The sequence below is a fragment of the Mycoplana azooxidifex genome (assembly GCF_014196765.1).
In the GTDB taxonomy this organism is placed as follows: domain Bacteria; phylum Pseudomonadota; class Alphaproteobacteria; order Rhizobiales; family Rhizobiaceae; genus Mycoplana; species Mycoplana azooxidifex.
The window spans coordinates 113,269-169,622 of record NZ_JACIEE010000006.1 but is presented as its reverse complement, the minus strand read 5'-3'; the positions used below and the strand labels follow the sequence as shown (position 1 = coordinate 169,622).

55 protein-coding genes and 2 tRNA genes (2 of these 57 only partly in view) are annotated in these 56,354 nt (G+C 62.7%); 36 read left to right on the top strand and 21 right to left on the bottom strand.

Annotation, left to right across the window (positions count from 1 at the left end):
• Both GGQ64_RS15240 and GGQ64_RS15235 read right to left on the bottom strand, forming a co-directional pair.
• Positions 1–304 carry the 5' portion of a YVTN family beta-propeller repeat protein gene (locus tag GGQ64_RS15240; protein WP_183805783.1) on the bottom strand. It extends 671 nt beyond the left edge of the window, so only the first 304 of its 975 coding nucleotides appear in the window; the start codon lies at positions 302–304; its stop codon lies beyond the left edge, outside the window.
• A 22-nt stretch (positions 305–326) separates the two neighbouring features.
• On the bottom strand, positions 327–1,475 hold the full coding sequence (locus GGQ64_RS15235) for an ABC transporter substrate-binding protein (protein ID WP_246422718.1): 1,149 nt from the start codon (positions 1,473–1,475) through the stop codon (positions 327–329).
• A gap of 234 nt (positions 1,476–1,709) precedes the next feature.
• On the opposite strand from GGQ64_RS15235, the gene GGQ64_RS15230 reads away from it, so the two are divergent.
• From GGQ64_RS15230 to GGQ64_RS15210, 5 genes are read left to right on the top strand one after another with little or no spacing between them, the layout of a single operon-like run.
• Positions 1,710–2,879 carry a (5-formylfuran-3-yl)methyl phosphate synthase gene (locus GGQ64_RS15230; RefSeq protein WP_183805780.1) on the top strand — a complete coding sequence of 390 codons (1,170 nt, stop codon included), beginning with the start codon at positions 1,710–1,712 and terminating at the stop codon, positions 2,877–2,879.
• The gene (locus tag GGQ64_RS15225) at positions 2,876–3,514 is read left to right on the top strand and encodes an amino acid kinase family protein (RefSeq protein WP_183805778.1); all 639 of its coding nucleotides are present in this window, start codon (positions 2,876–2,878) and stop codon (positions 3,512–3,514) included. The genes GGQ64_RS15230 and GGQ64_RS15225 overlap by 4 nt, the downstream gene beginning before the upstream one ends.
• The gene (locus GGQ64_RS15220) at positions 3,511–4,062 is read left to right on the top strand and encodes a flavoprotein (protein WP_183805776.1); all 552 of its coding nucleotides are present in this window, start codon (positions 3,511–3,513) and stop codon (positions 4,060–4,062) included. Before GGQ64_RS15225 ends, GGQ64_RS15220 begins: the two co-directional genes overlap by 4 nt.
• On the top strand, positions 4,055–5,452 hold the full coding sequence (locus GGQ64_RS15215) for a DUF6513 domain-containing protein (RefSeq protein WP_183805773.1): 1,398 nt from the start codon (positions 4,055–4,057) through the stop codon (positions 5,450–5,452). Before GGQ64_RS15220 ends, GGQ64_RS15215 begins: the two co-directional genes overlap by 8 nt.
• Positions 5,449–6,012: a DUF447 domain-containing protein gene (locus GGQ64_RS15210; RefSeq protein ID WP_183805771.1), complete on the top strand. Its 564-nt coding sequence runs from the start codon at positions 5,449–5,451 to the stop codon at positions 6,010–6,012. Before GGQ64_RS15215 ends, GGQ64_RS15210 begins: the two co-directional genes overlap by 4 nt.
• 21 nt (positions 6,013–6,033) lie before the next feature.
• Here GGQ64_RS15210 and GGQ64_RS15205 read toward each other — a convergent pair whose 3' ends face one another.
• A complete protein-coding gene (locus GGQ64_RS15205) occupies positions 6,034–7,101 on the bottom strand; it encodes a hydantoinase/oxoprolinase family protein (protein ID WP_183805769.1) in 1,068 nt (355 codons plus the stop codon).
• Between the two features lie 29 nt (positions 7,102–7,130).
• Here GGQ64_RS15205 and GGQ64_RS15200 point away from each other — a divergent pair, with 29 nt between their 5' ends.
• The gene (locus GGQ64_RS15200) at positions 7,131–7,832 is read left to right on the top strand and encodes a HisA/HisF-related TIM barrel protein (RefSeq protein ID WP_246422690.1); all 702 of its coding nucleotides are present in this window, start codon (positions 7,131–7,133) and stop codon (positions 7,830–7,832) included.
• Between the two features lie 242 nt (positions 7,833–8,074).
• Here GGQ64_RS15200 and fae read toward each other — a convergent pair whose 3' ends face one another.
• The 7 genes from fae to GGQ64_RS15165 form a co-directional block, all read right to left on the bottom strand.
• Positions 8,075–8,581, bottom strand: coding sequence for a formaldehyde-activating enzyme (fae, locus tag GGQ64_RS15195; protein WP_183805767.1), 507 nt, complete (start codon positions 8,579–8,581; stop codon positions 8,075–8,077).
• Positions 8,582–8,737: 156 nt separating this feature from the next.
• A complete protein-coding gene (locus GGQ64_RS15190; RefSeq protein WP_183805765.1) occupies positions 8,738–9,601 on the bottom strand; it encodes a triphosphoribosyl-dephospho-CoA synthase in 864 nt (287 codons plus the stop codon).
• Positions 9,598–10,530 (bottom strand): ATP-grasp domain-containing protein, encoded by a 933-nt coding sequence (locus GGQ64_RS15185; protein ID WP_210300268.1) that lies wholly within the window; start codon positions 10,528–10,530, stop codon positions 9,598–9,600. Before GGQ64_RS15185 ends, GGQ64_RS15190 begins: the two co-directional genes overlap by 4 nt.
• Positions 10,523–11,482 carry a methenyltetrahydromethanopterin cyclohydrolase gene (gene mch, locus GGQ64_RS15180; protein ID WP_183805763.1) on the bottom strand — a complete coding sequence of 320 codons (960 nt, stop codon included), beginning with the start codon at positions 11,480–11,482 and terminating at the stop codon, positions 10,523–10,525. Before mch ends, GGQ64_RS15185 begins: the two co-directional genes overlap by 8 nt.
• A complete protein-coding gene (locus tag GGQ64_RS15175) occupies positions 11,479–12,606 on the bottom strand; it encodes an ATP-grasp domain-containing protein (RefSeq protein WP_183805761.1) in 1,128 nt (375 codons plus the stop codon). The genes mch and GGQ64_RS15175 overlap by 4 nt, the downstream gene beginning before the upstream one ends.
• Positions 12,584–13,480 (bottom strand): NAD(P)-dependent methylenetetrahydromethanopterin dehydrogenase, encoded by an 897-nt coding sequence (locus GGQ64_RS15170; protein WP_183805759.1) that lies wholly within the window; start codon positions 13,478–13,480, stop codon positions 12,584–12,586. The genes GGQ64_RS15175 and GGQ64_RS15170 overlap by 23 nt, the downstream gene beginning before the upstream one ends.
• Before the next feature lie 118 nt (positions 13,481–13,598).
• Complete coding sequence (locus GGQ64_RS15165) at positions 13,599–14,585, bottom strand: beta-ribofuranosylaminobenzene 5'-phosphate synthase family protein (RefSeq protein WP_183805757.1); 987 nt, start codon at positions 14,583–14,585, stop codon at positions 13,599–13,601.
• A 112-nt stretch (positions 14,586–14,697) separates the two neighbouring features.
• Here GGQ64_RS15165 and GGQ64_RS15160 point away from each other — a divergent pair, with 112 nt between their 5' ends.
• The 5 genes from GGQ64_RS15160 (at position 14,698) to GGQ64_RS15140 (ending at position 19,590) form a co-directional block, all read left to right on the top strand.
• Positions 14,698–15,090 carry a 4a-hydroxytetrahydrobiopterin dehydratase gene (locus GGQ64_RS15160; protein ID WP_183806383.1) on the top strand — a complete coding sequence of 131 codons (393 nt, stop codon included), beginning with the start codon at positions 14,698–14,700 and terminating at the stop codon, positions 15,088–15,090.
• Between the two features lie 114 nt (positions 15,091–15,204).
• Positions 15,205–16,260: a molybdopterin-binding domain-containing protein gene (locus GGQ64_RS15155; protein WP_183805755.1), complete on the top strand. Its 1,056-nt coding sequence runs from the start codon at positions 15,205–15,207 to the stop codon at positions 16,258–16,260.
• The gene (locus GGQ64_RS15150; RefSeq protein ID WP_183805753.1) at positions 16,254–17,885 is read left to right on the top strand and encodes a formylmethanofuran dehydrogenase subunit A; all 1,632 of its coding nucleotides are present in this window, start codon (positions 16,254–16,256) and stop codon (positions 17,883–17,885) included. The genes GGQ64_RS15155 and GGQ64_RS15150 overlap by 7 nt, the downstream gene beginning before the upstream one ends.
• Positions 17,873–18,781, top strand: coding sequence for a formylmethanofuran--tetrahydromethanopterin N-formyltransferase (gene fhcD / locus GGQ64_RS15145; protein WP_183805751.1), 909 nt, complete (start codon positions 17,873–17,875; stop codon positions 18,779–18,781). The genes GGQ64_RS15150 and fhcD overlap by 13 nt, the downstream gene beginning before the upstream one ends.
• Complete coding sequence (locus tag GGQ64_RS15140) at positions 18,778–19,590, top strand: formylmethanofuran dehydrogenase subunit C (protein WP_183805749.1); 813 nt, start codon at positions 18,778–18,780, stop codon at positions 19,588–19,590. The genes fhcD and GGQ64_RS15140 overlap by 4 nt, the downstream gene beginning before the upstream one ends.
• Before the next feature lie 36 nt (positions 19,591–19,626).
• On the opposite strand, the gene GGQ64_RS15135 is transcribed toward GGQ64_RS15140, so the two are convergent.
• The gene (locus GGQ64_RS15135) at positions 19,627–20,571 is read right to left on the bottom strand and encodes a LysR family transcriptional regulator (RefSeq protein WP_183805747.1); all 945 of its coding nucleotides are present in this window, start codon (positions 20,569–20,571) and stop codon (positions 19,627–19,629) included.
• Positions 20,572–20,691: 120 nt separating this feature from the next.
• Here GGQ64_RS15135 and GGQ64_RS15130 point away from each other — a divergent pair, with 120 nt between their 5' ends.
• From GGQ64_RS15130 to rpe, 8 genes are read left to right on the top strand one after another with little or no spacing between them, the layout of a single operon-like run.
• Positions 20,692–21,741: a class 1 fructose-bisphosphatase gene (locus GGQ64_RS15130; protein WP_183805745.1), complete on the top strand. Its 1,050-nt coding sequence runs from the start codon at positions 20,692–20,694 to the stop codon at positions 21,739–21,741.
• A gap of 13 nt (positions 21,742–21,754) precedes the next feature.
• Positions 21,755–22,627 carry a phosphoribulokinase gene (locus GGQ64_RS15125; protein WP_183805742.1) on the top strand — a complete coding sequence of 291 codons (873 nt, stop codon included), beginning with the start codon at positions 21,755–21,757 and terminating at the stop codon, positions 22,625–22,627.
• 11 nt (positions 22,628–22,638) lie between these two features.
• A complete protein-coding gene (gene tkt, locus GGQ64_RS15120; RefSeq protein ID WP_183805740.1) occupies positions 22,639–24,669 on the top strand; it encodes a transketolase in 2,031 nt (676 codons plus the stop codon).
• 27 nt (positions 24,670–24,696) lie between these two features.
• Complete coding sequence (gene fba / locus GGQ64_RS15115) at positions 24,697–25,776, top strand: class II fructose-bisphosphate aldolase (protein ID WP_183805738.1); 1,080 nt, start codon at positions 24,697–24,699, stop codon at positions 25,774–25,776.
• Positions 25,777–25,811: 35 nt separating this feature from the next.
• Positions 25,812–27,272: a form I ribulose bisphosphate carboxylase large subunit gene (locus GGQ64_RS15110; protein ID WP_183805736.1), complete on the top strand. Its 1,461-nt coding sequence runs from the start codon at positions 25,812–25,814 to the stop codon at positions 27,270–27,272.
• Positions 27,273–27,282: 10 nt separating this feature from the next.
• The gene (locus GGQ64_RS15105) at positions 27,283–27,702 is read left to right on the top strand and encodes a ribulose bisphosphate carboxylase small subunit (RefSeq protein WP_183805734.1); all 420 of its coding nucleotides are present in this window, start codon (positions 27,283–27,285) and stop codon (positions 27,700–27,702) included.
• Entirely contained in the window at positions 27,695–28,633 is a 939-nt protein-coding gene (gene cbbX, locus GGQ64_RS15100) for a CbbX protein (RefSeq protein ID WP_183805731.1), read from the top strand. Before GGQ64_RS15105 ends, cbbX begins: the two co-directional genes overlap by 8 nt.
• Positions 28,630–29,319, top strand: coding sequence for a ribulose-phosphate 3-epimerase (gene rpe, locus GGQ64_RS15095; protein ID WP_183805729.1), 690 nt, complete (start codon positions 28,630–28,632; stop codon positions 29,317–29,319). Before cbbX ends, rpe begins: the two co-directional genes overlap by 4 nt.
• 58 nt (positions 29,320–29,377) lie before the next feature.
• Here the strand turns inward: rpe and GGQ64_RS15090 are convergent, their stop codons facing one another.
• The gene (locus GGQ64_RS15090) at positions 29,378–29,770 is read right to left on the bottom strand and encodes a c-type cytochrome (protein ID WP_183805727.1); all 393 of its coding nucleotides are present in this window, start codon (positions 29,768–29,770) and stop codon (positions 29,378–29,380) included.
• A gap of 477 nt (positions 29,771–30,247) precedes the next feature.
• Between GGQ64_RS15090 and GGQ64_RS15085 the strand changes: the two genes are divergently transcribed.
• The 3 genes from GGQ64_RS15085 to GGQ64_RS15075 are packed head-to-tail and all read left to right on the top strand — an operon-like array spanning position 30,248 to position 32,879.
• Entirely contained in the window at positions 30,248–31,354 is a 1,107-nt protein-coding gene (locus GGQ64_RS15085; RefSeq protein ID WP_343059487.1) for an ABC transporter substrate-binding protein, read from the top strand.
• 51 nt (positions 31,355–31,405) lie between these two features.
• Positions 31,406–32,170: an ABC transporter permease gene (locus GGQ64_RS15080; RefSeq protein ID WP_343059500.1), complete on the top strand. Its 765-nt coding sequence runs from the start codon at positions 31,406–31,408 to the stop codon at positions 32,168–32,170.
• Complete coding sequence (locus GGQ64_RS15075; RefSeq protein WP_183805723.1) at positions 32,130–32,879, top strand: ABC transporter ATP-binding protein; 750 nt, start codon at positions 32,130–32,132, stop codon at positions 32,877–32,879. The genes GGQ64_RS15080 and GGQ64_RS15075 overlap by 41 nt, the downstream gene beginning before the upstream one ends.
• Before the next feature lie 18 nt (positions 32,880–32,897).
• On the opposite strand, the gene GGQ64_RS15070 is transcribed toward GGQ64_RS15075, so the two are convergent.
• Positions 32,898–33,170, bottom strand: a complete 273-nt coding sequence (locus GGQ64_RS15070) for a hypothetical protein (protein WP_343059486.1) — start codon at positions 33,168–33,170, stop codon at positions 32,898–32,900.
• Positions 33,171–33,664: 494 nt separating this feature from the next.
• Between GGQ64_RS15070 and GGQ64_RS15065 the strand changes: the two genes are divergently transcribed.
• From GGQ64_RS15065 to pqqE, 7 genes are all read left to right on the top strand, one after another.
• Positions 33,665–35,566, top strand: coding sequence for a methanol/ethanol family PQQ-dependent dehydrogenase (locus GGQ64_RS15065; protein ID WP_183805721.1), 1,902 nt, complete (start codon positions 33,665–33,667; stop codon positions 35,564–35,566).
• A gap of 213 nt (positions 35,567–35,779) precedes the next feature.
• Positions 35,780–36,268, top strand: coding sequence for a c-type cytochrome, methanol metabolism-related (locus GGQ64_RS15060; RefSeq protein WP_425488516.1), 489 nt, complete (start codon positions 35,780–35,782; stop codon positions 36,266–36,268).
• Between the two features lie 4 nt (positions 36,269–36,272).
• Positions 36,273–37,130 (top strand): substrate-binding domain-containing protein, encoded by an 858-nt coding sequence (locus tag GGQ64_RS15055; protein ID WP_183805717.1) that lies wholly within the window; start codon positions 36,273–36,275, stop codon positions 37,128–37,130.
• Positions 37,131–37,513: 383 nt separating this feature from the next.
• Positions 37,514–38,452, top strand: a complete 939-nt coding sequence (gene pqqB / locus GGQ64_RS15050) for a pyrroloquinoline quinone biosynthesis protein PqqB (protein WP_183805715.1) — start codon at positions 37,514–37,516, stop codon at positions 38,450–38,452.
• Positions 38,449–39,204 (top strand): pyrroloquinoline-quinone synthase PqqC, encoded by a 756-nt coding sequence (gene pqqC, locus GGQ64_RS15045; protein WP_183805713.1) that lies wholly within the window; start codon positions 38,449–38,451, stop codon positions 39,202–39,204. The genes pqqB and pqqC overlap by 4 nt, the downstream gene beginning before the upstream one ends.
• Positions 39,201–39,500: a pyrroloquinoline quinone biosynthesis peptide chaperone PqqD gene (gene pqqD / locus GGQ64_RS15040; protein WP_343059485.1), complete on the top strand. Its 300-nt coding sequence runs from the start codon at positions 39,201–39,203 to the stop codon at positions 39,498–39,500. The genes pqqC and pqqD overlap by 4 nt, the downstream gene beginning before the upstream one ends.
• A complete protein-coding gene (gene pqqE, locus GGQ64_RS15035) occupies positions 39,497–40,600 on the top strand; it encodes a pyrroloquinoline quinone biosynthesis protein PqqE (RefSeq protein ID WP_183805709.1) in 1,104 nt (367 codons plus the stop codon). Before pqqD ends, pqqE begins: the two co-directional genes overlap by 4 nt.
• Before the next feature lie 92 nt (positions 40,601–40,692).
• Here pqqE and GGQ64_RS15030 read toward each other — a convergent pair.
• A tRNA-Asn gene (locus tag GGQ64_RS15030) sits at positions 40,693–40,767 on the bottom strand.
• Positions 40,768–41,045: 278 nt separating this feature from the next.
• On the opposite strand from GGQ64_RS15030, the gene GGQ64_RS15025 reads away from it, so the two are divergent.
• Positions 41,046–41,330, top strand: a complete 285-nt coding sequence (locus tag GGQ64_RS15025; protein ID WP_183805707.1) for a hypothetical protein — start codon at positions 41,046–41,048, stop codon at positions 41,328–41,330.
• A gap of 449 nt (positions 41,331–41,779) precedes the next feature.
• Here GGQ64_RS15025 and GGQ64_RS15020 read toward each other — a convergent pair whose 3' ends face one another.
• From GGQ64_RS15020 to exbB, 7 genes are all read right to left on the bottom strand, one after another.
• Entirely contained in the window at positions 41,780–43,318 is a 1,539-nt protein-coding gene (locus tag GGQ64_RS15020; protein WP_246422685.1) for an SNIPE associated domain-containing protein, read from the bottom strand.
• Between the two features lie 426 nt (positions 43,319–43,744).
• Positions 43,745–43,818, bottom strand: a tRNA-Cys gene (locus tag GGQ64_RS15015).
• A gap of 176 nt (positions 43,819–43,994) precedes the next feature.
• On the bottom strand, positions 43,995–44,528 hold the full coding sequence (locus GGQ64_RS15010) for an SRPBCC family protein (protein WP_183805704.1): 534 nt from the start codon (positions 44,526–44,528) through the stop codon (positions 43,995–43,997).
• Positions 44,525–44,893, bottom strand: coding sequence for an ArsR/SmtB family transcription factor (locus tag GGQ64_RS15005; RefSeq protein WP_183806374.1), 369 nt, complete (start codon positions 44,891–44,893; stop codon positions 44,525–44,527). The genes GGQ64_RS15010 and GGQ64_RS15005 overlap by 4 nt, the downstream gene beginning before the upstream one ends.
• 307 nt (positions 44,894–45,200) lie before the next feature.
• Positions 45,201–45,365 carry a hypothetical protein gene (locus GGQ64_RS15000; RefSeq protein ID WP_183805702.1) on the bottom strand — a complete coding sequence of 55 codons (165 nt, stop codon included), beginning with the start codon at positions 45,363–45,365 and terminating at the stop codon, positions 45,201–45,203.
• 333 nt (positions 45,366–45,698) lie between these two features.
• Positions 45,699–46,124 carry a TonB system transport protein ExbD gene (exbD, locus tag GGQ64_RS14995; protein WP_183805699.1) on the bottom strand — a complete coding sequence of 142 codons (426 nt, stop codon included), beginning with the start codon at positions 46,122–46,124 and terminating at the stop codon, positions 45,699–45,701.
• Positions 46,125–46,127: 3 nt separating this feature from the next.
• On the bottom strand, positions 46,128–47,246 hold the full coding sequence (gene exbB, locus GGQ64_RS14990; RefSeq protein ID WP_425488515.1) for a tonB-system energizer ExbB: 1,119 nt from the start codon (positions 47,244–47,246) through the stop codon (positions 46,128–46,130).
• Between the two features lie 241 nt (positions 47,247–47,487).
• Between exbB and GGQ64_RS14985 the strand changes: the two genes are divergently transcribed.
• The 6 genes from GGQ64_RS14985 to exoR all read left to right on the top strand — a co-directional run.
• Positions 47,488–48,138 (top strand): protein-L-isoaspartate O-methyltransferase family protein, encoded by a 651-nt coding sequence (locus GGQ64_RS14985; protein WP_183805696.1) that lies wholly within the window; start codon positions 47,488–47,490, stop codon positions 48,136–48,138.
• A 329-nt stretch (positions 48,139–48,467) separates the two neighbouring features.
• Entirely contained in the window at positions 48,468–49,862 is a 1,395-nt protein-coding gene (locus GGQ64_RS14980) for a TolC family outer membrane protein (protein ID WP_183805695.1), read from the top strand.
• Positions 49,863–50,051: 189 nt separating this feature from the next.
• Positions 50,052–50,858: a PopZ family protein gene (locus GGQ64_RS14975; protein WP_183805694.1), complete on the top strand. Its 807-nt coding sequence runs from the start codon at positions 50,052–50,054 to the stop codon at positions 50,856–50,858.
• A gap of 128 nt (positions 50,859–50,986) precedes the next feature.
• Positions 50,987–53,827, top strand: a complete 2,841-nt coding sequence (locus GGQ64_RS14970) for a valine--tRNA ligase (RefSeq protein ID WP_183805693.1) — start codon at positions 50,987–50,989, stop codon at positions 53,825–53,827.
• Positions 53,828–54,182: 355 nt separating this feature from the next.
• Complete coding sequence (locus GGQ64_RS14965; protein ID WP_183805685.1) at positions 54,183–55,499, top strand: OmpP1/FadL family transporter; 1,317 nt, start codon at positions 54,183–54,185, stop codon at positions 55,497–55,499.
• Between the two features lie 448 nt (positions 55,500–55,947).
• Positions 55,948–56,354, top strand: partial view of an exopolysaccharide production regulator ExoR gene (gene exoR, locus GGQ64_RS14960; protein WP_183805683.1) — the 5' portion only. The gene runs 397 nt beyond the window's last position; only the first 407 of its 804 coding nucleotides appear in the window; the start codon lies at positions 55,948–55,950; the stop codon falls past the right edge of the window.

The window sequence follows — 56,354 nt, the reverse complement described above, 5'->3', positions numbered from 1 at the left end:
CGAACAGCTCCGGATCCGGACCGGATGGCAGCGATCCGATGATCTGATGCGTTGCCGTATCGATGATCTCGACCGTGTCGTCGTCGCTGGCGCAGACATAAAGAAGCTTCCCGTCGTGGGAAACCGTGATGCCGCGCGGCCGTTGCCCCACGTTGATGGTCTTCGTTACCTCCATCGTCTTGGAATCGACGACCGTTACGGTGTTGTCCTTCTCGTTGGAGACGTAGACGGCGTTGGCCCAGGCAGGCCCCGTCTGGATGACAGCCGCGATTGTTCCCGCGAGCAGGTAGGCATATCTGTGCATTCTTTCCTCCCATTCCCTTTTATCAATTCAGATTGCAGGCCGTCTCCGGCTGATCCACTCCCAATGTATCGAGTTCGGAAAATTGATGAAGAAATCCCTCCTGCGGCGAGGTGGAGACCACGCCGCGTCCGTCGCCGAGAAAGATCGGCTGGCGAAGCTGCCAGTTCCACCGGCGGAAGCCCACCTTCTGGCCCTTGAAGGCAGCCAGCGAAAAATTCTCATCCTTGATGAAGGCTTCGATTTTTGCGGTGTCATTGCTGCTGGTCCGCGTCGCCGCTTCGCCGAGGATACGGACCGCCGTCCATGCCTGCATGTCCTTGCCGAGCATGCGGCGTCCGGTCGCCTTCTCGAAACGGCCCTGGATCTGCGAGCCGCCCCATTGCTCGCTGGCCGGATGCCAGGAGGAAGCGACCAGGCCCGCGGTTCCGGCAACCGGCCGCGGGTCCCAGGTCCGGTAGGGGACATAGCTGCCGAAGACCTCGCTCTCGTCGGCGACGATGACGACATCATGCGCCGGCAGGTTCTGCGTGAAGACCGGCATCTGCCGCTGGACCTGAACCACGCCGCTGTCGGTTCTACGGGCCGTGCCCGTATCCTCGTAGAGCCGTTCCTCGACGATCTTGGCGCCGAAGCGTTTTGCCGCTCGCCGGATCGCATCGGCATAAAGCTGGTCCGGTTCGTGGGAACCGTAGAGCAGGACCCAGGTGCGCCACTGCTTCCAGACCAGATACTGGGCCAGGCCGTCGGCCAGCATGGTGCGGGTCGGTGCCGTATGGAAGACGTTGGATCGGCATTCCTGCTCGCGCAGGATATCGTCCGTCGAACCGACGTTGAAGAGAAGCACGCCGTTTTCTCTGGCGAGGTCGGCGATGGAGAGCAACTGCCCGGCCGAGATATCGGTCAGCACATATTTCTCGCCGCGCGCCAGCATCTCCCTGAACACCGGGACGACATCCTCCTCCCGCTTCGTCTGGACCACGTCCAGGCTGAAGGACTGCCCGAGAAAGCTTCCGGTTGTATTGTTGTCGTTGATGGCGACGTTGGCCCCGGCAACACCTTCATCCTCCGGAGGGATGTCCAGCACCGAAAGCGCCAGTTGCGGCTCGTAGGCCCTGAGATAGCCGATCCGGATTTCCGTGACGGGCTTGGCGGCGGGTTTCTGCTGCGCCATCGGTTGCGGCGCATTGACGAGCAGGAAAAAACAGGCGAGAAAAAATACAAGAGTATTCGGCACCGTACTCTTCATGTTCATACCACGTCCTGCGCTCGCCTTCGGAGAAGGCGGCTGCGTTGTACAGATTAAGGTGCCCACCATGTTTGTAACCAAATCCCCGATAATCTCAATACTTGTACTCATCTTTTCTGGTCACAACCGGACACGATGTGGTGCGTCGGGAGGCGTCCTATGACGTTGATGCTGGCCAGCGTCCAAGATCGCAAGGAGGCGGAGATCGTCCTGCAGGCGGGAGCGGACATCATCGATCTCAAGGATCCGGCGCGGGGAGCGCTTGGATCGGCAGACATTCGCCACATCAAGGACGTGGTCGCCTTCGTCGCCGGCAAGAGGCTTGTCAGCGCGGCTTGCGGAGAATTTTCCGGCGATCCCGCAGCGCTGCGGGCAAAGGTCGAGGAGATCGCCGCGGCAGGTGTGGATTTCATCAAGATCGGATTTCTTCCGTCCTCTCCCATCGCGGCGGGCGTGGAGGCCCTGGCCGATGTGGCCGGCCGGAAGAAGCTGATCGCCGTCCTTTTTGCCGATCATCGATACGAGGAGGACGTCATGACATCGTTCGCCAAAGCCGGCTTCTACGGCATCATGCTGGATACCGACGACAAATCGAAGGGGCGCCTGCTGGATCATATGACGCCGGACCACATTCCGGATTTCGTCGCCGAAGGGCACCGGCACGGATTGATGGTCGGCCTTGCGGGATCGCTGGAGGCGCCGGACATTCCACGACTGCTGCCGAGCAAGCCGGATTACCTCGGATTCCGGGGCGCGCTCTGCGAAGGCATGTCCAGGAATGCCGATATCGACGCCGAAGCAACGGCGAAGATTCGCGCGCTTATTCCGGGTGAGCAGCCGGCCGAAAAGTCTCCCGGCGTCGATCTCAACCTTCTCGCAGCCCGCGGCTATTTCCCCGGTTCGGCGGACGAGGATCTCGGCACGGACCAGATCTTCGTGCGGGATTTCGTGCTGCCCGTCCACATCGGTGCCTACAGCTTCGAACACGGCAAACCGCAAAAGGTGCGGTTCGACGTGACGGCGGACGTGCTGCGCGTGACCCGCGATCCGAAGGATATGCACCACATCGTTTCCTACGACCTCATCATGGACGGCATCCGTGCCATTGTCGGGCGAGGCCATGTCGACCTGGTCGAGACGCTTGTCGAGCAGACGGCCGCATTCATTCTCGAGAATCCGCGTGTCGCCCGCGTGGTCGTGCGGGCGGAGAAGCTGGAACTCGGTCCGGGTGGCGTCGGCGTACAGATCGAGCGGAAAAGAGATAGCTACCGGTCGCAGGTCCCGCTCCGCGTCGTGGCGTCAACCGACGGAGGAAGGAAAGGGGGATGACGCCGCTGGTCGTCAAGCTTGGCGGAAGCACGGCCGGCCGTATCGAGATGGAGCAATGGATTGCCGTGCTGGCCACGGCGACCCTGCCGCTCGTGATCGTCCCGGGCGGCGGGCCGTTTGCGGACCAGGTGCGCGTCGCGCAAAGGGAGATGCATTTCTCCGATGCCGCAGCGCATGAGATGGCCATTCTCGCCATGGAACAGTTCGGCATCGTCATCGCCGAACGCCATCCGCGCCTCCAGCCGGCCCGTTCACCCGCCGAGTTCGAGGCGATCCTTGCGGAAGGCGGCGTGCCGGTGTGGCTTGCCTCGCAGATGACCCGCAATGCCGACATCGCGCCGTCCTGGAACGTCACGTCCGATTCGCTGGCCGCCTGGCTGTGCCGGCAGATCGGCAGCCGGCACCTGCTGTTGTGCAAGCAGGTCGACCCGGAAGCCCTTACGGAGGGTTTGCCGGCATTGGTTGACATGGGCGTGGTGGATGCGATGCTGCCGGAATTGCTTGGGGAGGAGACAAGCTTGCATATTGCCGGACCATCGTCGCTGCGCACGCAGTTGGCGGATCTGCCCATGAGCAGCATACCGGGATCCCGCGTCGGAATACGCGCGGCGACCGGAGGAGGGGAGCACCGATGACGCGGCTGCAGACGCCGCGCTGGGCCTGGGTCCTGACCGGATCGGGCCATTTCTTCGTCGAGTGCTTCGAGCTGATTCGCACGCTCGACCATTGCGATGTCTTCGTGACGAAGGCCGCGGACGAGGTGCTTCGGATGTACGGGCTGAAGCTCGATTTTCCGGATACGACGCGCGTGCTCCACGATAAGACGGCGAGCGCGGTTCCCGTCGGTGAATTCTATCACGGCGTCTACCATAGCGTGGTGATCGCGCCTGCCACGTCGAACACGGTCGCCAAATGCGTGGCGGGCATTTCCGATACGATCGCCACGAATGTCTACGCGCAGGCCGGCAAATGCCGCCTCCCGTCGATCGTCTTCGCCTGCGATACCGCGCCCGAGCTGGAGACGATGGCACCGCACGGGATGGTGAAAGTCTATCCCCGGCCGATCGATCTGGAAAACACCGAACGTCTCAAGGCCTTCGAATTGACCGAAGTCGTCGAATCCTTTGCCGATCTGAAGCTGGCGGTGGCGCGCAGGAAGGGAGTGGTCGAGGGCCGTGGCTGAGCATCTCGTATTCCTGACCGGACACCTGGCAAAGGCCAGGCTCGAAAACGTTCTCGCCGGGCTGGGAGCGACCCCCTTCACCTACGATATCATCGATATCGGCGTGAAGGTCGCCGCCCTGATGACGGAGGAGATCGTCAGCCGGCGCCTGCCGCGGCCGCTGAAGGCGGACCGGGTGGTGCTGCCCGGCCGCTTCCGGGGGCCGTTGGAGCGGCTGAGCGACACATTCGGCATGCCTTTCGTCCGCGGACCGGACGAGGTTGCGGATCTGCCCGCCTATCTTGGCCGCGCGGGAAAGCCGCCCGACCTCTCGCGCCACGACATGCGCATCTTCGCAGAGATCGTCGATGCATCGACCCTTTCGCTGGATGACCTGATGCTACGAGCCAAAGCCCTTGCCGCTGCCGGCGCGGACGTGATCGATCTCGGCTGTCTTCCCGACACGCCCTTCGCCCATCTGGAAGACGCGATCGGGCGGCTCAAGGCCGAAGGGCTCTGCGTCAGCGTTGATTCCGCCGATCCCGATGAACTGGCGCTCGCCGCCCGCTCGGGCGTCGATTATCTCCTGAGCCTCAACGAGAACACCATCGGCATCGCCGCCGGTTCCAGGGCGACGCCGGTCCTGGTTCCGGCCGTGCCCGGTGATCTCGACTCGCTCGGACGTGCCATCGATGCGGCGCGGAAAGCCGGCATATCCTTCATCGCCGACCCCGTTCTCGATCCGATCCATTTCGGCTTTGCCGCGTCTCTCGAACGTTTCGTCGAGGCCCATCGCCGCTGGCCGGACGTCGAGATGATGATGGGCACCGGCAACCTGACCGAATTGACCGATGCGGATTCGTCCGGGGTCACGGCGATCCTGACGGGCCTCTGTTCGGAGCTTGCGATCAAGAACGTGCTGGTCGTCAACGTCAGCCCCCATACGGTGCGTACGGTGGAGGAGCATGACCTGGCGCGGCGCATCATGTTCGCGGCACGGCACGATCACGCGCTGCCGCGCGGCTATGACGCGGGCCTCCTGCAGATCCACGACCGCTCGCCCTTTGCCGGCAGCATCGCCGATATCGAGGCTCTGGCTGACAGCGTGCGTGACGCCAATTTTCGCATCATGACCGCGCCGGATGGCATTCATATCTTCAACAATCAGGGGCATTGGACGGCCACGGATGCTTTCGATCTCTTTCCGCACCTCAACGTCGCCCACGACGGCGCGCACGCCTTCTATCTCGGGGCCGAACTGATGAAGGCGGAGACCGCCTGGAAACTGGGCAAGCGCTACTCGCAGGACGAACCCCTTGCCTGGGGCGTGGCAAGCCCGCGCACGCGCGAGGATCGCACCCGCCTTGCCGAGGCCGGGCATACGCTGCGGGCGAAGAAGGACGGCGCATGAGCTACATTCGCGAAACGATCGTGACGACGGTCAGTACCGAGGGCCGGGTGCATATCGCCCCGCTCGGGATCATCGCGCAGGACGACGGATGGGTCATCGCGCCGTTCCGGCCCTCCACGACCCTGGAAAATCTCGCCGCCGTGCCGTTTGCCATCGCCAACTATACGGACGACATGCGGATTTTCGCAGGCTGCCTCACAGGGCGACGGGATTGGCCGGTGGTCGCGGTGGAAGGTTGCCCCGTCCCGCGACTTGCGGCCGCACTCAGCCATTCCGTTCTGCAGGTCGCGTCCGTCACGCAGGACGAGATGCGTCCCCGCTATTTCTGCAAGGTGGTCACTGAGGCCACGCATGCGCCCTTTACCGGGATGAACCGCGCCAGGGCGGCCGTCCTGGAACTCGCGATCCTGGTGAGCAGGCTGCATATGCTGCCGAAGGAAAAGATCGATGCCGAGATCGCCTATCTGACGATCGCCATCGACAAGACCTCGGGACCGGATGAGCGGCAGGCCTGGGACTGGCTGATGGAACGGGTGAACAAGCACCGCGCCACGCTTTGACGCGGTCGTGAATGCCCGTGCCTACGATATGTGACGCGAAGACCAGAGCAGGGCGACGGCAGCGGCCGGCGCGGCCTTGCCTGCCTCGTTCCCTGCCGCCTCGGATGAGGCTTCGACAAGCGTGCCGAAGTCGACATAGGGGCGCTCCAGCCGCTTTGCGAGCTGCATGATCTGCGGCCGACCGATCCCTGCACCCACGACCGGCGCGTTCCTGTCCAGTTTCGCATTGGCCGCCACCCTGAATGCGCCGTCGTGGATCATGCGCAACTGGTGTTCGCTGAACCAGCGCGCGATATCGATCCATTCGCCCTCGTCGAGATCGGAGCTGTCGCGACCCACCATGCGGGCGATCCGCCCGATGGAACCGGCAAGCGACTTGGCCCTGCGGTCGGCCGCGGGATAATGGTCGTCGGCCTCGTCCAGCGTTCCGAGAATGCGACCGAGATCGGCCGTGTTGGCGAAATATTCGTTCATCAACGGCGTCATCGTGCCGCGGACCGGAACGCGCTCGGCGATGCCGATCAGCGCCGAGCGCGTAAAGCCCGTGTAGACGAGTTCGCCCGTCAGCAGACGTTCCGCATCGGAATAGCCGTCATTGCAGAGACGGCCGTTCCGGAACGCCAGGATATCGGTCGTCGTCGAGCCCATGTCGACGAAGAGGCCGTCGCCGGTGATTGCGGCGCTCAATTCGGCCGTCGCATGCCAGTTGGCCGAAGCGATGTCGGCGCCGAGATCGTAAGCATGGGGGAGGGCCACGAAACCGGAACGGCCGGCGTAGATCCAGACGTCGTCGCGGCCGAACTCCTCTGCGATGAAGTCCAGGATTTGGCGGATGCCGGCCTCCCGCGACGGAAAGCCGTCCGACAACTCGCCGGTCATCGTGAAGACATGGCTCGCATCGCCCTGAAAAAGTGGCCGCAACTGGCCCAGCGCTTCGCGCACTTCGTCGAGCCCGAGCCACATCGATGCCTTGACTGTCCGGGCCTGCGTTACCCGGCCGCCTTCGACCCGCGCCATCTTCAGATGCGCGCCGCCGATGTCCCAGCCGAAAAGTGTTTTCTTTCCTTCGGCTGCAGTTCGGGGTTTCATGGGATCATCGTTTCGCTGAGGTTCGACCATTGCTTATCATTCCAGTTCTCGACGTCAAAGACGGCCGTGTGATGCGCGCGCAGATGGGCTTGCGCGATGCCTATAAGCCGATCGAGACGCCGCTGAGCCCGACCGCGGCGATCAGGAGCGTTGCCAAAGGATTGCGGCGAATCCACCCGTTCCCGGCCTTCTACGTCGCCGATCTCGATGCCATCGAGAAGGGCTCGGACCCGCTTGCGAACGCCGACGCGCTGACCTTCCTGCAGCCAAGGCCCGAGGTCTGGCTCGATGCGGGCTTTCGAAGCGCAAGGGATATAGAGCGGGCGCTTGCCAGTTCGCAGATATCCGTGGTTCTCGGCTCGGAAAGCCAGGCGAATACCGACCTTCTGGGAGCGCTCGGGGCGCATCCGAGACTGATCCTCTCCCTCGATTTTCGCAACGACGCCCTGATGGGGCCGCCGGCCATCCTGTCGCAGCCTGGCCTCTGGCCAAAGCGGGTGATCGTGATGACCCTCGACAAGGTGGGCGCGCGCCGTGGTCCCGACTTCGAGCGCCTGCAGGCCATCAGAGAGGTTGCCGGAGACCGCGAGATCATCGCCGCCGGCGGGGTCCGCAACGCGAATGATCTGGAACGGCTGGGCGACATCGGCATTGCAGGTGCGCTCGTGGCAACGTCGTTGCACAGCGGCGAGCTTGGCGCAGCCGAAATCGCCGCTTTCATGGGCGTGTAAGACCAATCGGGAGAAGAGCTTGCCCTTTCTCCCGGAATTCCGAGCTTCCTGAAGGTATGTCGATTGGGGCAGGGCTCATGCACGAGCCCCACCCGCTCTTCCGGCCAGAAGCCGAAACGCAGTCGTCGTCACCTGTTCGTGCCGGACGACGGTGTTCCGTTGAAGCCTAGAAGTCTCGACAATCGGCGCAACAGGCCACCTGTTTCCACGGGGGGCTCGCTCTGTGCGGGATTGCTTCCTGTCTAGGCGCTGAAAGGGTGCTTGACCTTGTCGCGCTGGGCGGTTGCTTCGGCGGCGGTCGGCTTGCCCGTAACCGCGCGTTCGATTGCTTCCTTCGTTGCCTTGTAGTTGTATTCCTGGATCTTGGCGTCATCGTCGGCTTCCCAGTGGATGAAGACGCCGACGCAGATGAAGATGTCGTCGGCCTCTTCGACGGGGATGATGCCCTCGGCGACGCTGTCCTGCACAGCCTTTGCTACCGCATGCTGTGCCGGGCCGAACATCTGCACGGCCTGCTTGGCACCCTTGATGGTGACCTTGTTGAACAGGATCGTATTGGGCTTGCACGCCATGTTCGGTGCGATGACCGCCAAGAGCGACGTGAACCCGTCCTTGTTGTTCGTGAGAGCGTTGCAGAATGCCGTTTCCACCGCACTTCCGCGCGGTCCGATCAGGAGATCGATATGAGCGACTTCATTTCCCTCGCCGACGAGGGACTCACCAACCATTACCTTGCTAATCTTTGCCACGGACAATTCCTCCCTTGTACCGTATGTCAAAAATGCTTTGTCCAAAGAAGCCGTACCACGAGACATGAGGCTCGATGGACAGCTATCCTTGTTCACAGCACCCTTGACTGGGTCGGTTGGCCAGATAGCAGCGAGTGGTTTGTTCGCCGTCCAAATTCAAGCATTTAAGTCGTGGTTATGCAAGGCGGACTTGATGCTGCGGACAAAAAGTGTAGCAACCGTGAGATCGGCGGAAGTCCCCGGATTGATACCCCTGTCCTTCAGTCGCTTGTCGAAGGCCAGGAGGACTGCCTCTCGCCTCGACAGGTTCGCCTCGTCCGTTACCTTTTGACGGATCGTCTCCGCCTCGCTTCTGGTTTCGCAGGCGAGATCGATGCCGTATTTGCGCCCGACATGGCTGTCGGGAAATGTCGACAGGAAGTGAAGGTAGACGAAGACCGTCGGCCACATGCCTTCTTCGCCCCGGTCGGTCGCTTCCTGCCACGCCGACAGGCCGTCGGCGAAGATGTCCGCAAAACCGGTCGTATATTGCCTCGCGATCATGTCGCGATCGGCGGCCATGCCCATGGCTTCCATCAGAGAAACCGTCGGCTCCTGGCTGACGTCGTGTTCCTCGACGGTATCCAGCCCTCCGGGATTGGCGAGCCGGATGGCGGCAAAGACATTGCGGGCATCGTCCGCATCCATGTCCTTCAGTGTCCGAAGCAGGTCCCCGTAAAAATCCGTGGCAGCAACTGCCGCCGCCCTGGCGAGCGGCGCGCATAGCAGGAGAATGCCGAGATTGGTGTTCGTTCCCACCTTTTCGCGCGTGGCCCTCACTGCGTCAAGGATACGCCGGCCGACCGATGCAGCCCCTTCGCAGATCCACGGCGCGCTGACGGCAGCGCTTTCGAGAAACTGGTCCGCGCTCATGCGGTGACCGTCAGAAAAGCGGTGGACGTTGCCGGGTTTCAGGGCGTCGATCTCGGCACGGCAGGCATCGAGGTAAGCGGTCAGGATCTGCTGCCGCGTCAGCGTCATGCGGCGGGTCTTTCCTTCATGTCCGGATCGACAAGCGTGAGCATCGCCCGGGCGAGGCAATCGGCGATACGGACGGGGACGACGGACTGCAGGCCGGTCCAGGCGGGCATGCTGTTGACTTCCAGCACGAGCAGATTGCCTTCGCACCCTTGAACGATGTCGATGCCCGCGAAATCGGCGCCGACTGCCGAAGTCGCGGCAAGCGCGAGTTCCTCGAGCTTCTGGCGCAATGGCCCTGTGACCGGCTTCGCCTTTGCACCCCGCGCGATATTGGTGATCCAGCCGTCGGCGCAGCGTTCCATCATGCCGAGGATTTCGCCATTGCTGACGAAGATCCGGTAGTCCCGGTAGGGTGGCCCGCTCCGCACCACAAGCCGCTGCAGATAATAGACATTGTCGATCTCGTCGGGATTGGGCAGGTCCTCGATCGAGCGAATGAGCCTGATTCCGCGCCCTTGCGAGCCGAACAGGGGCTTCAGCACCAGCGGGCCGTGGGATATTTCGCGCTCGACGATGGCCTTCGCGTTGTCGGGACCTTCGACGGCAAAGGTTTGCGGCGTCGGTATCCCGGCATTCGCCAGAAAGAACGTGGTGGTCGATTTGTCGACGCATCGCTCGATTGCCCTGGCCGAATTCCAGACCGGTACCTTGAGATGGGTGAGGGCGTGCAGGATGCCGAGGCGCCGCGTGACCGCTTCAAACGTGCCGGCCGAGATGGACCGGACGATCACGCCGGCCGGAAGTGCGCCGTCGAGGTCCGGGATGGCGATGCCCGAGGGATATCGCGTGTCGAAGGCGATATCGGCGAGCGGGCAGAAGATCGTCTCCCAGCCGCCGTCCCGGAAGGAGCGCCGCAACTGTTTCACTTGTCTGTCCGGCTTGTCGGAAACGATGAGGATCTTGTCGGACGTCGGCACCTGTTCAGCCAAGGGATTGCTCCAACATCTGCATGTTCCATTCACCGGCACGAAAGGTTTCGCCTGTCTCGACCGCCGTGACGATCACTTCGGCCGGGCTGAAGAGATGCGGGTCGATCGCGTAGAAGTCGCCCTTGAACGTCTTGAAGATCTCCGCAAAGGGCTGCCCGTAGTCGCGCGACCTGCTGCTCGGCAGTTGCTCCGCGAGGTCCCGCGCGGCGGCTGCGCTGCCGCGAACGAACAATTGCACCAGCCCGCCATAGATGATGGCATCATTCGTCCGTCCCATGGCCTGCAGGAAATCGGGATGGGGAGCCGGAACCGGCGCGCACCCGGTCCCGTCGACGATATTGTCCAGCGGGAAATGCAGGCTGTGCGCCTTGTGAAGGGCGACCTCCAGCGAGCGGCCGACGATCTGCACGCAGCCGGCAAGGCTTTGCGTCGGGGCGTAGATGAAGGTCAGTGCATCCGGCGAAAGCCCCGTCGCCGCCGACACTTTCTCCACGACGGCAGTCGGCGGCGGCTTGTCCGTCTCCAGCAGAAGAACGGACGTCGAGGCATCGGTTTCTCTGTATGCGATCTCTTCGAACAGCGGTTCCACGCGCGCGAGCGCGCGCGCCGGCCCGGAGCCCATGGCGAAATATTTCTCGTGCGTCAGGCGCCAGCCGGCATATTGGCTGGCGAGGCAGGCAAGGACCGGCTGCGAGGAGTGGACGGCGACACTGAGCGGCCATTTTCCGTTGTTGCGATCGAGCGCCATCGAGACCGTGCCGAGACCGCCCATGCAGATCTCCGTCATCCGCAGCCCCACTTCAAGCCCCCCGGAACTCGCGGCGCCCGCATCGATGAGATGTTCGCCCAGCGGCCCGCGGCTATAGGCGATCCCGAATCGTTCGTCGTCTGCAATGATCTGATCGACGATCCGCTGCGCGTTTCTGTTGAGATGAGCCTTTCCGTTATTCATTGGAATCCCTCCCTCCAATATTCCGCTACTTCGGTGATACGACGTTTGACGGCGCGTTCCGCGGCAATGGCCGATCGCGCTTGCGCCAGGACGGTACAAACGGGATCACCGGCGTCGAGCGCGGAACCCGGGCTTTGATGGTCGGCCGTCAGGCTCGGCCATTCGATGTCGGGGAAACGGCCAATAGGGTGAGGCGTGTAGGCGATCGCCGAAGCCGCGGCCCCTCGATACGTCGGCACGGCGATCTTTTCGCCGCGCACGGCGCGCAGATGCGCGTTGAGGAGCGGTGCCGTGTCGCTGTCGAAGATGTCGAGCGTGGCGCCCGGTCGCGGGTTGATCTCGATCAGATGCAGGCCGTCCGGTCCATCGATGAAATCGGCGCTGCAAAGGCCGACGAGCCCGGTGTGGCGCGCCAACCCGTCGAGCCAGCGGCCGATCTTGACCTTCTTGTTCCGGTCGAAGCGCATGAGCCGCACCGCGCCGCCATAGCGAAATGGCGATGTCGGCGAGGGCGAGGACCACTGCCGGCTGAAGCCGATGATGCGGGCAGCACCGTCCTGCGCCAGAAACAGGGCCGAGATGCTGCGTCCGGGAATGCGCTTCTGATAATAGTGGCCTTCTTCAAGCGGCACCGTCGCGGCCGGCCTGACATGCGATCCGCCGGCCCCGCCGCCAAGCTTTATCAACCACTCCTGCGGTCGTTCAGGAGCAGAGAACCGGATCGCCGGATGGGGGATATCGAGGCCATCGCAGAGCTGCGACAGGGCGGCGGGGTCCTTGACCGCCCTGACCGTGGCAGCGCTGTTTCCGGCGATCGGCAGGACACGCCCGAGCGTGTCGATGACATCGGGCCGGCGCTCGAAGCCCGAGCCGTAGACCAGTGCTATCGGCTCCTCGTCGCCTGCCAGCGTCGCCAGTATCCCTGCCACTTTTTCGCTGTCGATCCCGTCGCTGATGCTGCCGGCAAGCAGTGCTGTCCGGTCGGCGAGGGCGACCGTGTCGGAATCGCCGAAGAGATCGGCGACCAGCGGCCTGTAGCCCGCGCGGCGCGCTGCTGCCGCAAGCGATCGACCGGAAATGGCCGCGATCAGGATGGCGGGGTTACTTTTCGATGCTGCGGGCAAGGGCGAAAGCATCCTGAAAATCGTAGATGACCGGTTTTTCGGCGCTGATCATCTGCTTGAACAGGCCGGACTGCGTCTTGTACTTGAGGTTGCCGATGGTGAGGGCACCGATGCCGATCGCCGATGTCTCGCCGAGCTTGTCGGTCTTTGCATTGGCTGTCAGGCCTTCTATACCCGACGGCGGCACGGCATTGACGTCCGCCGCGACCAGCAGATGCTTCGCCGCGCGCAATTGTTCGGCCGAGATCACCCTCACGCCGGCCTTGGCGGCTGCCAGGATCACCTCGGTCTGCGTCAGCAACGCCGTCTTTTTCTCTTCCGTCGAGCCGTCGGCTGCCTTCACCGTGACGCCGAAGCGAGCCTTGACGGCCTCCGCAATCTGCCCGACGCGGCTTGGCCCGTCATGACCCACGATCGTGACCTCCGCACCCTCCTTGGCCGAGATCACGGCGGTGCAATAGCCGACGACGCCGGTCGCCCCGAAGATCGTCACCTTCGTACCGGCAAGGCTGCGATCGTGCAGCTTTGCGAGCGCCGTTTCGACCTTGGCAACCATTGCCGCGGCCGTCGTAAACGAACCGGCGGGGTCGGCAAACACGGAAATCTCGAAAGGCGGCACCATCGCCTTTCTGGCAGCATCGATCATGTCGAGTGCCAGGATCGTATCACGTCCGGCAAGGAAGACGCCGGTGGCGACGCCGGCATCCGGCGGGCGCGAAAAGATCGCGTCCTGGACGAGGCCGGTCACGTCGGCGAGTGTCACTTCCGTATAGGGGATGACATGGTCATAGCCCGCATCGAGAGCCATGTTGACGTCGAACGGACTCATCTGTTTCAACGGCGTCAGCATATGGAGAATGGTTTTCCGGCTCATTGGTTTGCCTTCCCTAAAGCATGTCGCGCAAAGGTGTGTTGCGGCTTGGTGACGACGACATGCGCAAAAAATCAAAGATCCAAAGCGCGGGAGCGATTCTGAACGATCGCGACCGACTTTAGAGGCTCTTCTTGTATGCCAGCTCTAATTCGGGCGGTTTGGTCTTTCGCATGATCGTCGCCCCCTGGTTTCTGGCGGCGACGACGCGGATGGTGGTCTGGGTATCCTGCAGCGCTGCGTCGGCGACGATCCGCTCTGCAGCCGTCTGCGATTCCGCAAAGGCAAACCCTGTCGGTCCCCAGGAGCTTTGTCCGATGCCGACGGCGCCGCATTCGCCGAGCCGCATGAGCGCTTCTTCCACCACCGGGCTGGTGAAACGCCCGCCTTGAGCCGGGGCAAAATAGTCGCCGAGCATCTCCTGAACGGCCGTCAGTGCATGGCCAAAAGTCGCGATGTCCTTCTCGATGACCGCGGGCATGATCTCCATCAGGACATGGCGGCAGATCGAAGCCGAATGCGCAGCGGCAAACGGCGCAAGCGTGCGGAATGCCTTGATTTCCGCGTCGCCGTGGATCCCCTGGGTGCGACTGTCGAAAACGAGGATGGCGCGCCATGCGCCCGGAAACGGGATGCGGGAAATGACGGTCGGGGTCAGATCGTCCCGGGCCTTGCCCGCATCGAAGATGAGACCGCCTTCGTCGAAGGCTGCGATGCCGATTCCCGATCGCCCGCCGCGCCCCAGGAAGGCTGCGTCATTGCGCACGTCGAATGGCAGGCTATGCAGTGTCCGAAGTGCTGCGGAGACGGCAAGCGCAAGCTGGGTTCCAGATCCCAGCCCGGCATGGGCGGGAATGGTGTCCAGAACCGTGACCCGGTGATGGGCGGCAAGATTGAGATGGGACCGGAGTGCCGTGAGATAGGCATATATGCGGCCACTATCGTTTCCATGAACGCTGGTTTCGGCCGCCTTCGATATCTCCAGTCTGGTCGATATGCCGTCGAGAGGCAGACCGATACTGCCGAAACGCGAACTCGCCTTTCCGGGGATATCCAAAAATCCGAGGTGCAAGCGTCCAGGAACATGAATGGAGACGGAGTCCGACATCGGTTCTCTTCTGAACTTTTTGATTATCGGGCCCACGGTTATGGTAACCTATTTTGCAACCAGCGCAAGCCTGGGCACGACCCGGGAGAAAAACGAAAGAGGAGCATCTGCAATGAGCGAGGAGAAGGAACGCAAGCGCGAACGCGTCTATTCGGAGGAGGAAATCCTGTCGAAACTGCAGGCGGAACTGCCGCATTGGCGCTACGAAAACGGCTGGATTCGCCGCAAGTACAAGACGCACGGCTGGAAGTCCACGCTCATGGTCATCAACACGGTCGGGCATCTGGCGGAAGCGGCTTGGCATCATCCCGATCTCAAGGCGTCCTATGCCTGGGTGGAGGTCCTGCTGGTGAACCACGCCGCAAAGGGCGTGACCGACAAGGACTTCGAACTCGCCAGGAAGATCGAGGAGGTCGTACAATGGCAGCCGGGCACGGCGGGCGGCGCTCTTGAAGGCACACCCAATGCCGATCAGCGATTCGCTTATCTGAAATACGACGGCTAGGCCGCATTTTTCGCCGGACGGGCTTCACATTTGACGAAGAACGGATAAGTTCAGGGCGGCACCAGAAAGTTTCGGAGTGTGATGGTTGCATGGATCGGCAGCCGGACAGTTCCTTTGTCAGCAGCAATCGAGCAGGTGGCAAAGCTTCTGGCGACAAGCCGCTGCCCCGTATTCTCCCTCGATTCGGATATCCATGGATGCCGCAGCCTGATCGCGCTGGCTGAGCGGGTCGGGGCGACCTACGATCACGTGAATGGCCGCGATCTTGTTCACGAGGTTGCGCTTCACACCGATATCGGCGGCTTCTTTGCGACCGCGACGGAGGTACGCCGCCGCGCCGACCTCATCGTTGTCGGTGGCGACCTTCCGACTGCCCACCACGATTTGCTTTTGTCGCTTGCGGCCAGCAAGCCGGACTTGTCCGGCGGGGGCAGGCGGCGCTGGTTTCAGATCAACGGCAAGGCGGCGTCTGCGGGCGGCGGGCGGCCACTGCGGCTTCCGAAGGCTGTCGAGGTCGGTTCGCCGGATTATCCCGTTGACGCAGTGCTCGGGATCCTCAGGGCGTCGCTGGCTGCGAGAAAGGCATCTGCCGCGCTCGCCAATGCCGATGCCTTCCTGAGCGCGATGGCGAAGGCCCGCTTTCCGGTCTTCGTCTGCTCGCACCTCACCGATGTCCCCAGCCTGGCGATGCTGCAGGGCATGCTGGCCGACATCAACAAGACGCAGCGCGCGACGGCTCTCTTCCTGCCTGCCGATGACGATGCCTGGGGCATGGTCCTGGCATCGACCTGGATGACGGGCTTCCCGCCGCGAACCGGCTTTTCGACCGGCTCGCCCGTTTATGACCCCTGGCTTTGCGACGTGGACCGAATGATTGCACAGAAGGAGGCGGACCTGCACTTGTGGGTTTCGGAGCGCGACGAGGCGCCGCCGGCCAGACGCGGCGGCCCGCCGACGATCGCGCTGGTGAGGGGAGAGCGGCCGGTCGCCGGTGCCGCGGCCACCATCCGGATCGGCAAGGCCGGCCTCGATCATGACGGCGTGGTCTATGCGAGCCGCATCGGAACCTTGCGATCCGTTGCGGCGACGACGCCCTCCGATCTTCCCAGCGTCCGCACGATCGTGAGCCATCTCCAGCATGCCCTTACCGGCAAGGACATGCCATGCTGATCCGTCTTGCCGGTGGAGAGGTGGTGGATCCCGTCAATGGCCTGGCCGGCAGGCGCGATGTCTGGATCAAGGACGGCGTCATCGTAGACAAGCCGGTCTCGAAGCGGGCGGACAAGACCTATGACGTTTCCGGCTGCTTCGTCATGGCCGGTGCGATCGACATCCACTCCCATATCGGCGGCGGCAACGTGAATACGGCGCGGCTCCTGCTGCCGGAGCAGCATGCCGCCCATCTCAGGCGCCCGCTGAATACGCCGCTGTCGAATGCCGGATGGTCGACCTTCAACACCGGCTGCCTCTACGCGAAGATGGGGTTCACAACCGTGGTCGAGCCGGCCATGTCTCCATCGAGCGCTCTTCATACCCACATGGAGCTTGCCGACATTCCGATCATCGACAAGGCGACGCTCGCGATCCTCGGCAACGATGATTTCCTCCTGTCGATGATCCGCGACAACGCCTCGCCGGCCATGATCGACGACTACGTGGCCTGGACCGTGTCGTCATCGAGGGCGCTTGGCGTGAAGGTCATCAACGCCGGTGCTGCGGCCGCCTTCAAGGAGAACGTCCGCCGCTTCTCCTTCGACGATGTCGTTCCGTCCTACGGGGTCAGCTCCCGCACGATCGTCGAGACGCTGCAGGCCTCCGTCGGCCGCCTCGGCGTTCCCCATCCCCTCCATGTCCATGCCAACAACCTCGGTATCGCGGGCAATGCCACGACGGCAGCCGAGACGATCCGCGCGGCGGACGGCCGCCCGCTTCATCTCGCCCATCTGCAGTTCTACGGCTATGGCACCGAAGGCAAGCGCGGCTTCTCGTCCGAGGCGGCCCGTCTCGCCGAACTGGTCAACGGAAATGCGGATGTGACGATCGACGTCGGCCAGGTGATGTTCGGCCAGACCGTGACGATCTCCTCGGACGTCACGCGGCAATATTCGGGAATGCGCACCGCCAACCCGAAGAAGTCCATCCTCATCGACGGCGACGGCAATGGCGGCGGCATCGTGCCCTATCGCTATCGCCCGGACTATTATGGCTCGCTGCAATGGGCGGTGGGGCTGGAACTGTTCCTGCTGATCAACGACCCGTGGCGGGTCTTCTTCACCACCGACCATCCGAACGGCGCACCCTTCACGGCCTATCCGGACCTGTTCGAGTTGCTGATGCGCCGCGATGCCCGCGACGCGAAGATGGCCGAGCTCGACCAGTCCGCGCTGGAGCTGACCACGCTTGCCTCCATCTCTCGCGAATACTCGCTCGACGAGATCGCCGTCATGACGCGAGCGGCGCCGGCAAAGCTGCTCGGGCTCGACGACCGCGGTCATCTCGGCCCCGGTGCGATCGCCGATATCGCCGTCTACCGGAAGGGGCAGGACGTCCGCAAGATGTTCGCCGACGCCGCTCTGGTGTTCAAGAACGGCGATCTGGTCGTCGAGGACGGCGTCGTCACGCACTATCGCTGGGGAAAGACGCTGCGCCTCAATCCGCCTCCAGACAAGGGGATCGTCAGGCGCATGCAGGCCTATCACGAGGATCGCTACGGGCTGTCGCTCGACTGGTTCACGTTCCAGGAAACGGCGATTTCCCGCGAGAACCCCTTTGCGGAGGTCGCATGCAGGAGCTGACACGCAACGGCATTACGATCGACGACACCTTCGCGGAGGCGTTCGGCATGCGTGCGACCGCGATCATCATCACGGCGCCGACGCTGAAATGGGCGCGCCAGGCGGCAATCACCATGACCGGCTTTGCCACCTCGGTCATCGGCTGCGGCTGCGAGGCCGCCATCGATATCGACATCCCCGCCTCGAAGACGCCGGACGGCCGTCCGGGCTGCCGGGTGATGATCTTCGCCATGGGAACGGACGAGTTGCAGAAGCAGTTGAAGACCAGATTGGGCCAATGCGTGCTCACTTCGCCCGGCAGCGCCTGTTTCGCAGGACTTCAGGGAAGCGCGTCGCTCGATCTCGGATCGTCGCTGCGCTATTTCGGCGACGGCTGGCAGGTCTCCAAGAAGTTCGGCGGCAAGCACTACTGGCGCGTGCCGGTCATGGACGGCGAATTCCTGTGCGAGGCGAAGACCGGCCTGACGAAGGAGGCGGTCGGCGGAGGAAACTTCCTCCTGCTCGCTGCCGATGCCGGAAAGGCGCTGGCGGCTGCCGAGCGCGCGGTGGCGGCGATCGAGAAGGTCCCCGGCGCCATCATGCCGTTCCCCGGCGGCATCGTGCGGTCCGGCTCGAAGGTCGGCGGCAAGTACAAGGGCATGATGGCTTCGACCAACGACGCCTATGCGCCGACGCTGCGCGGGGTCGTCAAGAGCGCGCTCGGTCCGGACATCAACGCGGTCCTGGAGGTCGTGATCGACGGCGAGACGAACGACGCGGTGGCTGCGGCCATGCGGGCGGGGCTGAAGGCCGTCATCGATCTCGGACCCAGGCGCGGCGCCTTGCGCATCAGCGCGGGAAACTACGGCGGCAAGCTCGGCAAGTTCCACTATCACCTGAAGGACCTCCTGCCATGACGCCGCTGACCTTCACCTTGCGGAACGAGCCGGAGGAAAGGCTCGACCTGTCGGGGCTGACCCCCGACAGGCTTGCCGGGATGACGCCTGCAGAAATCGCGAAACTGCGGGTCGGAACCAGCCGGCGCCCAGTCGCGGCGGGGGATATTTTCAAGATCACGGGGACGGACGCCTCCAACATCGTCTTTTCCGGCGGCAGCGGGCGTTTCGACCGCGTCGGAACGGAAATGACGGCCGGGCGGATCCGCGTCGCCGGCGATGTCGGAGCCCGCGCCGGCCGCCGCATGGCCGGCGGCTTGCTGAAGATCGAAGGCAAGGCGGGAGTGCAGGCCGGCTCCAGCATGAAGAACGGGCGCATCGAAATCGACGGCGATGCCGGCGAGGGCGTCGGCGGACCGATGGCGGGAGAGATCCACGGCATGTCCGGAGGCCTGGTCATCGTGCGCGGCAAGGCCGGCGATCGTGCCGGCGAGAGGATGCGGCGAGGGATCATCGCGCTGTTGAAGGGATGCGGCGACCATGCAGGTCTCGGCATGATTGCCGGCACGATCGTCGCTACCGGCCGCGTCGGCCGCTATCCCGGTCACCTGATGAAACGCGGGTCGCTTCTGTTCGATCTGAAGCCCGCCGAACTTTCTCCCACCTTCGTCGACTGTGGTCGTGTCGAGATCGCCTTTCCGGCCCTGTTCGATCGCTATCTGATGGAGGAGGGGATCCTCGACCGGCCGCTGCTTGGCCCAAGGCCGTTCCGCTTCGGCGGGGACAATGCCGTGCTGGGCAAGGGTGAGATCATGTTTGCGCGAGGTTGAGCCGTGATTGCCCGGTTCGAGGTCGAGCGACGATCGTCAGCGGGGCTGCTGCAGCATCGGATAAAGCTTGTCGAAGAAGGGTAGGCATTGAGCCCCTCTCTCCCGCAGAAAGACCTGAAAGGTGTTCATGGCGGGAGAGACGGTCCTGTCCGTTCGCATCACCGAAAACCATTGCCTGCGGATCGGCATGCCGATGACATCCAGGGTGACGAGTTTGCCGAACTCCAGTTCCATGGCGATGGTATGCGCCGAGATGAAGGCTATGCCGAGGTCCGCCATGACGGCCTGCTTGATCGTCTCGTTCGACGACATCTCGGTGCCCAGATCGTCGATCCGGCCCGGAATCTCCCCCAGAAAGATCTCCAGCGATATGCGCGTGCCCGATCCGGGCTCGCGAACGAGGAAATGTTCCCTGGCGATCTCCTCCTTGGTGATGTCGTGCTTCTTGGCCAGGGGATGATCCGGCGGGGCGATCATCACCAGCGGATGGTCCCCGAACACCGCCGAATGCAGCGGCATGTCCTTGGGCGGGCGCCCCATCAGCGCGATGTCCACGTCGTGGTTCTTCAGCTTCGCCACAATCTCCGCCCGGTTGCCAATCGAAAGCGAAACGGCGATGCCGGGATGGCTCTTGCGGAAGGTCGCCATCAGGTTTGGTGCGAAATACTTCGCCGTCGAGACGACGCCGAGCGCGAGCGAACCGCTACGCACTTCCTTGATGGCGTCGATCTCGTCGTCCAACTGGCGCAGCCTCTCCTCGATCGAGCGAGCCGCTTCGATGAAGGCGAGGCCCGCCGCCGTCGGACGCACACCATCGTTGGTCCGGTCGAAAAGGATGATTCCGGCATCCGCCTCGATCTGCTTGAGCTGGATGGTGACGGCAGAGGGCGTGAGCCCCAGGACGTTGGCGGCCCGGACGATCGTCCCCTGCTTGCCGATTTCCTGCGTCGCACGCAGATGCCTGAGCGTCAGGTTTCTCATGAATGCCAACTTAAGGATATTTATGAGGCCCGTAAACAGATTAAATTTTACTTAGCCTCGGTTTCTTGGTTCGATGCCCGCCATGTCCGAGGCAGTGAGGAGCGGGCAGGGAGGTAGGCCATGACTTCGCCGACACTAGACGCCTTTTTGGATACCCACGTCGGAAGCGGCGCACCGCTCGGCGAAGCGGTCAGCCTCACGGTTCGGCGACTGGCCTCTGCTGCCGTCGCCTTGTGCGGCACCATCGAACAAGGTCCGCTCGGCAAGGCCGTTGCCGAGGGTCGCGGCCATGCAGGTCCGAGCGGCGATGTTCCGAAGGAACTCGACCTCCTGGCCGACGCGCTTTTCATCGATGCCATGCGGCAGGCGCCTGTTTGCCTCTACGCTTCCGAGGAGCTCGAGGACGCTGTTCTTCTCGATCCGGCGGCCCCGCTCGCCGTCGCCGTCGATCCGCTGGACGGCTCCTCGAATATCGACACGAACGCCCCGATCGGGACCATCTTCTCCATCCTCCCAAAGGCTGGCGATCCGGTCGGCGAGCGCAGCGCCTCCTTCTTCCAGGGAGGAGACGCCCAGCTCGCCGCCGGTTTTTTCATCTATGGTCCTCAGCTTGCGCTGGTCCTGAGCGTTGGCAGCGGCACCCACATCTTCGTCTTTTCTTCGGCAGGCGGCGTGTTCGTCCAGGCCCACGGAGGCCTGGTCATTCCGGCGCGGGCGCAGGAGTTCGCGATCAATACGGCCAACTACCGCCATTGGGACGAGGCCGTCCGGCTTTACGTCGATGATTGCCTGAAGGGGACGGAGGGACCGCGCGAGAGGGAATTCAACATGCGCTGGGTCGCGGCCGTTGCCGCCGACGCCTACCGCATCCTCATTCGCGGCGGTGTTTATCTCTATCCCGGCGACAGCCGCAGGGGGTATGCGGAAGGCCGGCTTCGGCTGGTCTACGAAGCCAACCCGATCGCTTTCCTCATCGAGCAGGCAGGCGGGGCCGCCACCGACACGATCAATCGCATCCTCGACCTGACGCCGCGGAGCCTGCACCAGCGCGTTCCCCTCGTCTTCGGCTCGGCGCGGGAGGTGGCACGTATCGGTCGCTACCATACCGAACCCAGCAACATCGCCGAGCGGGCGCCGCTCTTCAGCAACCGTGGTCTGTTCAGGGCCTGACGGGGAGACGGCAATGTCGACAAGGCATCCCATCATTTCGATTACCGGTTCGTCCGGCGCCGGGACCACCTCGGTCAAGAACATCTTCGAGCAGATCTTCCGGCGCGAGCAGATCGAAGCGGCCTTCATCGAAGGCGACGCGTTTCACCGTTACGACCGGCAGGCCATGAAGGAGAAGGTCGCCGAGGAGGAGCGGAACGGCAATCCGAACTTCACCCATTTCAACGCCGAGGCCAACGAGCTGGAAATCCTCGAATCCGTCTTCGAGGAATACGGCCGGAACGGCACCGGCCGCACCCGCACCTACGTCCACGACGAACAGGAGGCCGCCCGCTACGATGCCCCTCCGGGAAGCTTCACGAAATGGCGTGATTTTGGGCCGAGCGATCTGCTTTTCTATGAGGGGCTGCACGGATGCGCGGTGACCGACAAGGTCAACCTCGCCCGCCATGCCGATCTGAAGATCGGCGTCGTGCCCGTCATCAATCTCGAATGGATCCAGAAAATCCATCGCGACCGGGAGGCGCGCGGCTATTCCACGGAGGCGGTCATGGATGTCATCCTGCGCCGCATGCCGGACTATGTCCGCTACATCACGCCCCAGTTCACGCAGACGGACATCAATTTCCAGCGGGTGCCGATCGTCGACACCTCCAATCCCTTCATTGCGCGCTGGATTCCGACCCCTGACGAATCGATGCTGGTCATCCGCTTCGCCAGGCCCCGCGGCATCGATTTTCCCTACCTGCTGTCGATGATCAACAACTCGTTCATGTCGCGCGCCAACTCCATCGTGGTGCCGGGAAACAAGCTCGATCTCGCCATGCAACTGATCCTGACACCCCTGATCATGCAGTTGATCGAACGTAAAACCCGCGCCTCGTGAGGAGGAAAGCAATGAATTCGCAACTTCAGCTACAGGAAGAAGCCGCGTCCGCAGCGGTGACGGAATCCGACATGGCCAATGCGATCCGGGCGCTCGCCATGGACGGTGTTCAAAAGGCCAATTCCGGCCATCCGGGCATGCCGATGGGCATGGCGGATGTCGCCACAGTTCTGTTCGGCCGCTTCATCAAGATCGATCCGTCCCATTCCGAATGGCCCGATCGCGATCGCTTCGTCCTTTCGGCCGGCCACGGCTCGATGCTTCAATATGCCCTCCACTACCTGATCGGGTATGAGGACATGACGGTCGAGGAACTGCGGCGGTTCCGTCAGCTCGGCGCCAGGACCGCCGGCCATCCGGAATACGGCCACGCACTCGGCATCGAGACGACGACCGGCCCGTTGGGGCAGGGCATCGCCACGGCTGTCGGCATGGCGCTCGCAGAACGGATCGCCAATGCACGCCATGGCGACGGGCTCGTCGATCACTACACCTATGTCATCGCCGGCGACGGCTGCCTGCAAGAGGGGATCAGCCACGAAGCGATCGACCTTGCCGGCCATCTGAAGCTGTCGCGGCTGATCGTGCTCTGGGACAACAATTCCATCTCGATCGACGGTCCCACCAGCCTCTCGACGTCGATGAACCAACTCGCACGTTTCGAGGCGGCAGGCTTCGACGTGCAGGAGATCGACGGGCACGATTTCGATGCGATCGGCCAGGCGATTTCCCGGGCAAGGGCTTCGAGCAAGCCATCACTCATTTCCTGCCGGACGATCATCGGCAAGGGCGCACCCAATCTGCAGGGGTCGGAAAAGACCCACGGAGCGCCGCTCGGCGAAAGTGAAGTCGCGGCTGCGAAACGGGAATTGGGATGGGATCACGCACCGTTCGAGGTTCCCGAGGCCATTCTGGAGCGGTGGAGCGACGCTGCTGCGCGTGGAGCGGCGGAACGGCGCACATGGCTCAACCGGGTTGCCGCTGCTCCGGAGGGCGCGGCGTTCCTGGAGACCATTGACCGGGAGATTCCGGCCTCGCTGTTCGGCGCGCTTGCCGAGTTCCGTAGGCAGCATCGGGAAAGCGCGACGAAGGTCGCGACCCGCAAGGCTTCGGAGATGGTGCTTGGCGTCATCAACGCCGCGACCGATCTGACGATCGGTGGCTCGGCGGACCTGACCCATTCCAACCTGACGCTCACGGCGGGCATGGAAGCGATCAGGCCGGGGAGCTATGCCGGCCGCTATATTCATTACGGCATCCGCGAGCACGCAATGGCGGCTGCGATGAACGGCCTCGCCCTGCATGGCGGCTTCATTCCCTACGGCGGCACCTTCCTCGTCTTCTCCGACTATGCCCGCGGAGCGATCCGCCTGTCGGCGCTGATGGGGCAGCAGGTGATCTACGTCATGACGCATGACTCGATCGGGCTTGGAGAGGACGGACCGACCCATCAGCCCGTCGAGCATCTGGCGATGCTGCGAGCGACGCCCAACCTCAACGTCTTCCGCCCCTGCGACATCGTCGAGACGGCGGAATGCTGGGAGCTGGCCCTGAAGGACCGTGATCGTCCGAGCCTTCTCGTGTTGTCGCGCCAGAACCTGCCGATGGGCCGCTCGGCCGACAGCGAAGAAAACCTTTCTGCGCGTGGAGCTTATGTGCTGCGCGCGACCTCGGAGCCGCCGTCCGTCACCCTGCTCGCAACCGGTTCCGAGGTCGAAATCGCCTGCGCCGCCGCCGATGCGCTCCTGTCCGAACACGGCATCGGCGCGGCGGTGGTGTCCATGCCCTGCTGGGAGCTCTTCGAGCGGCAACCGCTCGACTATCGCAAGGCTATCCTCGGAACGGCGCCCAGGATCGGCATCGAGGCGGCCGTCCGTCTCGGCTGGGATCGGTATCTCGGCGAGGACGGCGTCTTCATCGGCATGACAGGTTTTGGCGCCAGCGCGCCGGCCGCCGGCCTCTACGAGCATTTCGGAATCACCGCCGGGGCTGTCGTGGAAACGGCGCTCGAACTCGTCGCCCGGGCATCGGGCAAAGACTGAACCGATCGGTAGGAAAGGAGCAGGCCCATGGCCCGCATCACATTACGCCAGCTGCTCGATCACGCGGCAGCATACGGATATGGCGTTCCGGCCTTCAACATCAACAACATGGAGCAGGGCCTCGCGGTGATGGAGGCGGCGGCCGCCTGCGACGCGCCCGTCATTCTCCAGGCCTCCAAGGGTGCGCGCTCCTATGCGAAGGACATCATGCTGGCGCGCATGATCGAGGCGCTGACGGAAATCTATCCGGCCATTCCCGTCTGCATCCATCAGGATCACGGCAGCGACGAAGCGACCTGCATGACGGCGATACGCCATGGCTTCACCTCCGTCATGATGGACGGCTCCCTCGAAGCGGACGCGAAGACGCCGGCCTCCTATGAATACAACGTCGAAATCACCGGTCGCGTGGCACGAATCGCCCATTGGGTGGGCGTATCGGTCGAAGGCGAGTTGGGTGTTCTCGGTTCGCTGGAGAGCGGAACCGGTGCCGCCGAGGATGGTCATGGCGCGGAAGGGCCGCTCTCGCACGACCAGCTTCTGACCGATCCGGATCAGGCCGTCGACTTCGTCGCCCGGACGGGCGTCGACGCGCTGGCGATTGCCTGCGGCACCTCGCATGGCGCCTACAAGTTCACGCGGGCGCCGGACGGCGGCATCCTGGCGATGGACCTGATCGAGGAAATCCACCGCAAGCTGCCTAATACCCATCTCGTCATGCACGGTTCCTCCTCGGTCCCGCAGGAGATGCAGGATGTCATCAACCGCTTCGGCGGGCAGATGCCGCAGACCTGGGGCGTTCCGGTCGAGGAAATCGAGCGTGGCATTCGCCATGGCGTGCGCAAGGTCAATATCGATACCGACTGCCGCATGGCGATGGCGGGGCAGTTCCGCCGGATCGCGACGGAGCATCCGGAGGAGTTCGACCCGCGCAAATTCCTGAAGCCGGCCATGGATGCCATGCGCAATCTCTGCCGCGACCGTTTCGAGCGGTTCGGTACGGCGGGCAACGCCTCGAAGATCAAAGCCGTTCCACTGGACGAGATGGCCAGGCGTTACGCCGTAGGCGACCTCGATCCGCAGACCACAACCGCGAAAGCCGCCTGAGCGGCGGTCCAGAACGACAGCGAAAGGACCAGGCCATGGACAGCAATTCCCAAACCGTCAAAGGCGCGGCGCGCTACAAATCCGGCGTCATGGAATACAGGAAGATGGGCTATTGGGAGCCCGACTACGAGCCGAAGGATACCGATGTCATCGCGCTCTTCCGGATCACGCCGCAGGATGGCGTCGATCCGGTCGAGGCGGCGGCGGCCGTTGCGGGCGAATCCTCCACGGCTACCTGGACGGTCGTCTGGACCGACCGGCTGACGGCGAGCGAGAAATATCGCGCCAAGGCCTATCGGCTCGATCCCGTGCCGAATGCGGAGGGGCAGTATTTCGCCTACATCGCCTATGACCTCGACCTGTTCGAGCCGGGTTCGATCGCGAACCTCAGCGCCTCGATCATCGGCAACGTCTTCGGCTTCAAGCCGCTGAAGGCATTGCGGCTGGAGGACATGCGCTTCCCGGTCGCCTATGTGAAGACCTTCCAGGGACCTGCGACCGGCATCGTGGTCGAGCGCGAGCGGCTGGACAAGTTCGGCCGTCCGCTGCTCGGGGCGACCGTGAAGCCGAAGCTCGGGCTTTCGGGACGCAATTACGGCCGCGTGGTCTATGAGGCGCTCAAGGGTGGGCTCGATTTCACCAAGGACGACGAGAACATAAACTCGCAACCCTTCATGCACTGGCGCGAGCGCTTCCTCTATTGCATGGAGGCGGTCAACAAGGCCCAGGCCGAGACCGGCGAAATCAAGGGTACGTACCTGAACGTGACGGCGGCCACCATGGAGGACATGTACGAGCGCGCCGAATTCGCCAGGGAGATCGGCTCGAACATCGTCATGATCGATCTCGTGATCGGCTACACGGCGATCCAGTCCATGGCGAAATGGGCGCGTCGAAACGACATGATCCTGCATCTCCATCGCGCCGGCCATTCCACCTATACCCGGCAGAAGACGCATGGCGTGTCCTTCCGCGTCATCGCCAAATGGATGCGCCTTGCCGGCGTCGATCACATCCATGCCGGCACCGTCGTCGGCAAGCTGGAGGGCGACCCCGCGACGACGCGCGGCTACTACGACGTCTGCCGCGAGGACTTCAATCCCATGCGGCTGGAGAACGGCATCTTCTTCGACCAGCACTGGGCCTCGCTCAACCGGATGATGCCGGTCGCCTCCGGCGGCATCCATGCCGGACAGATGCACCAGCTTCTGGACCTGCTCGGCGAGGACGTCGTGCTGCAGTTCGGCGGCGGCACGATCGGGCATCCGATGGGGATCACCGCCGGCGCCACGGCCAACCGCGTCGCGCTGGAGTGCATGGTGCTCGCCCGCAACGAGGGAAGGGACATCGTGCGCGAAGGGCCGGAGATCCTGCGCGACGCCGCGCGCCACTGCCAGCCCCTGCAGCAGGCGCTCGAGGTCTGGAAGGACGTGACCTTCGACTACACCTCCACCGACACGCCGGATTACGTTCCGACGGCCACAGCAGCAGAATAGGAGAAGCGACATGCACATCACCCAGGGAGCATTCTCGTTCCTGCCACCACTGACGGACGATCAGATCGCCAGGCAGGTGCAGTACTGCATCGACAAGGGCTGGGCCGTGAGTCTCGAATTCACGGACGATCCTCATCCCCGCAATACCTACTGGGACATGTGGGGCCATCCGATGTTCGACAATCCCGACGCAGCCGCGTTGATGATGGAACTGAAGGGGTGCCGCAAGGTCTATGGCGACCGGTATATCCGCCTCGTCGCCTTCGACAGCAGCCACGGGTGGGAGTCCGTCCGCCTCTCCTTCATCGTCAACCGACCCGCGGCAGAGCCGGGCTTCCGGTTGGAACGGCAGGAGGCGGCCGGCAGGGAGATCCGCTACACCACGCGCTCCTATGCGGCGGACAGGCCGTCGGGGGAGCGTTATGGCTGAGGCGGAACCCATCAGGCCGCAGGTCGATGACGAGAGGCTCTCCGCCATCGACCTCAAGGCAGGGTATGCCTTGTCCGGTGTCAAGGATGTGCTGGACGAGCTCGACCGTACGCTCATCGGTCTCAAACCGGTCAAGCAGCGGATCAAGGAGACTGCGGCATTGTTGCTGGTCGAGCGCGCGCGCAAGCGTCTCGGCCTCGCCCATGAAACGCCGACGCTGCACATGTGCTTCAGCGGCAATCCGGGAACGGGAAAGACGACCGTCGCCTTGCGCATGGCCGATCTGCTCCACCGCCTCGGTTATATCCGCAAGGGGCATCTGGTCTCGGTGACGCGCGACGACCTGGTGGGGCAATATATCGGCCATACCGCCCCGAAGACGAAGGAGATCCTGAAGAAGGCGATGGGTGGCGTCCTTTTCATCGACGAGGCCTACTATCTCCACAGGCAGGAAAACGAGCGCGACTACGGTCAGGAAGCCATCGAAATCCTCCTGCAGGTCATGGAGAATCAACGCGATGACTTCGTCGTCATCCTGGCGGGCTACGCCGACCGGATGGAGCGGTTCTTCGAGAGCAATCCGGGATTTCGTTCCCGCATCGCCCACCATATCGACTTTCCGGATTATGCCGACGACGAGTTGCTCGCGATCTCAGAGGTGATGCTCGAAAAGCAGAACTACGGATTCGATGACGAAGGACGGGCTGCCATGGAGCAATATATCGCGCTTCGCCGCCGCCAGCCGCATTTCGCCAATGCGCGTTCCATCCGCAACGCGCTCGACCGTGCGCGCCTGCGCCAGGCAAACCGGCTGTTCGAGACGTCCAACGGGCCGATCGATGCCGATACGCTGTCGACCATCGTCGCCGCCGACATCAGGGCCAGCCGCATTTTCAGCAACGAAGCGAGCCAAGTGGAGAGCGCATCATGAGCAGAAGAACGATCATCGCGCCCTCCATCTTGTCGGCGGATTTTTCGCGGCTGGGCGAGGAGGTCGAAAACGTCGTCAAGGCGGGTGCCGACTGGATCCACCTCGATGTCATGGACGGTCATTTCGTGCCCAACATCACGTTCGGACCGGCGGTCGTGAAATCCATCCGCCACCGGACGGATGCCGTCTTCGACTGCCATCTGATGATTGCGCCCGCCGATCCCTATATCGCCGCCTTCGCGGATGCGGGCTGCGATGTCATCACGGTCCATGCGGAAGCCGGACCGCATCTCGACCGAACACTCCAGGCGATCCGCGGCCTCGGCAAGAAGGCGGGTGTTTCGCTCAATCCGTCCACGCCTGAAAGCGTCATCGAATACGTGCTCGACCGCCTGGATCTCGTCCTGCTGATGACCGTCAATCCCGGCTTCGGCGGGCAGGCCTTCATTCCGGCGGTCGTGGAGAAGGTGCGCCGCGTGGCCGCGATGATCGGCGACCGGCCGATCCACATCGAGATCGACGGCGGCGTCACGCCCGAAACCGCACCCTTGGTTTCGGCTGCCGGCGCGGACGTGCTGGTGGCCGGCTCCGCCGTCTTCAAGGGAAATGACGCATCGGCCTATGCCGGCAATATCGAAGCGATCCGACGGCAGGCGGACAAGGCGCTGACACGTCAGGCGGCATGAACTCGACCATGAAACCAGACGGATGATGGGGCCGCCGGGCAACCGGCAGCCCCATATCTCATTGCTTTGTCGAGAACTGCTCGAGATAGGCCAGGAGATTGCTGATATCGCCTTCATCCTTCAGGCCGGCAAAAGCCATCTTGGTGCCTTTCACCTTCGCCTTCGGGTTGTGGAGGTAATCGCGCAACGATGCCTCGTCCCAATGGAGGCCGGTTTCGCCTGCTTCGATCATCGCCTTGGAATATTTGAATCCGGCATGGGTACCGGCAACCCTGCCGATCACGTCTTTGAGAGACGGACCGATCTTGTTCTTATCCGTCTCGGCGTCGTGACAGGCCTTGCACTTGTTGAACACCGTTGCTCCTGCGGTGGCATCGCCCTCCTGAGCATTGACCCCGCAGGCAGAAAAGATCGCAACTGATACGCCGATCAGAAGGACACGACATTTCATAGTATTTCCTCATCTCGCCAAGGGTGCCCTTTGACGAAGGCAGGTGCCACTTTTCCTCCACTGGCGCCGGCCATTTCGAATCGCCCGACCTTCCGCAACACGGCATCAGGACTTGCGATCTGTCGAAAAAGTACCTGCCGGGGAATGCAAGTCAACCCTTGAACGCCATCCGGCCCGTCATTGGCGCACAGATCGGAAGTTGCGATTGACGGGCGGACGCGATGCTCCTAACCTCGCGACAATCTCTTCCCGGCACCGGAAGAGGCTGCGATTGACTGGCGGTTGCATGTGCAGCGGCCTGAGGCAGGAGAAACGGCTGCGGCAGGCCCGCTAGTCAAAAAGGTGCAAATATGCCGTTTATCGAGCTCGTTCTGACCATTTGTCTTGCTGACAAGCTCTCGAGTTGCCGCGAGGAGCATCTTCATTTCGAAGACAGCGGAGGCCCGGTGACCTGCATGCTCCAGGCGCCGCCGCGGATTGCGAAATGGTCTGCGGAGCACCCGAAATTACGCGTCCTCAAATGGCGATGTGAATACGCGCCGGAGGGGCGCGACATCTGAAATCGACATCTCAAATCGAATTGCATGGGAGGAATTTGTGGGAGGCAGGATCAGCCGATCATTTCGGGTCGCATTGCTTTTGGTGGCGGCGTTTTTCACGCAGGCGGCGGGGCAGGCCGCTGCCGCCGAGGTCGTGCGCGTCGGCGTTCTCAAGTTCGGCACCGTGAGTTGGGAGCTCGACACGATCAAACGGCACAAGCTCGATGAAAAGCACGGGATCATGGTGGATGTGCAAGCATTCGCCGGCGAGGACGCAACGAATGTTGCCCTGATGGCCGGATCGGTCGATGTGATCGTTTCGGACTGGCTGTGGGTGTCACGGCAGCGCGCAACGGGTCTGGACCTGACGTTCGTGCCTTATTCGACTGCGGTCGGGGCCATCATGGTCCCACCCGATTCTCCGATCGAGAGCCTTGGCGATTTGGCCGGCAAGACGCTCGGCGTCGCCGGCGGTCCCCTGGACAAGAACTGGCTTCTGATCCAGGCGATGGCGAAGAAAGAACATTCTATCGACCTGGCGACAGTCAGCACGATTGCCTATGGCGCACCGCCATTGCTGGCGGAGAAGGTGCAGCAGGGCGAGCTCGATGCGGTTCTCAATTTCTGGAACTATTGTGCCCGGTTGGAGGCGAAGGGTTTCCGCCGCCTGATCAGTGGCCAGGAGGCCGCCGCTGCCCTCGGGGCCTCGGGGCCGATCATTGCCCTCGGATATATCTTCCACGATACATGGGCAAAGGATCACCCGGCTGCAATCGAGGGCTTCGTCAAGGCGAGCGCCGATGCGAAAGCGCTTCTCGAAAGCTCCGACGAGGAGTGGGAACTGCTCGCCCCGATGATCCCCGGCGAAGCGGCCGAACGGACGGTCATGCGCGACCGCTACCGGGAAGGCATTCCCAAGCGCTCCCGGGATGATGCCGAAAGAGACGCAGCGGCGCTTTTTTCGGTCCTTGCGGGCATCGGCGGCGAAGAGCTTGTCGGCCCGTCGAAGGAACTGGCTCCGGGAACGTTCTGGAGGATGCAATAGGTGGGTTCGCTCTCTCTCGGCACGTCGTCACAGGGGCGAACGGAGAAGGCCGTGCCGGGACGCAATTGGGGACCGTTGCTGACGATCGCAGCCTCGATCGTCGTCCTGGCCGTCGCCTGGCAACTGGCGGCTGCCCTGTGGCCCAGCCGTGCCTTCCCGCCGCCACTCGACGTCCTGCGCGTCATGGTCCGGGAGACGGCGAAGGGAGAGATCCCCTATCATCTGGGAATAACCCTTTGCCGCGTGGCCGCCTCTTTCCTGCTCGCCATCGTGATCGGTTCGGCGATCGGCATCTTTCTCGGAAGCCATCCGCGGGCGGACCGGTTTCTCGATCCGTGGGTCATTCTCTCCCTGAATGTCCCCGCACTGGTCGTCATCGTTCTCGCCTATATCTGGTTCGGGCTGAACGAGGTCGCCGCCATCGGCGCCGTGGCGTTCAACAAGATCCCCAACGTCATCGTCACGATGAGGGAAGGGACCCGCGCGCTCGACCTGCGCTATACGGACATGGCAAGGGTCTACAAGTTCGGGCCTTTTGCGCGCCTGCGCCACGTCGTGCTGCCGCAATTGCAGCCCTATCTGGCCGCTGCCTCCCGCTCCGGCATTTCGCTGATCTGGAAGATCGTGCTCGTCGTCGAACTGCTCGGCCGGTCGAACGGTGTGGGCTTCCAGATCAATCTCTATTTTCAGCTTTTCGACGTTGCCTCCATCCTGGCCTACACGCTGGCTTTCGTCTGCGTGATGCTACTGATCGAAATCCTTCTGGTGCAGCCCCTTGAACACGCTTCGACCCGTTGGCGCAGACGCGCGACTTGAAATCGAAATCCGCCGCAAATCCTTCGAGGCGTCCAGGGGCGGGAGCATCGATGTCCTGCACGATCTCGACTTTGCGGTCGAGCAGAACGAATTCGCCTGCCTGGTCGGCCCCTCCGGTTGCGGCAAGACCACGACTTTGCGGCTGCTCCTCGGCCTGGACCATGATTTTGAAGGACGCATCAAGCTGCCGGGGGCAGGGGAGCCGCGCATCGGCATGGTCTTTCAGGAGCCGATCCTCCTGCCCTGGCGGACTGTCGAGGAAAACGTGCGCCTCGCCTTACCGAAGGCCCTGCAGGGCAAGAACCTCGATCACCTGTTCGATGCGCTCGGACTGGGAAAATTGCGCGCCTTCTATCCGGGGGAACTTTCGCTGGGGCTTGCGCGTCGCGCCGCCCTTGCCCGGGCGCTTGCGATCGAGCCCGATCTCCTGGTTCTCGACGAGCCCTTCGTCTCTCTCGACGAGGCGACTGCGCAGCAGCTTCGTCATCTCCTGCTTCAAATCTGGTCGGAGCATCCGACGACGGTCCTGATGGTGACGCATAACGTGCAGGAGGCGATCATGCTGGCCGATCGAATCTTCGTCCTGTCGCCGCGTCCCTCCCATGTCGTCGGATCGTTCCTGATTCGGGTTCCCCGGCAATCCAGGAACCCGCAGGTGCGCAGCGACATCCTGCGCTCCTTCCACGAAAGATTTCCGACCCAGCTTTAGGGCCGGTGGCCGCCCTTCTCAGAAGCAGCGTATGTCGGCTTCGGCCTGGGCTCTCTTCAGGTCCGCTATCGCGGCCTTGGCAGGGGCGCTTTCGCGAAACAGCGCGCCGTTTTCGCCGGCGACCAGTCCCATTTGCCGGAAGGTGGCGGCTGCCTCGTAGCGCTCGTAGGGGATGATTGATTCGATGACGTCGATCGAGCAGGAGCAACGATCGAGATTGGTCCTGTTCTCGCCATTGGCCTTCATGCAGGCATAGACGTACTCGGCCACCGCATTGGTGGGATAGCTCATCGCTGCAACCGCCGGGAGAGCAGAACCTGCCGCCGCCATTGCGAACACGGCGATAAAAAACGTCGCTGACCTAACCATGGCATATCCTTTCCCGATAACGCGGACCCCGGCAGGGAGCGCGAATACTGACGCAAGTATAAGTTCAGATTCGCATCGATATCCAGTAATATAGGACGGTTTTCCGGGCATATGTTGCTGCACCGCAATATGAGCATGACGCGGTGCAGCGAGTATTGATGAGAAACGCGCTTGCGGAAAGCGAATACATCTCTTATGGTTGCGTTGTTTCCGGCTTCAAGGACGTTACCGTCAAGGGAGTGGTGACAGTCTTCGTAGGCCAAGTGGGTGGGCGGTAACGGTGCCCTCCGCACGCCTGGCTTAGGTCGTGACACGCTGCCGGAAATACTTCCCACATGCTGAACTGGTGACGCGGGCTCCTGTTTTGGAACAGGCGCTGCCGCAAAAAGTCACCTGTCGAATTTCGGGAGGACTAAATGCGTGTACGATCAGACTTCATAAAATCGGCGTTGGTGACGGCTGCGGTCACTTTGTCATTGGCGGGAGGAGCATTTGCCAATGACGAAGTCCAAAAGCTGATCTCTGATTCCAAGAACTGGGCGATTCCGACGGGTGATTATGCGAACACCCGCTTTTCGAAATTGAACCAGATCACCAAGGACAATGTGAAGGACCTTCAGGTCAAGTGGACGTTCTCGACCGGCGTGTTGCGCGGCCATGAAGGCGGACCCCTGGTGATCGGCGACGTCATGTACGTCCATGCGCCGTTCCCCAACACGGTCTATGCCCTCGATCTCAACAATGACGGCAAGATTCTCTGGAAATACGAGCCCAAGCAGGATCCGAACGTCATCCCGATCATGTGTTGCGACACGGTCAACCGTGGCGTCGCCTATGGTGATGGCAAGATCATCCTCAACCAGGCCGACACGACGGTAACCGCTCTCGACGCCAAGACCGGCAAGGTCGTCTGGCAGGCGAAGAACGGCGAGAATACGTCCGGCGGCCAGGGGGAAAGCGGCACGGCCGCTCCGATGGTCTTCAAGGACAAGGTGCTGATCGGCATCTCGGGTGGCGAGTTCGGTGTCCGCGGCCATGTCACCGCGTATAACCTGAAAGACGGTACGGTCGCCTGGAAGGCCTTTTCAACAGGTCCCGACTCGGAGACCCTGATGGATGGCGAGAAGACGACCCAGCTCGGCAAGCCGGTTGGCAAGGATTCCGGCGTCAGCAGCTGGGAAGGGGAGCAGTGGAAGCAGGGCGGCGGAACGACCTGGGGCTGGTATGCCTTCGATCCGGCACTCAACCTGGTCTACTACGGAACCGGCAACCCCTCGACCTGGAACCCTGTCCAGCGCCCCGGCGACAACAAGTGGTCGATGACCATCTTCGCCCGTGACGCCGACACCGGCCAGGCGAAATGGGTCTACCAGATGACCCCGCATGACGAATGGGACTTCGACGGCGTCAACGAAATGATCCTTGTCGACGACATGCAGATCAACGGTTCGCCCCGCAATGTCCTGGTTCATTTCGACCGCAACGGCTTCGCCTATACGCTGGATCGTGGAACGGGCGAACTACTCGTCGCCAAGAAGTTCGATCCGACGGTCAACTGGGCGACCGAGGTCGTAATGGATCCGAACAGCGAGCAGTATGGTCGCCCGCAGGTCGTGGCTCAGTATTCGACCCAGCAGAACGGCGAGGACACCAACACCACGGGCGTATGCCCGGCGGCGCTTGGTACCAAGGACCAGCAACCGGCCTCGTATTCGCCGAAGACCGGGCTGTTCTACGTGCCGACCAACCATGTCTGCATGGACTATGAACCCTATCGGGTAAGCTACACCGCCGGCCAGCCCTATGTGGGTGCGGCTGTGTCGATGTATCCGACACCCAACAGCCATGGCGGCATGGGCAACTTCATTGCCTGGGATGCCGCCAAGGGTGAGATCGTCTGGTCCAAGCCCGAGCAGTTCTCGGTATGGTCGGGCGCGCTGTCTACCGATGGCGACGTCGTCTTCTACGGCACGCTGGAAGGCTACATTAAGGCTGTCGATCACGACGGTAAGGAACTCTACAAGTTCAAGACCCCGTCCGGCATCATCGGCAACATCAACACCTTCGAGCACAAGGGCAAGCAGTACATCGCCGTGCTGTCGGGTGTTGGCGGCTGGGCAGGCATCGGCCTTGCAGGCGGCCTGCTCCAGGCGGAAGGTGCTGCTGCCTGGCAAACTGCGGTTGCCGGCCAGAACGCTCCTACCGATGAGGCGCAGTCGATCTCCACAGCTGGTCTCGGCGCGGTCGGTGGCTATGCCGCCCTTGCCGACTACACCACGCTGGGCGGTCAGCTGACCGTCTTCGGCCTCCCGGATTGATGAACGGGAGCCATAGGCGCGCCGTCCTTTCGTAAGGAGGCGGCCAGCAGAGAAACGGGAGCCCGGATCACCATGAATTCCGGGCCGGGCTCTCGATTTCGCCGCGTATTCCACAACCCAACTGTCAACGCCGCATTGCGACAGCCAAGCTGTGTCCGTGGCGAAATGAAAGAGGTAGGAATGTCTTTCCGCAAAGCAGTTTCAGTGATCTTTATGGCTCTTCTTGTTAGTTCCAGCATCGCTTCTGCAACAGACGACAAACAGAAGGCCGCTGCCGCCACCGACGAGGACGGCAAGTATTTCGACGCCGAAGGAACCCCGACATACAAACTCGAGGCCGACGGGACCGTGGATTGGTACACGTTCAGCGGCTATCGCCGTTATCATTCCGACTGTCACACCTGCCATGGCCCGGATGGAATGGGCTCCACCTATGCTCCGGCGCTCGTCGATTCGTTGAAGACGATGGATTACGGCACGTTCCTCTCGATCGTTGCCGAAGGGCGCAAGAATGTGGGTGGTGGCAAGGAAAACGTCATGCCCGCCTTCGGCGAGAACAAGAACGTCTATTGTTACCTGGACGATATCTACGTCTATCTGCGGGCGCGTGCGGTCGATGGCATCCCGCGTGGCAGGCCGCCCAAGAAAGCGGACAAGCCGCAGGGTGCCAAGGATCAAGAAGCCTCGTGCATGGGGAGCTGAGCAGATGTCGACACGCAGATCCTGCGGTCTTTATATAGTCTCGCTGATCGCGGCGATTGCCGCGGTCCCGACCGCAGTACTCCCGCAGACCGCCGGGCTCGGCGCAGCGGGCGAACTGGTTGATCCGGACGTGCTGCGCGTTTGCGCCGATCCGTCCAACATGCCGTTCACGGATGAGAGCGGGGAGGGCTTCGAAAACAAGCTGGCGGAACTCGTGGCGGCGAAGACCGGCCGCAAATCAGTCGCCTACACCTGGTATCCGATGGCAACCGGCTTCGTCCGCAACACGCTGAGGGCGAACCGCTGCGATATCATCATCGGCTACGCCCAGGGCGATGAACTCGTCCAGAACACCAACGCCTACTATCGCTCGACCTACGTCATGGTGTTCAAGAAGGGCAAGGGCCTGGATGGTGTGGAAACCATCGAGGATCCCAAGCTGGCGGGCAAGAAAGTCGGTGTCGTCGCGGGAACGCCCCCGAGTGCCAATCTGGCCAAGGCCAACCTGATGCGGACCGCGAAGACCTATCCTCTCATGGTGGATACGCGCACGATGCCGTCCATGGCCGAGGTGATGCTGAAGGATCTTCAGAACGACGTCATCGACGTCGCCCTGCTCTGGGGACCGATGGCCGGTTACTACGTCAAGGAGATCAATCCGGATTTCGTCGTGGTGCCGCTTCTCAAGGAGACAGGCAGCCAGATGGCCTATCGCATCACCATGGGGGTGCGTCCGTCCGACCAGGAATGGAAGCGCACGCTGAACACCCTGATCAGGGAGAACCAGTCGGAGATAGACCGGATCCTCCAGCAATATCAGGTGCCTCTGGTCGATGAAGCGGGCAACGAGATCAAGGGATAGCGGTTCTTCCGGCATGCACAGAGTGTGAGCCGGGTGCCGTTGAACCAGATGTGAGTGAGGGTGATCGCATCAGGGTGTAAGCTGTTTCGTGGCGGTCTTCGGATCGCTTCGGCGCGGCAGATGCGACCGCCCCCGAATTCGAGAGCTTGCGCCGAAAGGTGCACGATGCCGGGAGGAGATCAAATCCTTGATCTCGGGCAAAGAGCAAAGAGGAGAAACCCATGAAGAAAAGCTGGAAGAAGCCGACGATGTGCACGGTTTCCGTTGGAATGGAAATGTCGCGTTACCATTCCGCCGAACTCAAGGCCAAGAAATAGGCGCATCTACCGCTCCATGCGACGTACACGCATGGAGCGGCTGCGGTCGGAAGGAAGCATCGTCACATGCGGCTGAAGGTCCTCGGCTCCGCGGCAGGAGGGGGATTCCCCCAATGGAACTGCAATTATCGGCTGAGCCGCGACGTTCGCAATGGCGTGCAGGGCTTTCGGGCGCGGACACAGTCGAGCCTCGGCGTATCCGCCGACGGCAGGGACTGGATTGTCTTCAACGCATCCCCGGACATTCGTGAGCAGATAGCGGCGACCCGGGAACTGCAGCCGAGGGAAGACGGCCCCCTGCGCGCTTCGCCGATCCAGGCCGTCATCCTGACGAATGCGGATGTCGATCATATCGCCGGGCTCCTGAGCCTGCGTGAACGGCATCGTTTCGTCGTCTATGCGACCGCCCGGGTGCTTCGCGTGCTTGCCGAAAACAGCATCTTCAATGTCCTGGACAGCGAACTGGTCGAGCGCCGGGAGCTTTCGCTGAACATTCCGACGCCGATCACAGATTGGCAGGGCAGGCCGACGTCCATCGTGGTCGAGGCATTCCCGGTTCCCGGCAAGGTGGCCCTGTTTCTGGAGGACGCCGGCAAGGCGGAGGAGGGGTTCGGCACGCAGGAAGGCGACACGGTGGGTGTTCGCATCCGGCAGGAGGGCCACGATGGCGCGGTGTTGTACGTTCCCGGCTGCGCTGCCGTCGACGCCGATCTGAAGGAAAGAATTTCTGCTGCGGCATGTCTGCTTTTCGACGGCACGGTCTATACCGACGACGAGATGCAGAGCGCAGGCGTCGGCACCAAGACCGGCCGCCGCATGGGCCACCTGCACATCGGCGGTCCTGGCGGCTCTATGGACCTGCTGGCGGATGTCGCACCGAAGCGCCGCATCTATGTCCATATCAACAACACCAATCCGATCCTCGATGAGAATTCGCCCGAAGCGGCCGCCGTGCGGGCAGGGGGCTGGGAGATCGGCTATGACGGGATGGAGATCGGCCCATGAGCGATTTTGCAGACGCGGCACGAAACGGTTTGACGCCTGCCGCGCTCGAAGAGGTGCTGCGCCAGATCGGGGCCGAGCGATACCACAACCGGCATCCCTATCATCACCGGATGACGGCGGGCACCCTGACCAGGGCCGAGCTTCAGGCCTGGGCGCTCAACCGATACTGTTATCAGGCGATGATCCCGCGCAAGGATGCAACGATCATCGCCCGGGCGGAAGACCCGGAGTTCCGCGTCGAATGGCGCCGCAGGATCGAGGACCATGATGGGCAGACCGGCTGGGACGGTGGCATCGCCCGCTGGATCAAGCTGGCGACCGGGCTCGGGCTCGACGAGGAGATGGTCAAGAGCGAACGGTTTGCTCTGCCGGCGACCCGCTTCGCCGTCGGGGCCTATCTGTCCTTCTGCGCCAGCCGCAGCCTGCTGGAAGCCGTCGCCTCGTCGCTGACGGAGCTGTTTTCACCGGTGATCATCGGCGAACGCGTTCCGGCCATGCTGGCGAAGTACAGCTACGTGACCGAAGATACGCTCGCCTACTTCATGCCGCGGTTGACGCAGGCCCCGCGGGATTCCGACTTCGCCCTTGCCTATGTCCGCAAGCACGCGACCGACCCGGAAAGGCAGCAGGCCGTCATCGATGCCCTCCTGTTCAAATGCGATATTCTGTGGGCCATGCTGGACGCCCTGGACCACGCCTATGGCGAGGGCGGCAATATCCCGCCCGGTGCCTTCGTGCCGGAGGCGCGATGATGGAGAGCCACCGCCAGCGCGCGATCGTATCGGACCAGTCGCGACCGCTGCTGAAGCGCTACGCGCGGCTTCAATATGATCCGGTGCGCAGCGCCTGGGCATTGCTGTCGCCGGAGAAGGTGTTCTGGCCGGATGAGGTCAGCCTTGATATATTGAAGCTGTGCGATGGCCGGCATACGGTCCTGCAGATCGTCGCCGAGCTTGCCGGCCAGTACGATGCGGCTGGCGAAGACATCGCACCCGATGTCGAAGAGTTCCTGCAGGAATGGTCCGACAGATTTCTGGTGACGCTATGAGTGATACGCTCCTGCCGCCGATCGGCATGTTGGCCGAACTGACGCATCGCTGTCCCCTGCAATGCGTCTATTGCTCCAATCCGCTCGAACTGCTGAAGGCCGACAAGGAGCTTTCGACGGACGCCTGGCTCGCGCTTTTCGAGGAAGCGGCGGATCTCGGCGTCCTGCAGATCCATCTGTCCGGGGGCGAGCCGACCCTCAGGCCGGATCTCGAGCAGTTCGTCAGCTGTCTGTCACGCCGCGGCGTCTACACCAATCTCATCACCGCCGGCGTAGGCATCGCCGAAGGTCGATTGGAGCGGCTCCGGGATGCCGGCCTCGATCACCTGCAGCTCAGCATTCAGGGCGCCCATGCGCCGACCACGGAAAAGATCGGCAACCACCGTGGCGCGCAGGAAAAGAAGCTCGAGGTCGCGAGAAAGGTCGTGGAACTCGGCCTGCCGCTGACGATCAATGCGCCGATCCATCGCCACAACATCGAGGAAGTCCCCGCTTTCATCGACCTCGCGCTCTCCCTCGGCGCGCAGCGTTTGGAGATCGCCAACGTGCAATATGCCGGCTGGGCCCTTCTCAACCGCAATGCCCTCATGCCTGACCGGGAGGCCGTGGAGCGCCAGGTCGAGATCGTCGAGGAGGCGCAGTGGCGGCTGCAGGGCATTCTGGCGATCGACTTCGTCGCGCCCGACTATTTCGCCATCTATCCGAAGCCCTGCATGGGCGGCTGGGCACGCGACGCCTTCATGGTTGCCCCGGACGGCAAGGTCCTTCCCTGCCATGCGGCAGGAACCATTCCGACCCTGCATTTCGAGCGCTTTGGAGAGGCGAGCCTGACGGACATCTGGGCGCACTCCGAGGCCTTCAATGCCTTCCGCGGCGACGACTGGATGCTGGAACCCTGCAGAAGCTGTGATCGCAAGGAGATCGACTGGGGCGGATGCCGATGCCAGGCCATGGCGATCGCCGGGAACGCGGCCGCGACAGACCCTGCCTGCATCAAGTCTCCGCTCCATAGCCGCATGGCGTCGCTGATCGGAGAGGCCAACGCCATTCCCTCGTCCAATGCCGAAGACTTCCGCTACCGCCGCATCGGAAGGGCGTAGCCGCGGCGCGCGCAATCAAACCTCGGACCGTCTTGTTGTTCAGGGGGCTTGAAACGACTAGAGCGCGCTGTTGGCGCGCTCTAGCGAAAATCTGGCTCCCCGGGCCGGATTCGAACCGGCGACCTGTCGATTAACAGTCGAATGCTCTACCGCTGAGCTACCAGGGATCATCCGCTCGCTGCGGAGTGAGCGCGTAATACAAACGCTGAACCGATTTGCCAAGCGCTTTTTTGCAAAAAGACGCATCTTCCTTGATTGATTGCGGGAGAGGAACCAGATGACAGGCTCGGGCATTGGATTTCCAGCCCTAAAGCAAGTCGCGCAAAAGCGTGCAGCGGCTTTGCGACGACGACATGCGCAAAATCAAGGATCTGAAGTGCGGGAGCGAATCTAAAAGATCGCGACGTGCTTTAAGCCCAGCCTCGAAGGATTGTGACGAGAAGCGATGAAAGCGAAAGAACCCACAGGAACCCGTTTCGGCATCGACCACGCCACCCATGAGATCGTCATCGGTTCCTTCCGCCTCAAGCTGCCGCAATCGAGGGCATGGCGCATGGCGGTCGGCATCCTGCTGATCTTCTTCGGCTGTCTCGGCTTCCTGCCGATCCTGGGTTTCTGGATGGTGCCGCTCGGCCTTCTCGTCCTGTCGCACGATTCCCCTTTCCTGCGTCGTCAGCGCCGCCGGCTTTCGGTCTGGTGGGCGAGCCGCAAGATGCGTCCGAAGCAGTAGCGCGCCGCTCCCCTCCTGTCGGCCGGTTGTAAAGCCTGCCCCAAGACACCCATCGCAGGGTAGTGGAACCATCCGTTTCCCGGTAGGGTTAGCGTTGGATGGAGGCATGTCGGGAGGAACACATGAGCGACAGGGCAATCGGCTACCTGATAGCCGCAGAGTTCTCAGCCCTCGTATGGATCGCGTTGGCGGTGGCGCTCGTTTCGCGCTGAACGCGTCGGCGCTCCAAGAGACGAGATTCGCACGGCTGCTTTCATGGCCGATCGCATCCGGCGGCAGAGGCAGATGGACGAAGGTTGAGCGGGATTCGCCGTGGCGGGCAGCGCGCAAAAGGCGCTGAACTCGACCTTGGGCTACCTGAGTTGATTGAGAGCGTGCTGGATTGCCAGCTAGGAAAAAGACCGAGTCTCCCTGACCTTCCAAATCGCCTGTTGCCAGTAACCCCGTGCTCAAATGGCAACGGGAAACGGATCGACCATCGCCGCTTCTGCAGCCAGGAGTGCGCTCCTCTTCGCCAAAGTTTCGCGGTAATCCTGCGCCTCAACGTCTCTGAAGAATGGGGCATCGGGGGCAAGCTTCTTAACCGCTGCTTCTACGTCGTCCAGCTTCGCGCGGAAGAATTCCTTGCGATAGTTCTGGGCGTTCACACGGACCGCTTCAAACTCGCTATGCAGCGCCCTTTCGAGCGCCGGTGCGTCGTCGCTATAGATGATGGCATGGGTATCGAAGATGAAGGGCACACTGGCGTCCCCCAATTCCCTCACACGGTCGGCCGGATCAAGTCGGCGGGTTAGGCCGATTTTCACAACGTCATCTCCAAAGGAACCAACATTCGAAATAATGTAGACGTATCCAGATCGGGTTCGCTCCGCCATCGCTTGGGCGCGCTCAACCCTTGCATGAGCTTCCGCCAAGTCACGTTCCAGGATCTCGATTTGCGTATTGAAAGCATCCAGTTTCGGTCCGATGGCACTTTCCGCTTCAGCTTTGGCCTTGTCGAGGAGGCGTTTATAGCGAGCCTCCTCTTCCTCTGCCCGTTCCATGTCGCGGATAAGCTTCTGTTCCTCCTTCGCGGCACGGGCCATCTCTGCCCGCTCTTCACGTTCTGCTTTGAGCTTTTCCCGGTACTCATGGGTAAGGAATAGCTCTTGGAATTTTAGCTTCACATAGTCGAGCTTTATGCTCACATGGTTTGATTCATTGAGGCTGTTGATTTGCGTGAAGGCGTTGGCGATACGCTTTTCCATCGCATTGGCGTTGTTCCACCGAGTGTTCGCGATGGCTGCCTCGCACTCGTTGTTAAAGGCCCTCAGCGTGAGCTTGATGTTGCGGTTGGTCATGACTTTGCCCTTCGCAAGGCTACCTTCGACATGCCATTGTGTAGGACACACAACCGCTGTCTTGTTTGAGATCATCGCCTTCTGTGCTGCGCGAACGACATCGATATTGCGCTTATATTCCTCGCTGTCGCCGTAGTCGAAGTGAGGTTCGTAAACCCCCATTTCGGCGAAGGCTAGCTTCTCATCGAAGACGGCTACCTCTTTCATAAGGCGGTCGTAGACAGATTTTTTCTCCGCATATGACCGCCTCAGTTCTTCGAGGTTGCCCTTCGATGCTTCGATCTCGGTATTGACCGACCGGCATTCATCTTCAAGGTCAGGAACAGGTTTAAAGCGCTCTTCAAGGCTGGAGATTTGTGCGGTGAGCGCCATTTTGTCGGCTTCCAAAGCACGGCCGAGCGCAATGGCGCGTTCGGCGGCCGTTCGGCTATTGGACAGTTTAGCTTGAGCCTCCGATGAGGCACGGTCGGCTTGCGATTTGCTGTCGATCAGATTGGCTTCGATGTCATGGAAAGCCTTCTCAAGCGCCAGTCGCTTGCGCTTTTCCTGGATGAGTTTGACGATGAAAAAAATGAGGATGAAAGGTAGCGCCAATATTATGAGCGCCACACTTAAGGCGATGTAAGGCGAAATCACGATGTCCCCCAAGTAGTTTATCGCAGGGTTGTATTTCGCTGCCCAAGAGTCAATCTGGTTGTGTGGAGGATTACAGCGCAACGTGCGGGAGGCCAGCCGGCGATACAAGGCCCGGCAGCTGCTGCGGCGTCAGGCGAGCATGTAGTGCGAGAGCCGACTGCGAAAGGGTATCAAGTATGAGACCCCTCGCACTATGCGCGAGGTGAGACGATGTAAGTTTGGAAGTGGGGTAGGAACCATATCCAAGCCAAGCGTGCGCGAGGTGAGGCTATTTTCCACGGTGGGAAGTATGCAGCCCCCATCGTCTCGCATATCGCGTGGATTTGCCGAGTGTGACGGAGAACTATTGAAAATCAAGGGAATTCAGTTGCAACATGGAGCGGCATATTTGCCGCCCATAGTCGCTTCTATCGTATTGATTTCATTACTGAAAGTAAGTGGAGGCCTCGCCCGGAATCGAACCGGGGTGCAAGGATTTGCAGTCCTCTGCGTAACCACTCCGCCACGAGGCCATCCGTCTGCTTAAAAGCGAGTGGTGCCGGGCGTTTAGAACGAATTGAAAATCGGTGCAAGAGGCATTCGACGCCCGCGGGCGGTTTTCCTCGTTGCCAGCGTTGCGGCGGGCCGTATAGCCGGCCGGCCAGCCCCGCCCCGGGCAAGGGGCGAAGCCGGCGGTCGCAGGGTTATCTCAGGCGGAGAGCCTGCGGGCGTACTCGGCGCGCAGCCGGCTCCAGCGGGGCCAGAACGCTTCAGGGTCCTTGCCCGAGACGCGCTCGACGAGAACGTCGAGATGGGTGTGCCATCCCGCTCCCACCATTTCCATGGTCGACCGGTCGGGCAGGCGGCGATGGACGAGCGTCAGCAGAACCTCGCTCCCCTTCGGCTCGAGATCGATCGAGACGTCGCCACTGCGGCTCCAGGAAAAGGCGATCCTGCGCGGCGGGTCCAGTTCGGTGATCCGGCTCTGCATCCGCATCTCCTCGGAAAAGCCCTCCGGGCGCGTGCCGGGCGGGTCGCTGAGTTCGTCGTTGCGCCAGACGAATTCGAACGGCGCGCCGACCTTCAGCTCCATGTCGCCCGCCGCCAGCCATTTCCGGCGCAGTTCGCTTTCCGTCAGATAGGTCCAGACCCGTTCGATCGGACCGGGCAGGAGCCGCTGCATCGTCAGGGTGGCCGGCTCGGTCACAGAGCCGTAGGCGTCGAGTGTCAGAACTTCCGTCATCTATCTTCTCCTTTGTTGGGTTTGCGGGATTGCTTTGCGTCCTCCTCGCGCAGAAGGCGTTCGAGAACGTCGAGCCGTTCGATCCAGAACCGCTCGTAGAAACTGAGCCAGGAATGGGCGCTGGCGAGCGGACCGGGGGCGAGGCGGCAGAGATGGGTGCGGCCGCGCACCTCGCGGCGGAGCAGCCCGGCATTCTCCAGCGCCTTGATGTGCTTCGACGCCGCTGCCAGCGAGATCGAGAAGGGCTCGGCCAGCTGGCTGACCGTTCGTTCTCCGTCCGCCAGCTCACGCAGCATCTTGCGCCGCGTGGCGTCGCCGAGGGCGTGGAAGACGGTATCGAGTCGGGATGTTTCTAATTCAACCATGAGGTTGAATATAGACTCGTGCGGATCGATATTCAACCGTTTTGTTGAATTATATTTCGAAACACATGAGGGGCTGGCCCGAGCAGTGCCGGTGCCATGCGGTGGATATGTTCAAGCGCGGGAGGCGGCCGGTGGCCGACGCAAAGACAGCCGCAGGCGTGCCCGCGACTCGGTGCGTCCTGACGGGAGGTCGGGCGTTTCGCCCCAAAGCATGTCGCGCAAAAGTGCGCAGCGGTTTTGCGACGACGACATGCGTAAAATCAAAGGCCTAAAGCACGGGAGCGAATCCGAAGGATCGCGACGGGCTTTAGTAGTTCGCGTTCTGCGTTCCGGTGCGCATGCCGACCATCTCGGAGTCGGGCGACGGACCCTGGTATTGCGAATAGGTCGTGTTGTCCGCGCTGGAGGTCGTGCACCCGGTAACCACCAGGAGCGAAAGGAAAAACGCGATCAAGGATGCAGTATGTCTCATGGCGTTCCTCCAAAGGCATGTCGCGCAAAAGTATGCAGCGGATTTGCGAAGACGACATGCGCAAAATCAAAGGTCCAAAGCGCGGGAGCGGATCTTTAGGATCGCGACGGGCTTCTGGCCGCAGAATGCGGCAGATGCAATTTATCTACGGTTTTCAGCCGTTTGCAAGGGGAACTCGACTGCTGCGGGAAAAAGCGGTGCCGGCGGGCCGCTTGCCCTGCGGTTTGCATCCCCCGGTAGAAGGGCTCTTGCGAAAGCGGCGCCCGTCGGGCGCCGCTTCGATCGAGGACAGGTGACCGGCACCGGGCCGGCCGGCCGCTCGCAGCCCGCGCCTCAGCCGGGCGCGCCCTCGAGCCCGACGAGAGCGATCTTGGGGTAGCCGGCGGTGCGCAGCAGGTTCATCACGTCCATCACGTCGCCGTAGCCGACCGCCTTGTCGGCCCTCAGGAGGATGCGCGTCTGCTTGTTGCCGCTGGTGATCGTGTCGAGTTCGCTGCCGAAGGCATCGCGGGCGACGGTGCCGTTGCCGAGCGACAGCGTCAGGTCCTGCTTCAAGGTCACGAACACCGGCTTGTCCTCGCGTGGCGCGGGCCGGGCGACGGAGGAGGGGAGGTCGACGTTGATGTCGACGGTCGCCAGCGGAGCGGCCACCATGAAGATGATCAGCAGCACCAGCATCACGTCGATGAACGGCGTGACGTTGATCTCGCTGTTTTCCTCCAGGTCGTCGCCGCCGCCTTCCCTGATCTTGCCTGCCATGGTTCAGCCCATCCTGACGCGTGCGGGATCGGTCCGGCCGGTGCCTGCCGCACGGTTGGCGGCGAGCCCGGCGCGGCGCACGTCGAGATCGCGGCTGACGAGCCGTTCGATCGCCGCCGACGTGTCGCTCAGGCCCTGCCGGTAGGCGGTGATGGCGCGGGCGAGGAAGTTGTAGAAGACGACCGCCGGAATGGCGGCGACGAGGCCGATGGCGGTTGCGAGCAGGGCCTCGGCGATGCCGGGTGCGACGATCGCGAGATTGGTGGTCTGCGCCTCGGATATGCCGATGAAGGAGTTCATGATGCCCCAGACGGTGCCGAACAGGCCGACGAACGGCGCGGTCGAGCCGATCGTGGCAAGAATGCCGGTTCCCTTGGCGATCTGCCGTCCGGCCCGGACCTCGGCGCGCTGCAGGCGCGAGGCGACGCGTTCCTTCACGCCGGAATCGGAGACATAGTCCAGAACGGCGTCCGAGCTGTTCATCTCCTGACGCGCCGCATGCACCATGCGGGCAGGGACGCTGCGACGGCTGGCAAACATCTCCTCCGCGGCGGCAAGGCCCTGCGCGTCGGTCAGGCTGTGCACGGCGCGGCGAACGGCGCGCTGCACGGCGCCGAGCTCGATGATCTTGGCGATCAGCACGGTCCACGTCACGAAGGAAGCAAAGGCGAGACCGATCATCACGCCCTTCACCACCAGGTCGGCCGCCATGAACATGCCCCAGGGCGAAAGGTTGTGCGGCAGGCCCGCCTGCCGCTCTTCGCTCGCTTCCACCAGCACCGCGTCTTCGTCGGGCAAGATGGCGCCGTCGACTGTTTCAGCGGGTGAGGTCTGGCCATCGACGGAAGGTGCTGCAATGGCCGAAGGAGCCGCCCCTGCAGGTGCGCCTGCTTGCGATGCGGCGTCCTGCTGGGAATTGTCGCCCTGTCCCGACGCCGGCGAGCTGGTAGCGGGCGCGGCTTCGGAAGTGGCGGCTGGCCGCTCCTGGGTCTGAGTCGTGGTATTTTCCTGCGCAAGCGCTGCGGGAATGGAGAGTGTAAGGCCGATTGCGGCGAGAGCCGCGGCCATTCGGGGCCGTGTCAGCAAAGTCCGGATCCTCTGGTCGTTGCGCCAAGGGAGCAAGGCGCGAGCCAGCGCCGCACTCCGGTTGTGCTTAATCATGAGCGTCCCTTACAACAATTATGCGCGCGGGGGCAACGTTATCATGACTGGGTTTGTCATGATATTTGCGGGGGACGCTCCGCTCCCCTTCACTTTTTTGCGCGTTGCAGGCTGTTCGACATATGGACACCCGTGCCGAAAGGGCATTAAGACACAGCTGGATTTTTACGCCGCCGGCACGGCAGCAATCAGGACGGCAATGATGGACTACACCGCAGCGCGCATCAAAATGGTCGACAACCAGATCCGGACGACGGACGTGACATCGCATTCGGTCCTCGAAGCGTTCCTGACCGTTCCCCGCGAGGCCTTCGTTCCCGCCCAACTGAAACCGCTGGCCTATATCGACAACGATATCGAGGTCGCACCCGGCCGCTACCTGATGGAGCCGTCGCCGCTGGCAAAGCTCGTCCAGCTCGCCGTCGTCACCAGGGAAGACGTCGTCCTCGAGGTCGGCTGCAACACCGGCTATGCCTCGGCGGTCCTGTCGAAGCTCGCAGGCTCCGTGGTCGCCCTGGAGACCGACGAGACGCTCGCGGCCACGGCCTCCGAAACGCTCTCCGAACTCGGCTACGATAACGTCGCCGTCGTCACCGGCGAGCTCGAGAAGGGCTATGCGGCCGAGGCGCCCTATGACGCCATCTTCGTCCACGGCGCGGTGGAAGTGGTTCCGGAAGCCTTTTTCGCCCAGTTGCGCGACGGCGGTCGCCTGGTGGTCGTCGAGGGCTACGGCAATGCCTCGCAGGCTCGCCTCTACATCAAGGAACGCGGCATCGCCTCGGAGCGCAGCGCCTTCAACACGGCGGTGAAGCCGCTGCCGGGCTTCCGCAAGGCCGCCGAGTTCGTGTTCTGATTAACCTTTTAGTAAAATCCGAGTCGATTTCGACAGGGTTTTATGCGCAAGATCGCATATGCGGCGAGTCAGGCGCATCGGGATCGCGACGTGGGGACGGGGCGATTGCAACGCATTCGAACCCGGTGGGCGGTTTCGGATGGAGGGGTGGAAACCATGATGCTTCGGCAGCAATGCTGACGACGGGGAACATTCACAAGTCGGCGCATGGCACGGAATACGGCGGCGAAAATCCGCCCTGTTCGCAGGAAACATGCGGCGCAGCGCACGTGAAGACGGCGCTGTACCGCCGAGGGGGTCGGTCCGCCGGTCCAGTCTGGAGTTCATAGGTGTCCATCTTGCGAAAGTCCGCGCTCGCCGCGGTACTCGTTCAAGCACTTCTGGCAACGACGCTGCCGGTTTCCGCAGAGACCGTGGCAGGGGCCATGGCCAAGGCCTACGCCAACAATCCGGACCTGAACGCCGCCCGCGCCGCGCTACGCGCCATCGACGAGAACGTGACGATCGCCAAGTCGACCATGCGCCCGCAGATCAACGGCGTGGCAGAGGCGAACGCGACGCGGCGCCTTTACGACAAGGCGCCGGCCGGCCTGTTCGGCCCGGCGTCGAGACGAACCGACACCTTCACCTCCGCCTATGGCATCACCATCACGCAGCAGATTTTCGACGGCTTCCAAACACTGAACAATGTCCGCTCCGCCGAGGCCAACGTGCTCGCCAACCGCGAGGCTCTTCGCGCCCAGGAGATCAGCATTCTCCTCGCGGCCGTAGAGGCATACGCCAACATCGCCCGCGACCAGGCGATCGTCGGCATCCGCAAGCAGAACCTGGCCTTCCTGCGCGAGCAGTTGAACGCCTCCCGGGCGCGACTGGAGGTGGGCGAGGGCACGCAGACCGACGTCAGCCTGTCCGAATCGCAGCTTGCCGAGGCGCAGGCGCTGCTGGTGTCCGCCGAGGCGGCGCTGAAGACGAGCGAGGCGGTCTATTACCAGATCGTCGGCGACGTGCCGAGAAACATCAAGCAGCCGGGACCGGCGACGCGCGGGATTCCGCCGACGCTGGAACAGGCGGTTGCGATCGGCATGCGGGAGCATCCCACCGTCCTGTCGGCCGAGCGCAGCGTCGATGCCGCCGGCTACAACGTCAAGGCCGCCGAGGGCACCATGCTGCCCGGCGTCTCGCTCCAGGGCGACGTCTTCAAGTCGGTCAACGGCACCGGCAGCACCAACGACAACGTCGAAGGCAGCATCTCCGCCCGCGTCACCGTGCCGATCTACCAGGGCGGCGCCGAATACGGCCAGATCCGCCAGGCGAAGGAACGGCTCGGCCAGCAGCGCATCCTCGTCGATTCGGCTCGGCTCGAGATCCAGCAGACGATCATCTCGGCCCATACCCAGCTGGAAGCCGCCCGCGCGGCGATCCAGGCCAACCTCGCCGAGATCGAGGCCGCCGACATGGCGCTCAAGGGCGTCATCGAGGAGCGCAACGTCGGCCAGCGCACCACGCTCGACGTGCTCATCGCCCAGCAGACCGTTCTCGACGCGCAGGAAAGCCTCGTGCTTTCGCGCCGGGTCGAAGTCGTCGCCAGCTATTCGCTGCTGGCCTCGATCGCGCGCCTGACGGTCAGGGACCAGAACCTGAAGGTGGCCGAGTACCGCGCCGAGGAGCACTACGAGGCGGTCAAGGACAAGTGGTTCGGCCTGCGCACCGTCGACGGGCGCTGAAGCCTGTCCCGGCGCCGGCCCTATGCCCGCCATTGGCATCGCCCACAAATCTGTGCATCACTGTTAAGAGTTGATTCGCGACGATTTTTTTGCCCTCGCGAGTGACCTATGGTCTTGCCCATCCGCACCGCCTGCACGCTGCCAAAGCGTGTCCGGAAAGGTCGGGCGGCGCAGTGAATGGGGATGAAAATGGCTCAGCCGAATGTAGCGCGCGAACCGTCGATGGACGAGATACTGGCGTCGATCCGCCGGATCATCGAAAGCAACGAGCCGCTGGCCGGCGGCCCGGCCGCATTCGCCCCGATCGCGCCCGAGGACGACGCTGATGCCGGCGACGACAGCTTCGACGCGGACGTGATCGTCGCCGATCTTTCGGCGGATCGCCCGTCCTTCGACCGTTCCCCCTTTGACCGTGCCTTCTTCAATCGCTCCCCCATCGACCGTCCCGTGGAAGCCGCGCCGGCACAGCCGCCGGCGATCGAACCGGAAACCCGCACCGCCCAGCCGGCCATGTCGCTCGCCGATGTCGCAGCCCGCGTGCGGGCCGCCTCCGAGCGCAACGGAATGCTCCTGCGCGAGCAGGCCGGCCGTCCAGCTCCCGAGGCCGAGCCGGAAATGCCGCAAACGGGGAACCCGTTCGCTGTGTCGCCTGCCGCTGCTTCGCCCGCTGCAACTGAGGTCGCCCGTGAGCCGGCCCCGTCCCCCCTTTCGATCGTGGAGCCTGCACAGCAGCAACGGCCGCTGCAGCCCGTATCGTCCGCGGATGCTGCGTCGCGCGGTTCGCTGATCTCGCCCGACATCGGCGCCAAGGTCGCCCATTCCTTCGGCGCATTGGCGGAAGCTGTCGAGGCCGGCCCGCGCCGCTCCTTCGACGAGATTGCCGAGGAAATGCTGCGGCCGATGTTGCAGGAATGGCTGGACGACAACCTGCCGACGCTGGTCGAGCGCCTCGTGCGCGAGGAGATCGAGCGCGTGGCGCGCGGACCGCGCCGTTAAATAGACCTGTTTCTCTGCTGCGATGGGCCGCGCCGGAACGGGCGCGGCTTTTCTTTTGTGGATGTTGACTTCAATCTAGGCATCCGGTTTAGAACCGGTGACCGAAACTGTTGGATATGGCCAGTAAGATGCTTGAGAAGACCTATGACTCCGCGGCCGTAGAACCGAGAATTGCGAAAATCTGGGAGGAGGCGGACGCGTTTCGCGCCGGCGCAGGCGCCAAGCCCGGCGCCGAGACCTTCTCGATCGTGATTCCGCCGCCGAACGTGACCGGTTCGCTGCACATGGGGCACGCGCTCAACAACACGCTGCAGGACATCATGGTCCGCTTCGAGCGCATGCGCGGCAAGGACGTGCTCTGGCAGCCGGGCATGGATCATGCCGGCATCGCCACCCAGATGGTCGTCGAGCGCAAGCTGATGGAGCAGCAGCAGCACCGTCGCGAGATGGGCCGCGACGCCTTCATCGAGAAGGTCTGGGAGTGGAAGGCCGAATCCGGCGGCCTGATCTTCAACCAGCTGCGCCGCCTCGGCGCATCGGCCGACTGGTCGCGCGAGCGCTTCACCATGGACGAGGGCCTCTCGGAGGCCGTTCTCGAAGTCTTCGTAAGCCTTTACAAGGAAGGGCTCATCTACAAGGACATGCGCCTTGTGAACTGGGACCCGAAGCTGCTGACGGCGATCTCGGACATGGAAGTCGAGCAGATCGAGATCAAAGGCAATCTCTGGCACCTGCGCTATCCGCTCGAAGAAGGCGTCAGCTATCAGCACCCGATCGCCTTCGATGAAGAGGGCAAGGCCACCGAATTCGAAACGCGCGATTATCTGGTCGTTGCGACGACCCGGCCCGAGACCATGCTTGGCGATACCGGCATTGCGGTTAACCCGAAAGACGAGCGCTACAAGGCGATCGTCGGCAAGCATGTCATCCTGCCGATCGTCGGCCGCAAGATCCCGATCGTCGCCGACGACTATGCCGACCCGACGGCCGGCACGGGCGCGGTCAAGATCACGCCCGCGCATGACTTCAACGACTTCGAGGTCGGCAAGCGCGCCGGCCTTCGCCAGATCAACGTACTCAACATAGATGGTACGGTGACCATCAAGGAAAACGAGGACTTCCTGGAGGGCCTCGACCATCCCGCCGCCTTGCATGGCGCCTGGGATCGGTTGGAAGGCCAGGATCGTTTTACTGCGCGAAAGATCATCGTCGAGATATTCGAGGAAGCCGGCCTGCTCGACAAGATCGAGCCACACACGCACGCGGTTCCGCATGGCGATCGTGGCGGTGTGCCGATCGAGCCGCGCCTGACCGAGCAATGGTGGGTGGACAACAAGACGCTTGCCAAACCAGCGATCGCCTCCGTTCGCGAGGGCCGTACCAAGTTTGTTCCGAAGAACTGGGAGAACACATACTTTCAGTGGATGGAGAACATCCAGCCCTGGTGCATCTCGCGGCAGCTGTGGTGGGGACACCAGATCCCCGCCTGGTACGGCCCGGACGGACAGGTCTTCGTCGAGAAGACCGAGGAGGAGGCGCTGCACGCCGCCATCCAGCACTACATCTCCCACGAGGGCCCGTGGAAGGCCTGGGTCGAGGAGAAGCTGGAAAACTTCGAGCCCGGCGAGATCCTGACCCGCGACGAGGACGTGCTCGACACCTGGTTCTCGTCCGCGCTGTGGCCGTTCTCCACGCTCGGCTGGCCGAAGGAGACGCCGGAGCTCGACCGCTATTATCCGACCAACGTGCTCGTAACCGGGTTCGACATCATCCCGTTCTGGGTCGTTCGCATGATGCAGATGGGCCTGCATTTTATGAAGGATGAGGCCGGCAATCCGGTGGAGCCCTTCCACACCGTCTATATTCATGCTCTCGTTCGCGACAAGAACGGGCAGAAGATGTCGAAGTCGAAGGGCAACGTCATCGACCCGCTCGACCTGATCGACGAGTACGGCGCCGATGCGCTGCGCTTCACGCTGGCGATCATGGCGGCGCAGGGGCGCGACGTGAAGCTCGATCCGGCCCGCGTCGCCGGCTACCGCAATTTCGGCACCAAGCTCTGGAACGCCACGCGCTTTGCCGAGATGAACGGCGTCAAGCTCGATCCGCAGTTCGTGCCCGAGGCGGCGTCGCTGACGATCAACCGCTGGATCCTGACCGAACTCGCCCGCACCGCGCGCGACGTCACCGAGGCGATCGAGACCTACCGCTTCAACGACGCGGCAAGCACGCTCTACCGGTTCGTCTGGAACCAGTTCTGCGACTGGTATCTCGAACTGCTGAAGCCGGTCTTCAACGGCGAGGACGAGGGTGCCAAGGCCGAGTCCCAGGCCTGCGCGGCCTACGTGCTGGAGGAGACCTACAAGCTCCTGCATCCCTTCATGCCGTTCATGACCGAGGAGTTGTGGGCGCATACGGCCGGCGAGGGCACGGAGCGGCAGGGGCTGATCTGCCACGCCGAATGGCCGACGCCCGCCTATGCGGACGAGACCGCGGCAGACGAGACCAACTGGCTGGTCGATCTCGTCTCCGGCATCCGTTCGGTCCGTTCCGAGATGAACGTGCCGCCCGGCGCCGTGGCCCCGCTCGTCATCGTCGGTGCCAATGCGCAGACGCGCACCCGGCTGGAGCGCCATGAGCCAGCCATTCGCAGGCTCGCCCGCGTGGATGAGATCGTGCTGGCCGACGACGCGCCGAAGGGCTCGGCGCAGATCGTCGTCGGCGAGGTCACGGCCTGCCTGCCGCTCGGCAGTCTCATCGACCTCAAGGTCGAGGCCGCAAGGCTGGAGAAGGCGATCGCCAAGGCGAACGGCGAGGCCGACCGCATCCGCGGCAAGCTCGCCAACGAGAAGTTCGTCGCCAACGCCAAGCCGGATGTCGTCGAGGCGGAGCGGGAGCGGCTGGCGGAGCTCGACCAGCAGTTGGCGACCCTCGGCATTGCGCTCGCTCGCGTGGTCGAGGCCGGCTGAGTCGATTTTGCGCCGTCCGTTTCAGCGGAAATTCCACACCGCGCCGCACCCGCGGCGCGGTTTTCCTTTGCCGTGCGGACCATTTCGTCCAATGTGGTCCAAATGTGACACACTGTCATTTCACTGGAAAACGATACTCTAAAATTTAAGGGTTTTCGGCTATTGGAGAAAAATTGATCTAACTCGGCCGGATCTTGGGCGAGTTCGACGCGAATTTACGTAATTCAGGGTACCGCATGTCACCGACGATGCCGCGAACTGACGTTTGCAAAGCGTTCGAGGCTCTCTGATACTCTTGGCGACCACGGCGGATCCACGAAAACCGGGCCGCTGCGAAGAATACCTGGGGGGATTTATGAGAAGAATGACATTGACGTCGGGGATTGCGGGACTTGCGGCTCTCGCTGTGTCCACGTCGGCGCTGGCCGGCGGCCTCGAGCGGCACGGCTACGACGTGGACCTTCTGTTCGAGAGCTCGCCGTTCTTCTTCGACGGTTCGGTGACCTATGTCATGCCGAACCGGAAGCTCAAGAATGCGCGCGATCACAGCGTTCCGGACACGGATCCGACCAACCTGAACAACCTGGGCTATTCGACGACGGCGGACGAGTACGAGAACTACGCCGATCCCTATGCCGGCGGAAAGGCTGCGATCGGCGATTCCATCGACTGCATGGTGGACTACTCCGAACCGTGGGGCGCAAGCTCCAATCCCGGCCGGCACTGGGCGGGCGCCAAGGACATGTCCGAGATCGATGTCTACAGCCGCAACTACGGCGGCACCTGTTCCTACAAGTTCGATGCAGGCCCGGGCCAGTTCCGCGTCATCGGCGGCGGATTCTACCAGGAAATCGGCGGCCACAAGGAGGCTGTTGTCTTCGCTCCAGAGCTCCTGCCCGGCATGGGCGCGATCCTCGGGCAGGACTTCTCCGGATACAGCGGCCTCGGCCGCCTCGACGGCATGAAGGACAGCAGCGGCGGCTGGCGGCTCGGGATCGGCTACGAGATCCCCGAATACGCCATGCGCGCGAGCCTCGTCTACAACAGCCGTGTGAAGTACGACAACATCGACGGCACGCTGGACCTGACCGGCGTGCCGGCTGCGGCCGCCCTGCTCGAACTGGATCCGATGAGGCAGGCGCTCTATTCGCGCATCTTCGGCACCAGCACGCCTGTCACCGGCTCGGCGACGCTTCCGGATTCGCTCGAACTGAAGCTCCAGTCGGGCATCGCGCCCGACTGGTTGGCCTTCGGTTCGATCAAGTGGACCAACTGGAGCCTCCTGCAGAGTGTGGAATTCACCTGCGACGGCAGCGCAGCCTTCTGTGGCAACGCGGCAGGGCAACCCCTGACCTCGCTCGACCTCTACTATCGCGACGGCTGGACGGTCACCGGCGGTGTCGGTCACAAGTTCAACGAACAGTGGAGCGGCGGCGTCAGCCTGACCTGGGATCGCGGCACCAGCACCGTCACCGGCTCGCAGTCCGACAGTTGGACCGTCGGCCTCGGCACGGCCTATGCGCCGACCGAGAACGTCGAGCTCCGCCTTGCCGGCGCGCTCGGCATCCTGACGAGCGGGGAATCAAACCCCGTCAACCTGACGACGACGAGCTACGAGTACGGAACCGATTTCGTCTCCGCGCTCTCCGGGGAGTTCAGAGTTAAATTCTGATTGACCTTGTGGCGAAAAGGTGAAGGCCCGGGTCATACCCGGGCCTTTTTTATCGTCAATAGTGGATCAAAGCAGAATTACTCCTTGGGGATATGGTTGACGAGAACTCTTCTCCTTTGGCGCATGTGCCGAATTGGCAACACATTCTTTGCGATAGTTTGCTACACAGGAGTGAGGAGCCGTCTTGTCCATTTCCCGCCACAAACGGGGAGCAGCGATGGGCTCGAGAGCGCGCTTGTGGACGAGCGCCGAAGGAACCGATGAACCGAGTGACGCCATACGTGACGGGACTGCCACCAGGACGCTTCGATCAGGCGTCGGCAACCGCCGTTTCCAAGAGCAGCGTGGCGCACAGTCGGAACATGGATGACCTTGTTCAAGTCCTTGTTCCAACTCTGGAAATCCGCATACCGCAAGGCGCGGTTCGGTGCGGAAGATAGCTGTAACGATGTACAAGCCTGAGTCACTTTCTCTAAAATGTCTCGCCGTCGGCCTTTGTCTTTCTTTCGGCCAGGGCATGCTGGCGGCGCGCGCGCTTGCCTTCGATCCGGCTGCCGGCGTTAGCAAGGAGAGCCGCCCGTTCGACCTCTTCAAGTTCGGCTTCTTCTCCTACAAGGAAGGCCGCAAGGAAGACGCGATCGAGGCCTACCGCTATGCGGCCGAGAAGGGTCACACCGGGTCGCGCTGGGCGCTCGCCAACATGTATGCCGATGGCGACGGCGTTCCGGAAAACGACCTCGAGGCGTTCAAGATCTATAGCGAGATCGCGAGCCAGGGCGTGGAACCGGGATCGGAGGACACGGGCTTCTTCGTCAATGCCCTGATCTCCCTTGCCGGCTACTACAGCCGCGGCAT

Bases quoted from the DNA above. Each gene is read 5' to 3' on its own strand.
- GGQ64_RS15235 (WP_246422718.1), bottom strand. From the start codon at position 1,475: ATGGCGCAGCAGAAACCCGCCGCCAAGCCCGTCACGGAAATCCGGATC.
- GGQ64_RS15230 (WP_183805780.1), top strand. From the start codon at position 1,710: ATGACGTTGATGCTGGCCAGCGTCCAAGATCGCAAGGAGGCGGAGATC.
- GGQ64_RS15225 (WP_183805778.1), top strand. From the start codon at position 2,876: ATGACGCCGCTGGTCGTCAAGCTTGGCGGAAGCACGGCCGGCCGTATC.
- GGQ64_RS15220 (WP_183805776.1), top strand. From the start codon at position 3,511: ATGACGCGGCTGCAGACGCCGCGCTGGGCCTGGGTCCTGACCGGATCG.
- GGQ64_RS15210 (WP_183805771.1), top strand. From the start codon at position 5,449: ATGAGCTACATTCGCGAAACGATCGTGACGACGGTCAGTACCGAGGGC.
- GGQ64_RS15205 (WP_183805769.1), bottom strand. From the start codon at position 7,101: ATGAAACCCCGAACTGCAGCCGAAGGAAAGAAAACACTTTTCGGCTGG.
- GGQ64_RS15190 (WP_183805765.1), bottom strand. From the start codon at position 9,601: ATGACGCTGACGCGGCAGCAGATCCTGACCGCTTACCTCGATGCCTGC.
- mch (WP_183805763.1), bottom strand. From the start codon at position 11,482: ATGAATAACGGAAAGGCTCATCTCAACAGAAACGCGCAGCGGATCGTC.
- GGQ64_RS15170 (WP_183805759.1), bottom strand. From the start codon at position 13,480: ATGAGCCGGAAAACCATTCTCCATATGCTGACGCCGTTGAAACAGATG.
- GGQ64_RS15165 (WP_183805757.1), bottom strand. From the start codon at position 14,585: ATGTCGGACTCCGTCTCCATTCATGTTCCTGGACGCTTGCACCTCGGA.
- GGQ64_RS15160 (WP_183806383.1), top strand. From the start codon at position 14,698: ATGAGCGAGGAGAAGGAACGCAAGCGCGAACGCGTCTATTCGGAGGAG.
- GGQ64_RS15150 (WP_183805753.1), top strand. From the start codon at position 16,254: ATGCTGATCCGTCTTGCCGGTGGAGAGGTGGTGGATCCCGTCAATGGC.
- fhcD (WP_183805751.1), top strand. From the start codon at position 17,873: ATGCAGGAGCTGACACGCAACGGCATTACGATCGACGACACCTTCGCG.
- GGQ64_RS15140 (WP_183805749.1), top strand. From the start codon at position 18,778: ATGACGCCGCTGACCTTCACCTTGCGGAACGAGCCGGAGGAAAGGCTC.
- GGQ64_RS15135 (WP_183805747.1), bottom strand. From the start codon at position 20,571: ATGAGAAACCTGACGCTCAGGCATCTGCGTGCGACGCAGGAAATCGGC.
- GGQ64_RS15130 (WP_183805745.1), top strand. From the start codon at position 20,692: ATGACTTCGCCGACACTAGACGCCTTTTTGGATACCCACGTCGGAAGC.
- GGQ64_RS15125 (WP_183805742.1), top strand. From the start codon at position 21,755: ATGTCGACAAGGCATCCCATCATTTCGATTACCGGTTCGTCCGGCGCC.
- tkt (WP_183805740.1), top strand. From the start codon at position 22,639: ATGAATTCGCAACTTCAGCTACAGGAAGAAGCCGCGTCCGCAGCGGTG.
- fba (WP_183805738.1), top strand. From the start codon at position 24,697: ATGGCCCGCATCACATTACGCCAGCTGCTCGATCACGCGGCAGCATAC.
- GGQ64_RS15110 (WP_183805736.1), top strand. From the start codon at position 25,812: ATGGACAGCAATTCCCAAACCGTCAAAGGCGCGGCGCGCTACAAATCC.
- GGQ64_RS15105 (WP_183805734.1), top strand. From the start codon at position 27,283: ATGCACATCACCCAGGGAGCATTCTCGTTCCTGCCACCACTGACGGAC.
- cbbX (WP_183805731.1), top strand. From the start codon at position 27,695: ATGGCTGAGGCGGAACCCATCAGGCCGCAGGTCGATGACGAGAGGCTC.
- rpe (WP_183805729.1), top strand. From the start codon at position 28,630: ATGAGCAGAAGAACGATCATCGCGCCCTCCATCTTGTCGGCGGATTTT.
- GGQ64_RS15090 (WP_183805727.1), bottom strand. From the start codon at position 29,770: ATGAAATGTCGTGTCCTTCTGATCGGCGTATCAGTTGCGATCTTTTCT.
- GGQ64_RS15070 (WP_343059486.1), bottom strand. From the start codon at position 33,170: ATGAGCTATCCCACCAATGCGGTGGCCGAGTACGTCTATGCCTGCATG.
- GGQ64_RS15065 (WP_183805721.1), top strand. From the start codon at position 33,665: ATGCGTGTACGATCAGACTTCATAAAATCGGCGTTGGTGACGGCTGCG.
- GGQ64_RS15060 (WP_425488516.1), top strand. From the start codon at position 35,780: ATGGCTCTTCTTGTTAGTTCCAGCATCGCTTCTGCAACAGACGACAAA.
- GGQ64_RS15055 (WP_183805717.1), top strand. From the start codon at position 36,273: ATGTCGACACGCAGATCCTGCGGTCTTTATATAGTCTCGCTGATCGCG.
- pqqB (WP_183805715.1), top strand. From the start codon at position 37,514: ATGCGGCTGAAGGTCCTCGGCTCCGCGGCAGGAGGGGGATTCCCCCAA.
- pqqC (WP_183805713.1), top strand. From the start codon at position 38,449: ATGAGCGATTTTGCAGACGCGGCACGAAACGGTTTGACGCCTGCCGCG.
- pqqD (WP_343059485.1), top strand. From the start codon at position 39,201: ATGATGGAGAGCCACCGCCAGCGCGCGATCGTATCGGACCAGTCGCGA.
- pqqE (WP_183805709.1), top strand. From the start codon at position 39,497: ATGAGTGATACGCTCCTGCCGCCGATCGGCATGTTGGCCGAACTGACG.
- GGQ64_RS15025 (WP_183805707.1), top strand. From the start codon at position 41,046: ATGAAAGCGAAAGAACCCACAGGAACCCGTTTCGGCATCGACCACGCC.
- GGQ64_RS15010 (WP_183805704.1), bottom strand. From the start codon at position 44,528: ATGACGGAAGTTCTGACACTCGACGCCTACGGCTCTGTGACCGAGCCG.
- GGQ64_RS15005 (WP_183806374.1), bottom strand. From the start codon at position 44,893: ATGGTTGAATTAGAAACATCCCGACTCGATACCGTCTTCCACGCCCTC.
- GGQ64_RS15000 (WP_183805702.1), bottom strand. From the start codon at position 45,365: ATGAGACATACTGCATCCTTGATCGCGTTTTTCCTTTCGCTCCTGGTG.
- exbD (WP_183805699.1), bottom strand. From the start codon at position 46,124: ATGGCAGGCAAGATCAGGGAAGGCGGCGGCGACGACCTGGAGGAAAAC.
- GGQ64_RS14985 (WP_183805696.1), top strand. From the start codon at position 47,488: ATGGACTACACCGCAGCGCGCATCAAAATGGTCGACAACCAGATCCGG.
- GGQ64_RS14975 (WP_183805694.1), top strand. From the start codon at position 50,052: ATGGCTCAGCCGAATGTAGCGCGCGAACCGTCGATGGACGAGATACTG.
- GGQ64_RS14970 (WP_183805693.1), top strand. From the start codon at position 50,987: ATGCTTGAGAAGACCTATGACTCCGCGGCCGTAGAACCGAGAATTGCG.
- GGQ64_RS14965 (WP_183805685.1), top strand. From the start codon at position 54,183: ATGAGAAGAATGACATTGACGTCGGGGATTGCGGGACTTGCGGCTCTC.